The sequence below is a fragment of the Scytonema sp. NUACC21 genome (assembly GCF_054684315.1).
Genome location: NZ_BAAFZH010000097.1, coordinates 115343 through 173013, shown reverse-complemented (window position 1 = coordinate 173013; position 57671 = coordinate 115343). Strand labels below are relative to the sequence as shown.

Below are 57671 nucleotides of genomic sequence, written 5' to 3'. Positions count from 1 at the left end.
CGGATATCAGCCCGAGTTGCTTTAGCAGAGACGAAAATAAAGGGGATAATCGCTGTGGCTGGATTTCGACGCAGCACCCTTAGAACCCCGTAACCATCAAGTTTTGGCATGACAATATCACTAATTATCAAATCGGGTAATTCTTGTTGTGCCATGTAGACACCTTTAATACCGTTCTCTGCACCCAAGGTGTAAAAACCTTGAGAACTAATGCCTTCTACAAAAAGGTTTCGCGTTGAGGCTGTATCTTCAATCACCAGAATTTTATGCACCATTTCCTTAACGATAAAATTACAGTAATCGGGCGAAAATTCTCTGGACTTAAGCCCAGCCGAGATGCTGCTCAAAGCTCTACTGACTTATTGTTTTGAGAACTTAGGCATTGACCAAATTTTGATTCACAGAAACTGGCAATATTTGGTATAAAAGTGTTGACTGACAACAGCTTGAGAACTACTATTGATGAACTTTAAATACCCATTGAGAGATTTAAGGGTTACCTATTACCAGAAATCTGACTGTTAGTTAAGTTATTTACAAAAGACAGTTAAGACATTTAAGACATTTAAGACATTTAAGAAAAAAATACACATATTAATTACTTGTACAATGATAACTTATCAAAGTAAATTACTAACATTGGAAGCTTGATGTCGGTCTAAAGCCAAGAATACCAAGCTTTGCAGCCTCTGGTATAGCCTCTCTACTATTTGTTTTGTGTTGACTGCTGAAATAGTTTCATTCATCTGCTCATTCTCCACAAAAGTTTTTCTCTATCCTTGAGAGCCGGGATGTCACACATCCTTTCTCTCATGCCTTGAGCTCAACATATCAGTAAAAAATAAGAAACTGGTAGGGACACTAAAACTTTTTCCACTCCGCTGTCACTCCAATTATACTTACTAGCTTCTCGTTTTTTGTTAAGTGTTGTATTATACAATTTACCGAAAAGAATGATACAAATCGATAGTTTCCAGACGTGCTGTTTGAGTCGATTTTTAGAACAATACCCGCGATAGCTTCGCTACAGCAGAGCGGCAGATCGCAAGCATACGTCGAGTAAGTCATGGTAATTTGGTGCGCCAACACTTGACCAAGGGCTGCTTTTTTAGCGATCGTTGATAGATAGTTTCCAAGCTCTAAGACTTGCTCTAATTGCCGAACCATAAAAGAAGATTTGATATTGAGTGAGCCGGTGTTCAACTGTCCTAGTTGCAATCACTCGATTGCTCGCTCACTCAATGCCGCCATTAATTTGAGCCACTACGTTGCTCCTATGTCTGCAGTTACCAAATTAAGGCGCTCCCTCAGTTCCTGACAAACTAGCTTCAACTAACATACCCTACCAAAGCGACCCAGGTGTTACATTAATATTTTGTATTATAAACCTTTCTTGTCGTTTGGTAAGTATTGAATTTTCTAGCATCTTACGTAATTTTTGGGTTAACATTGGTATTAGCCATTACAAGCAAGTGATACACAATCACATATGATTGTTGGCCGAGCGCCCGACCGTGGGAAAATCAGAAATACAAAAAGTAGAGAGGAAAACCCTATAGTTATGCACTTGAGTGAAATTACTCATCCCAACCAGTTGCACGGTTTGTCGATTCGACAATTACAACAAATTGCCCGTCAGATTCGAGACAAGCATCTTCAAACTGTAGCAGCCACTGGGGGACATCTTGGACCTGGGTTGGGTGTTGTAGAGTTGACCTTGGGGCTTTACCAAACACTGGATTTAGATCGCGATAAAGTGATTTGGGATGTGGGACACCAAGCCTACCCCCACAAATTGATTACAGGGCGTTACAGTAACTTTCATACTTTGCGTCAAAAAGATGGAATTGCTGGTTATCTCAAACGCTGTGAGAGTAAATTCGATCACTTCGGTGCAGGACACGCCTCGACCAGTATCTCCGCTGCATTAGGCATGGCTTTAGCACGGGATATCCAGGGGGAAAAGTTTAAGGTTGCCGCTATTATTGGTGACGGTGCCCTCACTGGTGGTATGGCATTAGAAGCAATCAACCATGCCGGACATTTGCCCAAAACAAACCTGCTGGTTGTCCTTAACGACAATGAAATGTCCATATCTCCCAACGTTGGTGCCATTCCCCGCTATTTGAACAAAATCCGCCTCAGCCCACCCATGCAGTTTCTCACGGATAACTTTGAGGAACAGTTCAAGCATATTCCCTTTGTTGGAGAATCCCTCTCTCCCGAACTAGGACGCATCAAAGAAGGTATGAAGCGCTTGGCCGTTCCTAAAGTAGGCGCAGTCTTTGAAGAACTTGGATTTACCTATATTGGGCCTGTAGACGGGCACAATCTTGAGGAACTGATTGCCACCTTCCAACAAGCACACCATATTCCCGGACCAGTTCTAGTACACGTTGCAACTGTCAAGGGGAAAGGTTATGAAATAGCCGAACAAGACAAAGTTGGCTATCATGCCCAAGTTCCTTTCAATTTATCTACAGGCAAAGCAATTCCTTCCAATAAACCCAAACCTCCTGCTTACTCCAAAGTTTTTGCCCACACCCTAGTCAAACTGGCAGAACAAAATCCTAAAATTCTAGGTATTACTGCCGCAATGGCAACGGGGACAGGGTTAGACAAATTGCAAGCAAAACTTCCCCATCAGTATATAGATGTAGGTATCGCCGAACAGCACGCCGTTACCTTAGCCGCAGGTTTGGCAGCTGAAGGTATGCGTCCCGTTGTCGCTATTTACTCCACCTTTTTACAACGGGCTTACGACCAAATTATTCATGATGTTTGTATCCAAAACCTGCCAGTTTTCTTCTGTATGGATCGTTCGGGCATTGTTGGTGCTGATGGTCCCACTCATCAGGGAATGTATGACATTGCTTACCTGCGTTGTATTCCCAATATTGTGCTTATGGCACCTAAAGACGAAGCAGAATTGCAACGCATGGTAGTGACTGGGGTTAATCACACATCTGGCCCGATTGCCATGCGTTTCCCCCGAGGTAACGGTTACGGTGTTCCTTTAATGGAAGAAGGTTGGGAACCTTTAGAAATCGGCAAAGGGGAAATTCTCCGCAACGGTGATGATGTTTTGATGATTGGCTACGGTACAATGGTCAATCCAGCATTACAAGCAGCTGAAATTCTCAGCGAACACGGCATTGAAGCAACTGTGATTAATGCCCGTTTTGCGAAGCCTTTGGATACAGAATTAATCTTCCCGTTAGCTAAGAAAATTGGCCGTGTCGTGACCTTGGAAGAGGGTTGTCTCATGGGAGGCTTTGGTTCAGCAATTGCAGAAGCTCTGTTAGATTCAGATATAGCCGTTCCTGTGAAGCGCATCGGTATACCAGATGCCTTGGTGGAACACGCTGAACCAAATGAATCGAAAGCTGAGTTGGGTTTAACTAGTCCCCAAATTGCTGAAACAGTTTTGCACGCTTTTTTTAAGCGCGAAGTCTCTACTATCAGCAGATCCTAAGTTGGCTCAGCCCGGTTAATATTACAGGACGGGTATCCCTGCCGAAGCTATAGCGTTTTTCAGTTGGCTGCAATACACTCTGATAGTAGTCTTGTGGAACGGGCGTCTCGCCCGTTTCAGGCGGGCTGTTCGACCCGCCCCACAAGAACTGTATTGGATTCAAGTGAGAAGCGATATATTGCATTGCCATTTCTGTCAAGTCACAGCACATCTGCAATGACTTAACAACACTATTGAGGTCTTAGGCGGTAGTTGAATTCTGACGCAAAGCTTCAAGTTGCTTCAACCGATTTTCTTGTTCCTCTAACCGAACAGACAAACTTTGACACACGAGTTCGCAAAGTTTAAAAATCATGGGATCGCTAATCTCATAAAAAACATTAGACCCCTGTGGCTTGCGCTTAACAACTCCAGCACCTGAAAGTATTTTTAGATGTTTGGAAACATTTGCCTGACCCAACCCGGTAAGCTCGATAATTTCCGTCACATTTTTTGAACCCGATTTGAGACAGCACAAAATCTGAAGGCGGCTAACTTCAGAAAGAACTTTGAAATAATCAGCCACCTGTACCAAGGCTGACGGAAAAGTTTCTAAAACTATCATTATAGACTACCTCATAAAAATATATGTAAGAGAGAACAGGCAAAGGGGAACGGGGAACAGAGACTGTTAGGCACGCGTCCAATAACTAGAGACATTAAGCAAATCACAACTTAGAATTAAGGAGCATTGAAAAGTCAGATAACCCGAACCACCCCATAAATCGGTAGCGGCAAGATTCTTAGCTGAGTTTAGCAGTAAACAAAGCAAAGAATTTACCTATGGCGCACCGCTTTACCTGAGTCCACATCAGTGTTCTCTAAAAAACGAACCAGATTTGGGTAAGATAAAAGAGCTATCTTTTCTGCGTCGCAGACACTGAGAGCCTCATATACCCAAGGGAGATATCTAATGCTGACTTTAAAAATTACAGTATATATAGTTGTTGCCTTCTTTATTACTCTCTTCGTCTTTGGATTTTTGTCCAACGACCCTGCTCGTAACCCCGGTCGTCGGGATTTCGAGTAAAGTCAAGACAGATCCTTCGAGACTGATTGCCGGAAGGCAAAATACACTACACGCTAACGGACACTAAGATTCGACTTGTTTTAACTTGGGTTTCCCAAGCAAAACAGTCGCTTCCTCAGTCGGAAAACCCACTAAAAGTGTCCTCTCCGGGTGGCTTGCCTAAATTTGTGTAAAAGGCAAAAGTCGGAAGGTGAAAAGTGTTATGTCCTTCCGGCTGTTTATTGGCTGTTTGTTAGCTTGATTTCGCGCTTGATATGCTTCATCCAGTTCTGCCGCCTGAACCGCCCCCTATTATTGAACACGTACAATCAGCTAATCCCACCCCTCAATTAGGAAGTGAGAGCGGATTAAGTCCAGTTGCAGAAATGAAACTGGATACCCAAGAAAAGTCTGAGACGCAACGGGAAAAACTAGGTCTCCAAACCAGTGGGGACATTTCAGGTGAGAGTAAGTTACTGGTTGCTCAAACACTCTCCATTCCCAGTAAACCGGAATCTTTTCCACCAGAATTTTCATCCAATATCTCTAAAAACGCGGCATCCTTAGGTCAGAACCTTTCAGTTGGTTTTCCGCTACAGAAAGTTCAAGGTTCTCATCCTGAAGATGGTGGTAGCGCCGAAACGCAAGAGAAATCACTCCCAAAGGTGATAAAAGTCAAGAACTTATCTCAACCACAAACAGCATCCGTCGCTGAAGAACCATCGCCACAACAAACCCAGAACGATACAACAACCGAACAACCAACAAGCCCTCGCCCGGTTCAGATAGAATTCAAAACTCGTGGCGAAACAGAACCACCATTACCTAACTCCAGCGCTCAAACCCAAACAGCACCTGAGACGCAAAACGGTACTACAACACAACAACAAAACCAACCATCTGGCACAACTCCCACCCCGAGTACTCCAGCAACGGGAGAAAGAATTGTTGAAGTCATTGCCGACCGACAACAGTATGACGAACAAAGGCGGGTTGTCACTGCTGAAGGTAATGTGGTTGTGCGATTTGATGGGGCAATTGTAGATGCCGAGCGCGTCCAGATAAATTTAGATAACTTGATTGCAGTGGGGGAAGGAAATGTTGCCCTAACACGAGGCGATCAAGTCCTGCGCGGACAGCGTTTTACGTACAACTTTGTTCAGGACAACGGGGAACTACTGAATGGGGGAGGTGAAGTTTTTATACCAACTGCCGGACAGGACCTCAGCTTCTTACCTACTGATGTCACAACCGGAGGAGTACCGACGCGTCCCCTAAGCGATCGCGTCAGACAAAATCAACCACTACAAGCAGGTAGTCCTGGAGGACTGACCATCAACTTAGGTGGTGCAGGAGGTGCAAGTAATATACCCGTTCCAAAACAAGGAGGGCAAGTCAGACGGGTACGCTTTGAAGCCGGAAAAATAGATTTTTATCCCCGAGGTTGGCAAGCTCAGAATGTTCGTCTCACCAATGACCCATTTTCACCCCCAGAATTGGAGGTAAGGGCAGATAAAGTCACCCTCACACGCGAAACTCCCTTTCGCGATCGCATCAAAACTCAAAGACAGCGTCTCGTCTTTGACCAAGGAACATCCTTACCAATTCCCAGGGATGAGCAGGTGATTGACCGTAGAGAACGTGAAGTGACACCTGGATTGTTCTCCATTGGCTATGATGGGGATCAACGGGGAGGTGTCTATATTGAACGTAGCTTTAGACCGATAGACACGGAGGGAGTGACCTTCAACCTCACGCCCCAGTTCTATCCTCAAAAAGCAGCACAGAATGGTGCGGGTAATGTTGCCTCCCTGTTTGGTGTAAAATCAACCCTAGAAGCAACTTTGGGTCCACGGACATTTATTCAAGGTTCTGGATTGTTAACCAGTTTCGATCTCAACGACATAGAAGATAGCCTAAGAGCGAGTTTGCGGTTGCGTCAGTTATTTTTAGGCGAGCAAAATCCCCACACTTTAACACTGGAATACAGTTATCGCGATCGACTTTATAACGGTACTTTGGGCTTTCAAACCGTCCAAAGCAGTTTTGGAGGCATCATTACCTCTCCTATCATTCCTTTAGGAACGAGTGGTATTAACCTCAGCTATCAAGGCGGTGCTCAATTAATCAATGCTAGAACAGACCGCCAAGACTTGCTAGAAGCAGATCGGGAAAATGACCGTGTTTCACTGAGCCGCGTACAAGCGAGTGCTGCCCTCAATGGAGGCATAACCCTCTGGCAGGGAAAAGCATTACCAGCTACACCCACCGAAGGATTGCGTTATACACCCAATCCAGTGGTTCCTTATTTGCAAGCTTTTGCTGGATTGACAGGTACAACAAGTTACTATAGCAGCGGTGATAGCCAAAATACCTTATTTGCCACTGTTGGTTTACAAGGACAATTCGGTAATTTTTCTCGACCTTTTTTGGACTACACCGCCTTTGTCATTAGTTATTCCCAGGGTCTTAACACTGGTTTATCACCCTTTTTGTTTGACCGTTCTGTAGATAACAAAGTATTGCGGGCAGGAATTACCCAGCAACTTTACGGACCATTTCGCTTGGGCTTTGAAACCTCAATTAACCTAGACACGGGAGAACGTAGCAGTACAGACTACGTCTTAGAATACAGTCGCCGCACCTACGGAGTAACATTGCGTTACAACCCCGTACAGCAACTAGGCGGTATCAGCTTCCGAATCAGCGATTTCAACTGGAGTGGCGGAACCGATCCATTCTCCGATCCTACTGAGGTTAAGCCCGTCGTCGGTGGTGTGAGACAGCAATAAAGCACTCGTGAGGGGTTAAATAAAAGGAGGAGAACAGCACGAGCGATCGCAATTCTTTGTCGTTGTCCGCCAGATAAATTCACACCTCGTTCACCCACCCAAGTGTCATAACCATCGGGTAATAAACTAATAAACTGATGGGCATTGGCAATTTTTGCAGCTTTCTCCACAGGTTCCATATCATAGGTGTCTTGACCAAAAGCGATATTTTGAGCAATGGTTCCAGAAAACATCATGGTTTCTTGAGGAACAATGCCAATTTGTCGCCGCAGGCTGTGAAGTGTAACATCCCGGATATCAACGCCGTCAATCAAAATTTGACCTGCATTTGCTTCGTAAAAGCGGGGTAGGAGATTGACAAAAGTTGTTTTACCTGCACCTGAAGCACCAACCAGGGCAATGGCTTCTCCTGGCATTGCAAATAAACTGATATCTTTTAAGACAGGTTTACCAGATTTGTAAGCAAAGGACACATGACGGTATTCTACCTTCCCGGTAACCGTCGGCAGCACAAGAGCGTCCGGTTTTTCCACCACTGTTGGTTGAATAGCTAATAACTCAAAAACGCGGTCAACTGATGCCTCAGCTTGCTTAAACTCGTTATAGTTGTTAGTTGTGTGACTGATGGGGTCAATCAAGGATGCAGCAGCAGCAAGGAAACTAAAAAACTCTGCTACAGTCAAGTTACCGCTATCGATTTGCCATGCTGCAAACAACAGAAGCAGTAAAAAACTCACCGCTTGTAAAAAGCCGACAATGGGGATTTGAATTGCTTTGAGCCTTTCAGTAGAGTATTTTGCTTTTAAGGCACGTTCTGCTTCGCGACTAAATCTGGCAATTTCATAATTTTCGGCAGCAAAAGCTTGTACTATACGGATACCACTAAAGACCTCCGTAAGTATAGATGATAAATCCGAGACATGATTTTGGCTTTTTAGGGAGAATAATCGCAAGCGCTCGCCAAACCACCCAATTAAAATACCCATTAGTGGTGCAACGATCGCTGTAGTTAGCATAAGTTGCCAGTTTAGGTAAACCATATAAATGGGAATGGCTACCAATTGCAAAAAACAGGGAATGAAGTCGTGAAACAATTTGTGTACAACTTCACCAATTCGGTCTACATCTTCGGTGAGGCGGTAAGATAAATCCCCTGCTTTTGCTGTTTCAAAATAGCTAAAGTTTAACTTTTGGAGGTGGGTGTAGACCTGCTTGCGGAGATAAAAAGCTACTCTCAGAGCAGCTTTTGCCATGTAAATATCTTGCACGGACTGAAAAAAGCCTCTAGCAAGAAAGATACCTGCTAAGATGCCCAGTATTGCAGCAATTTCAACAACATTCCCTTTGCCGAAAGCATTTGACAAGTGCTTGACAATAGTAATTAGTGCTAGGGTTGCCACCACGTACCCTATGATGCCAATAAACCCCTTCACGATCGTTTGCCATTGGGGGCGGATATATGGTAGAAGATGCCAGTAATAAGAGCGCGTTTTCAAGCTATCAAGTCCACAATAATATTCTCCTTTGTTTGACGCTATCAGCTTTCCGGTGGTTTCTGAAGCCCTTACGGATAGTTCTGTCAAAATTTACTGGCAATTTACAGGATTTACACATTAAAACTTGCCTTTTGATATTATCTTTGGTAACTTTAGATTTGCGAGATATCCGCAGTAAATTTTGTGTATATCTATTTTTTACAAAATAGCTTAAAACTGATAACGGCTATCAAAATGCTTTTTAAAAGCACTAGCAGTGGGTGCATTTAGCGATCGCAACTAATATTAAGCCAGATTTTACACCATTCTAGCTACAAATTTTACTTCTTTTTACGTAAGTAAGTAAATTACGCAAGTGTGCTTTTTAACTATAGGTAGCTTCAGGATACTACAGGGCAACAGCAGAAATGGGGTGCCTTGGGTCTTGTAGTGCCCAGCATAGAAGCTATTCCCTGGCTTTTACCAAGTAGCCGACAAGTTATGCAGCAAACAGCAGCTTGCCACTTCATTCATATGCCATCCCCAAAAGAAGACTGAATTTAGGTGTGAGTGAGACAAAAACCATGACAAAAACATTTTGGAAAATACTGAAGCTTGGTTCAGCAGTCTTTGCTGTTCTATCTTTTGTTGCCAATAGCGCATTGGCTGGTGAACTCGACCAACAAGCCACGTCTGTTAGCCAGTTGTCTCAAGAGCTTGATAGCCTCAGCCAAGTCACATCAGTGTCTCAGTTTTCTGACGTACAGCCCACAGATTGGGCATTCCAAGCATTACAATCTCTTGTTGAGCGCTATGGTTGTATTGCTGGTTATCCCAATGGAACTTATCGCGGAAACAGAGTTTTGACCCGTTACGAATTTGCAGCAGGTTTAAATGCTTGTTTAGACAGGGTCAACGAACTTATTGCCACTGCGACGGCTGACATAGTTAGAAAAGAAGACTTAGCTACCTTACAGCGTTTACAAGAGGAATTTTCTGCCGAACTGGCTACCTTACGCGGTCGTGTTGATGCTCTAGAAGCCCGGACATCCGAACTGGAAGCCAATCAGTTTTCCACAACAACAAAATTCTCTGGGGAGGTCATCTTTAACCTAGCTGATGTGACTGGAGATGACAGAGCTTTTCCTTATGGGTTAGATCGAGATGACTTTAATGGCGTTGATTTAGCAAGTCAGACTGCGGTGGTTAATCGAATAGCTGCTTTGACAGGTTTTAACAACGCACAAGCACGGGCTTTGCTCAACTCTTACGGTGCAGGCAATTTCGCCAACTTAAATAGAGAATTAGCAGGTAATACCGTCTTTAGCGATCGAGTACGTTTAAACTTTGATGCTAGCTTTTTTGGAAGCGATCGTTTGCGCGTCCGTTTTCAAGCTCGAAATATTACCCCATTTGGGACGGCGGCAACAGGTACTAACATGGCTCGCTTGGCGTTTGATGGCGATGATGGGAATAGCGTGACAATTGACGACTTATATTATCAGTTTGACTTGGGCAATGCAGTGCGTGTGAATATTGCTGCTGCTCAAACTGAATTCTCAGATAGCATCTACACCTTTAACCCCACCTTGCAATCCACCGGTACTGGTGCCATCTCCCGTTATGGGCGATTCAGCCCCATTTATCGAATTGCTGAAAGTTCTGCAGGTGCAACACTCACCTTCGGCTTTAAGTCACCTATCAGTGCTTCAGTAGGATTCTTAGCGCCACAAGCCAGTAACTCAAATTTAGGTCGGGGTCTTTTCAATGGCTCCTTTGCAGCCATTGGTCAGATTGCGTTCCGTCCCAGTAATGCCTTCAATATAGGTTTGACTTACGTTCACAGCTATTTCAATAATGAAGGCGGTGTTAACCTTCTGGGTTCGACAGGTAGTTTTAACGCATCTCGTCCATTTGGTAACTTCGCAACTACTGCTAATAGCTACAGCTTACAAGCACTCTTCCGTCCTAGCTCAAAATTGGATGTTTCAGGTTGGGTAGGTTACACGACAGCAGAAGCGGAAGCAGGACCATTTGATGGGTCTAATGCGGATATTTTTTACTGGGCAGGTGCCATCGCTTTACGAGATGCGGGCAAACAAGGCAATGTCCTTAGTGTTATCTTTGGTCAACCCCCTAAAGTGATTGACAGTGATGTTGTTGAAGACCCCGATACCTCTTATCACTTAGAAGCACTTTACCGCCTGCAAATTAACGATAATATTGCCATCACTCCTGGTGTATTCGTTGTCTTCAATCCAGAGCATAACAACGACAATAATACTATTTACGTAGGTACGCTTCGCACCACCTTTACTTTCTAAAAGATATACGTGCTTTTATTACCATGTACTTACTTATTTAATATCAAATTTTTACTACAACAAAAAGCTTCAGGGCGCAATACCGTACATCCAAATATATACTTAATGGCAAAGTAAAATGAACGATCGCAAATTCAACAATCAAAAATTCAGCGTCTGCAGTCATTGTGGCTACGATAAAAATCCCCTTAAGGCAAAACGCTGCCAGAAATGCGATAAACCCCTAAATCTTTCTTTGTTACAAAACAATAACGAGGGCACTCAACCTAAATCTAAATCTTTCCAAGATTGGCTCCTGACACCTTGGGTTATTCGTGTCAGTTTTAGTCTGCTATTTCTGTTTTTTGGTTGGTTAATTTTCTCTTTGTTCGTAACTGTTAGCAAACTAAACAATGCCGATAGTGTTGCTAATTCCGGTGGGAATATTGAGAATATCTCCTCTGGTATCAAACTGTATGATTCTATAAAAGATGTAGAAAACGTACCGGAAGGTACATTTAATTATGGCGGTGCTCTTCTGTTTGCAACTCTGACTGCTAACGGCTTAAATGACGCAATTGCTACAGCTTACCCCAATTTTCGCCTCAGGTATACCGAACCGAGAGACGAACAACCAGGTGGCAGGCAGGGTATCGCTATGCTGCTCAATGGTCAGCTGAGCTTTGCTAACAGTGGAGGTTCTCTAAGAGATACTGATTATAGTAAAGCTCAAGAACGCGGTTTTCAGCTAAAGCAGGTTCCAGTGGCAATTGATGCCCTTGTCGTCTTTACCCATCCAAATATTTCTATCCCCGGACTTTCAATCGAGCAGGTACAAGACATATATAAAGGTAAACTCACCAACTGGAAGCAGGTGGGAGGACCGGATCTGACGATCGTACCTTTCGCTAGAGATCCTAAAGTTGCTAATTTACTGAACGATCTTCTTGGAAAAGAAATCAATCAACTCAGTTCCAGGGTGCGATTTATCCGTGATTATACTGTTGCTATCCGTCAAGTTGCTTCGACACCTGGGGCAATCTCCTTTGGCGCAAATGCACCAGTTCTCGGTCAACAAACAATCCGTCCCCTTGCGATCGCCAAAGGGAAATCCCAAGAATATGTGCAACCTTTCACAGATAATGGTAAGCGGATTAATGTAGACGCAATGAGGAATGGTTCTTACCCAATCACCCGGCGTCTTTTCGTTATAATTCGTGAGGATGGCACTATCGATGAAGTTGCTGGGAAAGCCTACACCAGTATCTTACTGTCCAAAGAAGGGCAGCAGATTGTTGAAAAGGCAGGGCTTATTCCCATACGGTGACACACTCCCACACTGCCTTCGGTCAGATGTGGGGCTTCTTTTGGATTAAGCTAAGAGCAATGATTGAGTGTAAAGATGCGAAGTGCAAAGTTAGTCGTATTCGCAAGGTAACTTCGTGTCTCTACACCGAGATTTCTAGATAAGATTTAGGTTTAAAGCCAAATTGAATTTCACGAGCGTATTCCGTGTCTCCCTCAAACCATAATTTATTTATCTTGCGGCGATCGTTGTTTGGGAAAGACGTTCTTCCGTGTAATACGCCTGTATTGTCAAATATCAGGATTTGATGAGCTTTAAGCTTAAACAAGATTTGATTATTTAGATCGTTAACATAATTTTGGAAAACACTAAAAGCCTTTTCGACTTCAGGCAGGATTGTGGTTGAGACATATTTATCGTATCTAAAACGTACTGATATTCTGCCTTCCCTTTCTGCAAATACCGCTCGTTTGGATGTTTGGTTATCTTTTGTTATAGTAAATGAACCTGGAGTAAACAACGCCTGCAATTCTTGAGGATAATGTTCTCTAAAGTAGTCGTAGACAGATTCAGCGTAAACAATTTGAGAAAGCCCCCCTGTTTTAGCTGGTATTTCACACTGCAAAGCAACAACTTTAGGAGGTTCATTGTAAAATGTACCATCCGTATGTATTGGATGTGTTTGATTGGTATTACTAATGTCCTTAGCAGAATTGATATCTCTGATTGCTTGAATACCATATTCATCAGAATTTTTATGGTGTCTTCTCACCGAACCAAAAAAATTCTTTAAAGCTATTACATTTTCCTTAGGATTTGGTATGGGCTCGCAATCGAGTATGACAAATTTAAATGAGTTAAATATGTCACATAACTTTTGCCACTCTAAATTTGAAATTTCTGCTACCTTGCTAATTTTTAGCGTAACATCATTCAAATCAATATTAGCAGTTTCTACAATTTCTGTGCTTTCTAAATTTAACTGACTTGACTTGAATGTATCTAAGACTTGTGAGTAGGTATCTAAATTTGCATTTCTCATTTTTCACCTCTGTCAATTCTAACTACTTTGGTCATATTGACCAAAACAAGTAAGCTATTTTGGCGCGACTTTTTAATTTAAAAATAAGACTTTAAGAGCGCCTATCAAAGCTGCCAAAATGACTATCCAAGCAGAAGAAAGCAACCGCCGAGCAGTTAATAAAGTAGCTATTATGCAGATACTCACCCAAAAAAGATCGCTTATCATGCCCTGCCCAAGCTTCCAAGCAGCAGCAGCCATTAAACCAATGGTTACAGGGTTCAAAGCAGCATGAAAACGCTTAATCCAGCTTGGAGGGCGCGACCTTTTTGTGAGCATTGCTATGCCAGCTAGCACTAAGGAAAAAGGACCAAAAAGACCAAGCCCTGCAGCCAGTGCCCCTGGCAAACCAGCGACTTGATAGCCAATAAGAAAGATATGGTGTAAGTTTGGACCTGGTGCTAACTGACTCAGTGCATAAGCTTGTACAAAATTTTCATGGCTCATCCAACCGTGGGACACGACTAAACGTTCCATCTCTGGAATGACTGCTTGAGCACTACCAAAGCTAATTGTTGCCAGGTATGCAAAGGTTAAGAATAAATCAAACAACACGTTCATCTGTTGCTGTCCTCCCTATTATCCAAGCAGTAAAGGATAAGCCCCACAGACACGATAACCAAGTAAGTAGGTACTCCAAAAACACCTACCATCAAAAATGTCATAACTGCTGCAATCAAGCGAGCACGCTGCAACAGCGCTTTTGCAGCCAGCCGACCTACTGCCCCCAATAACAGCCCAACTGCTGCCGCTGCCACAGCGTCAAGCGCCCCTCGGACAACTGGTTGTTGAGGCATTCTTGCCAACAATTCGGATGCCAATAACACCATAGTGGCACCGGGCAGCAACAGGAAGATGGGGCACAGCAAGGCACCCCAAGGTCCTTTAAAGCACCACCCTAGATAGGTTGAGAGGTTCGAGACGTTAGGTCCTGGCAAACACTGACACCAATTAAAAGCTTCCAAAGACTCCTTTTCGCTTAACCAGCCACGCCTGGAAAAATTATCCAAAATGTGGATGGGTACTCCTCCGCCGAAAGCTGTTACGCCCACGCTGGCAAATACAGCAACAAGTTGCAAGAGCGAAATTTCTTCCTTAGTCGTTCCTTCTTCAGTGCCCACCATAGCTTTGTCAGAAGCTATTCCACTTTGCCGTGTAGCTTCCAAATTATCCATTGGCTTTTCAGTAAACCTTTTTTTACAAAAGCTGCTTTTTGTTTGTGATGCCCTTACATAGTTGAAGAGGCTGAAGCACGACGTGAGAGAATTTGATTCAGGATACCGTCATAGAGGACGACACGGGCTTCAAGTATTCTCATGGCACCTGCAAATACTTTCTGCAAATCTTGAGAATTACGCACATAGGGCATACCTGCGGCAAACCATCCGTCTGCGTGATCTCCATCCAGTTCGCAGTGAATCACAAAAAACTGCACCAGTTCTTCGCTTAATCCACGTCGCAATAAGTGATCCAGGACTCGCTTGTGCTGTAGTGGGACTGACAGTTCCAAGGCACCCATACCACCAATGCCGTAATGTAGACCATCGCCAAACCAACACAGACTGACCTGAGTGTTGAAGAAGTGACAAGTTTCCGGGTTAATATCTTCTGGGTATGCGCCACCAAAGTAATTCATCAGTGGTGTAAATAAATTTGGGTGCGCCTCGGAAAAATTACCTCTGCCCATTTCATCATAGATGTTCCTAAACAGTTCTCCGCGCATCTCAAAAGGCACAGAAAGACTGTAGGCAGCAATGTGGAGATGAAAGTTTTGTGTATATACCCAGTGATTCGCAAGAAAATAACGTATTTCTTCGTTACTTAAATTGTCATTATCAAACAACAGGAACAAGGGATGGTTGTTAACGCGATGATTTTGAATTTGCTGCTTGAGCCACGGTAAGAACAATTCGGCGTTGTTGATTTCTTTGGGTACTTGTTGCTTTGGCAGGTATTGTTGCTCAACTCGTTCAATCGTATCACGTATAACCCATTCTTTGAGAGACCGCTCTGTACCTAATCCATGACCGTTTTGGAGCAACTGCTGATTCAGCTTGAACAGCATATATTGCAAATCTTGCCAAGCAGTAATATTTTTGTTCTTAAAAGCTTGGTGGGCAAACTCTTCTAAGCCCTGCACATATGTCTGTAAGTTCGCTATTTGGAAATTCTCTAAAAGAAAGGATTGGAGTTTTTCTGATTGCTTAGTTTTTAACGCTGTAAAATTCATCCTTTGCCCCTGATTTGTAATTTTGAGCAAGAAACTGTATCATTTGTTCTTCAGTAAAAAAGGCACTATTTAACAATTGATAATAATGGGATATAGCATCCTGAATATCAAGTTGTAGCTTTTGACTGCGTGAGTGCCACTCGTTCACAATGAAGAAGAATATTTCTTCGGCTTTGTCTTCATTGACATCAATACCAAGGCTTTGCAATTTTTCCTGATTATTTTTCAAGAACCAACGAATACCATCCCGCCCACTACGAACGCCAAAAGCTTTATTTAATTTAGAACCAATAAAATTTGGCTCGATGACATCATAAATAGTAGGCGCTTTTTTGAGAACTTCGTTGCGGCTGCTGCTATATATGCTGTGGGTGATAACCCCCGTTATAGCTTGGGTAGGGCACTCCATTAACCCGTAGGTTTTCTCTAGCAATCGGCTGAGTTCATAGAGTCGATCGTAGTGAAAATCAGGCAAAGTAATGCCATACAAATCATGCAACGCCAAGGCAATTTCAGCCAAAGGAGGATGCCCTGCACGACTGGCAAAACCTCCCACCGAGATGTCCACTCCTTTCAAGCCACATGACAAACCCAAGATGGCATTGCCCGTAGCCATACCGAAGTCGTTATGGAAGTGACCCCAGAAGGATATGTTAGGATATGCTTTTACTAAAGAAGAAACGTAGATATCGATTTGTTGTGGCAAGCAGGTACCTGCTGTATCTACCAATCTAATCTGTTTTATATCATGTTTGGCAGCAATATCAATAACTTTTCTGACATGGTTGATATCGGCACGGAAGCTATCCAATAAACCTAAAATAATACCTCCGCCTCGATATTGCTTAAGTGTCGGCAGAAAATTCTCAAACCATTGAAGGTGTATTTGTTTCTGTTCATCTACAGTTAATGTACTCCAATTTTCACTATTCCATACTGCCTCTGGTTCTCTTGCCAGGATTTTCCAGAAAATGTGCTGAATTTGTTGATTGGAAACAGTATGGACGGCTATGAGCCAAACATTTTCTAATGATTCCCCCAGTTCTTCATTAAGAATTTGGCATGACCGACGCAGATCCTCTCCAACATAAGAGAGAACAATGAATCGAGTTTTTTGCGAGATTTCTCCTTGTTTTTGTAATTCCAACAACCTCTTCAAAAGTTCTATGGTGTGAGGTACATGAGGTAAAAAACCGATGACTAGCGAACGGATACCAATCTCTGAGATTTTTTTCCCTAGGTTGCATTTATCATCTAAGCTAGGCGAAATACTTGACCGTTCAGCACCCTCACGTAGGGTTTCATCCATTAAATCGATAGAGTTTTGAAAATTTAAAACTGTATTATCACTTAGCACTTGATTTGCTAAAGAAGTGAAAACCATAGTCCATCCTTGGAGAGTATGCTACGTTGTGACTTTTACAATGCTTCGGACTTGAGCTGAATACCAATTTCAAGGGTACGAAGTCTCTTGTGTCCTACCTCTATATTTTTGGGAAGATAGGCATTATACACCTGGAAGTGTTTCTCATCTGGGGATACATCAAGAAGGCGTAATAGATTATCTGTGGAATCATCCCATATCCAAGCTTTATGGAGAGTACGAGGGCGATCGCGATCGTGGGAAATAATTGCATCACGACCGTGCATCATCCGGTGATTATCTACAATGATGATTTGCCCTTCAGTTAAAAGATGATGCTTGCGAAATCGAGGATTAAGGAAATAATCATCAATAACGTGTTTCACTGAAGAATAGGCCCAAGGCTCGACGTACATTGTGTCTTGACGAAAACGAACTCGCCATCTTCCCGATGAAAGCTGCTCGAAAAGAGGACAGTAGGTCGAAAAGTATTTAGCTTTGCAAAAACTTACCGCTCTTGGTTGAGTTACGACTCTAGCATGTTCTGGTTCTTCATTCCAAAGACGCTGCAAGATTTCTTGAGCATCAACTAAAAAGTTAGCTCCTCCTTTATCTGCTGGTCGAACACACTGAAGTAGGAACAAGCTTGGTGGAGCAATCCTTACAACTTTACCATTCACAAAAGCAACCCCATCTATGTGAGAAGCATCTGTATGTAGCCCAAGCTCGTCAGTGTACCCATAGTGATACTCGCGAAAAGTCTGTAAGTTGCTTGTATTCTCGTCTACCACATACTCGGTTACCAATTTGTTAATCCCGGTATCATCAGCGTTAGGATGACTTTTAATGTAACCGAAATATAGAGAAATTTCTCTTAAGGTATCCTGCGATGCATCCCAGGCTTGAATAATTGCAAATCCATCTTTTTCAATCCGCTCATAAATTGAAGGAAGTTGAGCTTGAAAGTTATCAATGCTAGTACAGTTGACGACGTCAAAGATTTGAACATCAGAAGTGATGGTCATAAAACTATAGAGCTCCATTACTTGTGAACAGACTCTTTGAAAGAGTTTGCAATAACTTAGGATGCAATTAATGTGCGTGCTGGAAACTGAAGATTTTTAAGTTTTTGAATATTTCCAGGCGCAAATAGTAACCCATATCTTGATAGGGTTAATAATTCTTTCGCTCGTCTCCTATATATTTACATTGGTAACTGTGGTGGACTCCTCCCCAATCCTTGAGAAGTCACTCATAATGTCACGTCATTACAACAACGCTATTTTTGCCTTAGTTGTAGTGTTTAGTTTCTTTTCAAAAATTTAATCTTTAAAGATTGTTCTATAAATTTCTAAAACTTGTAGCCGTAATTACACTATTATTTTTTATTTTTTTTATAAAAAATAATACATTGTAAAAAATATTCCAGCTATAAACGTTGCTTCAAGTCCTTCCTTAAGCATTAAACAACCTGTCCCATTAGAAGATGAAAGCGAGAAAAGCTATTGTTTACCTCCCTTTTTCCCGATTTCTCTTGAAATTAGCTTTTTATACGGCTTTAGATTCTTTAACAAATGGATAAGTTAAGTTTTCATGACTTTTAGGTCATATCAAATATACTAATTTGAAAAGTGATAAATCTTACTAAAATACTAAGCAATAATGCTTAAAAGTTAAGATTTTCTGACTTAATACTTAGGTTAATCTCGCTATTACGCACTTAGAGTAAGGGTAAAAGGCTGATATATACATGATTTTATAGCGATAGCCTATCCAAAGTAATAATTAAACCGACAAATAAATATTACGAAAGTTAGATAAAAAATACATCCTAAGTGGGTTGCCATAAAAATGCACAAACTTATTTCAGCTAGAGATCGGAAAGCCAATAGCTAAAACTTATGCATTGTCAAAGAAATGATTATGCGATCTGAGCCAATTCTTCGGTTTGAACTGTTTTTAAGAATCGAGAGCTTCGTCTTAGTTAAGAAGTTTGATTTTGAGAATATGTATATAAGGTGAAAAACTGGTGAAGAAGTTGTGAATTTTTTTGAACAAACACTCTTTAAGGCTGCAGTTTATTTGATGCACATAATTGTCTATTTGTAAAGTTGAAACTTGCTATTATTAAGATTGATTTTCAAAAATCATATAGTTAACGTGTGGACTTCGTCAAAGCAGGGTAGAGCTTCTCCTTGCTTTTTAGGATAGAGATGGGAATGCAGCGCTGAACATACGGAACGAAGGCATCCGAATCCTAAACTCTCAGACTAGTTCCTAGGTACATGGCGGAGGGAATCCCGTTACTGCGAGTAGAGACTGTGTAAGACCGAATACCCGTAAGGGGAAGGGGCAACGGTCTGTGAAACTCGAAGCCCACACTCAATCGGCACTCCGATGAGTGTGTGGTAGTTCACTATCTTGTCTGGTAATTTTGGATCTACAACATAGCGGCAGGTGACTGCCGTAGGTAGTTGCTTTTTATAACTAAAGGTGAGAACCGCCCTCAAAAAACCCGATCTCTGTGGTTGGGTATAGAATCCGCTTGCTACTCATGACGATTATAGAGGAGTACAAAAAGTGAACGGTGAAAAACGGGTAATTACTACGTTTTACCGACTACTCAACCTAATTACTTATTAATGGTACACTGTAAACCGAAGCTCAAGAAAGATAAACTAGTTAAGTTACCTACTAATCGGCGAAGGCTAGAGCAGTCAGTCGCTGTCTTGTTTTATGTCTCTTCATTAGGGTGAATCTGTCCAGTCTGTTAACAGCAACAACGTAGGTCAAAAGGGTAGCATTTTGATGACAAGGTAAATTATCTCGTTTTCAGATCGGAACAGTTTGATTTGCCAGACTTTTCCGCAGAATTCCTGTGTTTAGGTATAAATTATGGTTCGTACTCGACTTCAAACATTTTGTGTTGTGTCAAAAAAATTGCACTGTCAACCAGGCAAGTTATCGACAAAAATGTGCAAGCAAATTAGGCTCCGGGTTAAACTTGCTACATCTGAATATTTGAATGTACACCAGCTGACTTAGGAAAAAAATGCCAAATAAATTACAATACAAAGCTGGGCAACTACGCGATTTGCTTGATGATTTACAGTCTAAGGGTGCTAGTGGCTTAGTTGACATTGATGCATTCATAGATTCAGAACAAAAGTCGAGGTCTCGTGTTGTCGTCTTAAACAACGGCGAAATTGTTTACGGCGGGGTGAATATGCCCAGCAATCAAGAATTAGCCAGACAGATTGGGGTAAAGTGCGGTAGTAATTGGGCGGATACTGCTGTCAGATATGCGGCGCAAAAGTTACAAAATCGAGCATCCTATAGAGAACTGTTAGAACACATCGTTCGGATAAGAGTGTTCAAATGGGACGAGATTGAGGCTTATGCCCACACTAGAGTTGCGGAAGCCCTAGAACAAACCTTTCCATTTTCCGGACAGTTAGAGTTGGATGATACGGTAGACATCGATCTCAGTTATGGAACAGACGGACACGGGTTGAACTGGTACGGACTCCTTCAATCTGTGAACGATCGCCAGCAAAAATGGGATGCACTCGCTCCTGTTGTCCCCAGTATGGAGGCTGTTCCTCAGATTGTATCAAGTCGTTGGCGAACAGTGACAGAAAATAGCCAACAGCAACATTTGCTTGAAAAAGTGGATGGTAGGCGCAGTCTCATAGACATTGCTGAAGAATTAGACCAAGATCCACTCGAACTAGCGCAATACTATAAGGTTTGGGCAACATCTCATCTCATTGTCTTGCGGGAATATACACCCCAAACTCAAACTTTGAGTCCAGACGTTCCCGTTCCTATTGTGGAAGAACGTCCAATTGTTCTCAGTGTTGATGACAGCCCTGTCGTTCAGGCTTTAATTAAACGGGCTTTAGTGAAAGACTATCAAGTACTCTCTGCAAATAACGCCCTAGATGCTTTGAAACTGATGAACAGCAATCCAATTGTGTTGTTGCTATTGGATGTCACGATGCCTGATATTGATGGCTTAGAATTTTGCCGCACAGTACGCAGTATTCCTAAATTTAAGTCATTGCCTATTGTGATGGTCACGGCACGAGATAAATTTTCTGATAAACTCAGAGGTCAAATTGCTGGTTCTACCCATTATTTAACCAAACCCTTTGAACCAGAATCTTTACTGGAAATTGTGGATAAATATGTTAGCAAAAAAAAGCCTACTATTGAAAGTCAATCCAATAACTATCGCTTTCGGAATTTAGAATTTCAAAGCCAAGCAATATCGAATAATATATTTTACTAATTTTAATTTTTTACTATTTATCATTTAAAATAGAAATCTCAATGAATATAACTTCCCAATATACTATTTATTAATATCAGTGTTTATGAACCAAAGCAAGAAATATTTAACATTTCGTTTACACAATTCTATATATGGAATTGAAGCGATGTTGGTTCAAGAAATTTTTCCCCTTCCAGAACTGATACCCATTGCTGGAGCAAACACTGATGTTATTGGAATTTTTCCTTTAAGAAATCAAATTATACCAGTGTTACATCTTGATTTGCTTTGGGGTTATCCACTACAAGATTGCCGTGTCAGCGATTTTATTATTGTTATACAGTGGGAAGGCTTGCAAATTGGTATATTAGTTCACCAAGTTTATGAAATGCTAGAACTGGACAACGATGTTATTGAAACCCCAGACGGTTATGAAATTTTAGGTAATAATGACTCATTTCTCCTTGGAACAATCCAGATAGAGACAGAAACTATTTTGTTACTTGATTCGCAGAAATTAGTTCGCCAACCAGATGCATTGTTAACCTTAATTTGGGATGCAGAAAGCCAGTGTGATTTGATGGCAGCATCTATGAATGGGCAAATTTATAATGAAACATACAAACAACTTGAAGGAATGCAGTTTCCTAGCTTTTATGACCTGTATTGCCCCAATGCAACTTTAGAAGAAAGAAAAATTTTCCAACAGCGGGCTTTGGAATTTCAAGAAATACCAAAAGAGTCGGAATCTGCTCCTGAAACAATTTCTCTTGCAGTCATTGGCTTTGGTAACGAATACTTTGGTCTGGACTTAGAATTGGTGCGGGAATTCACGAATATTTATAATTTTACTCCTATTCCATGTTGTCCAAAACATATTATTGGCAATATGAATTTGCGAGGAGATATTATTACCTTAGTAGATATTCGGAATGTTTTGAATCTTCCAACTCCCCCCGTCAAAATTGGTTCTAAAGCCGTCGTAGTTCAAGTGGATGATATTGTTGCTGGATTACCTGTTGATAAAGTTTTTGAGGTTGTTGATTTCACCCATGACGATTTGACACCATTGCAGCCAAGTGCAGTGAATGACAGTATGGAATATTTTCAGGGCATGGCTCCTTTTGAAGAAAGCGTGCTTTGTATTCTAGACTTACCCAAAATACTAACTAAAGGAGGGTTAATGGTAAACGAAGAAATTTAGCGATCGCTAAACGGTTAGTCGTTCAAGGAGTAAAATTCCCAGACATTTATACTTTTGTAACAATTAAACATCTATAAGGATATTAGCATATGTTTCCAGACTTGAAATTGAGAGAACGTATTTTATTGGGATATTCATTTCCGATTATTATATTAATAGTCATTAGCAGTTTGGCTTTCTTAAATTCTAAAAGATTAGATACAGCTTATCAAAGAGTAGAAAAGGCAAGAGATGCTACTGAATATTCACATGATGCTCTACTGAGCGTCTTAAGATTAGAACGTTCGGTCACAAATTTTGTGATTGTTAGTGAGGATAAAAATGCCAAAAATAGCGAGGAAGCTATTAGTTTTCAAAACTCGTTTGCCAAAGAAACTGATAATGCTAGAAAAGCTTTAGATGCTACTGACAAAATTGCTGAAAAACCAAGAGAAAAAGAGTATTTAAAAATACTGCGGCAAAGAACAGAAGAACTAGAAAATTTTAACAGAGATGTTATCAATTTGGTACTGGCGGGAAACAAAAATGAAGCGATAAAAAAACTTGAAAGCCCAGAAAGTAGAAAGTGGATTTTAGAATTTGAAAAGAATCAGAAAGAATTTGAGCAGGGTCAAGACGCAGTTATTACAACGTCTATTAATGAAATTGCACAGGCGACGACTTTTTTGCAAGTTGTGGCTGGCTTGGGTACACTCATGGCAGTTGCTATCACTGTGTTGATTTCTTATGTGCTTTCATCCAGTATTGTTAAGGCAATTCAAGAAGCCTCAAATGCAGTATCATCATCTGTAAAGGACATCACTGCGACTGTCACAGAGCAAGAACGGATCGTATTTGAACAATCTGCCTCAGTGAGTGCAACAACTATTACGATCCAAGACTTGGGGGTTGCAGCACTTCAGTCTGCCGAACAAGCCGAAATCTCTGCAGGAAGAGCAAAGCAAGCCTTAACTCTTGCGGAGGGAGGAACTAGAACTGTTGGTCTGACAGTAGAAGGGATCTCGGAACTGAGAGACCAAGTGACAGCGATCGCCAACCAAATTGTACGCCTGAGCGAACAGACATCCCAAATTTCTGTAGTTTCTGACCTGGTAGCAGATTTAGCGAATCAAACAAATATGTTAGCTCTCAATGCAGGGGTAGAAGCAGCGCGAGCAGGTGACCAGGGGAAAGGGTTTGCTGTGGTAGCCGGTGAAATTCGCAAACTCGCTGACCAAAGCAAAAAGTCAGCAGAAAGGATTAATTCTTTGGTTAACGAAGTACAAGCAGCTATTAACTCCACCATCATGGTGACCGATGAAGGTACAAAGAAAGCAACACAGGGGATTAAGCTAGTTGCAGAGACGGGAGATGTTTTCACAAGCATTGCTGATGCTGTTAATAACGTGTTTCTCAATACCCAACAAATTACCCAAACAGCAAAACAGCAGGCTATTACCGTACAACAAGTTGTAGCTGCCATAAATGCCCTCAATACAGGGGCAGAAGAAACCGCAGTTGGTATTACTCAGGTGAAAGTGGCTACCGAAGACCTTAACGAAGCGGCTCAGAGTCTTCAGGCTGTAATTTGAGGGCAAAGCAAAATTATGATGATAGAAGATGAAGAGTTGCGATCGCTGTACAAAGCCGCCACTGCAGAACACATGCAGAAAATTGAAGGCGCTTTGTTACATCTAGAAAAAAACCCCGAAGACAAGGCAAAACTTGAGGTGTTACTGCGAGAAACCCACTCCCTCAAAGGCGATTCCCGGATGTTAGGGGTAAAAGATGCAGAAACCCTCACCCACCAAATAGAAGAAATTCTGGGGTCGGTAAAGCGAGGTGAGCGAATTTTGACACCCCAAATATTTGACTGCCTTTATCAAGGGCTAGATGCTGTCCGCAAAATTGCTCATGAAGCCGTTACCGGACAACCATCAGGGGTCAGCATTTTCCATGTCTTAGCCCAACTGATGAGGGGAGAGTCTGACGATACAGGGTCGGAAATTCGGGAAACGGTGGTTGAAGCCGAAGATACTTCTCCCCAACCTATTGTAGAACAACCCCCTGTATACAATGATGCCATTTATGTCAGCGAACCAACGGAACCCATAGCAGACCCATTTGCTGATGACCGAATTGATACCATCCGCGTAGAATCAGAAAGACTCGATAAACTATTGACTTATGTCGGTGAACTCGTCGTCACAAAAGGTCAAATTACAAACCAGCTGGCTGAAATTGAAGAAATCATAATTTTATGGGAAGACTTAAATCGACAAGTTTTCGCAAGCCGTAAGTTATTTCAAGATTTGCAACAACACGACCAAGATACTAAACTGCAATCTTTGCAAAAGTTTTATCAGTTATTGGAAAACCGCCTGAAGCAATTAGGAGCTAGTTTAAATCACCTCCAAAATAAAACCCATGACTCTACCACCAGACTCGAAACACTATCCGATGAACTCAAGTCAGGAGTCAGTTCTCTGCGACTGCTGCCATTGTCGGCAATATTTAATCTCTTCCCCCGTACTGTCAGGGATTTAGCCAAGCAGCAAGGCAAAGAAGTTCATCTGCAAATCGAGGGTGGAGAAACTCCCGTAGATAAGCGGATTCTAGAAGAGATGAAAGACCCACTATTGCATCTCCTCCGCAACGCAGTCGATCACGGTATTGAAACTACTTTGGAACGCCAACAACTTGGCAAGCCTCCCACAGCTACCATTCTTCTCCGGGCTTACCAGACTGGCAATACCGTAACTATTGAAGTTTCAGATGATGGACGTGGTTTGAATATCGAAGCCATTAAACTGTCCGCAGTGCGTCGTGGCATTTGTTCCGAAGAAGAACTCTTAAGAATGTCAACGGCTGAAATTCAGACATTGATCTTTGTGCCAGGATTTTCCACCCGCACTGCAGTCACGGAAATTTCCGGTAGAGGAGTCGGTTTGGATATTGTGCGTGCTAACGTTGAGCGTCTGAAAGGAAACATACTGGTAGAATTTACTCCAGGCAAAGGTTGTTTGTTTCGCATCACCCTCAACAGCGTTTTGGCAACAACTCGTGTTTTGATTGCACAAGTTAACCAAAATCCCTATGCCATCCCTGTGGAATTCGTAGAAACAACACTGTTGGTTTCCCCGCAGGAAATATTTGCCGTTGAAGGCAGCCAGACGTTTCCTTTTCAAGGGCAGCCCGTCTCAGTTGCTTGGCTGGCAGATTTACTGGGGTTGCCAGTCAAAATTCCTACATCAACTCAAGAACTGAGCGCTGTTTTAAAAAGCATCCCATGCATTATCTTACAAGTTGGTTCTGAGCGTTTGGGGCTCTTGGTAGACAATGTATTGGAATTACAAGAAATTGTCTTAAAGCCACAAAGCAGTTTGCTCAAACGGATTTGTAATATCTCTGGTGCGACGATTCTGGGTACTGGAGAAGTTTGCATGGTGCTGAATCCAACCGATTTATTTAAGTCAGCTAAAAAGACAGTTGTCTCTGTCACAGTTAAAGAGTTAGCTAAAAAGGCACAAATCAAAAAGAAGATTCTTTTGGTTGAAGATTCAATTCCCATCCGCACCCAGATGAGGAGAATTTTGGAAACTGCTGGTTATGAAGTCATAGATGCTATAGATGGTCAAGATGGCTTTAAGAAACTGAGCGAGAATAAATTCGATGCTGTTGTCTCAGATGTGCAGATGCCAAATTTAGACGGGTTTGAGTTTACTATGAAAATTCGCGAATTATCAGAGTACGAAAAATTGCCCGTGATTCTCGTCACAACTTTGGCTAACGAACAAGACAAGCTACAGGGGGAAAAAGTGGGTGCAAATGCCTACATTACTAAAGGGGAATTTGAACAAGGAACATTTTTAGATACTTTGAGGAGACTAGTATAAATGGAAACGTTTAAAAAGAAAGTGGTTTTGGTTGAAGATTCCCCTGTTGTTCTGGAAATTCTCCAGCGAATATTAAAGTCTTCATCAGAAATTGATGTGGTTGGGACAGCGCGGGATGGGGAGGAGGGTTTGGAAGTGATTACTAAAACTCAACCAGACGTGATTTGTACTGACTTGATCATGGAAAATATGGATGGTCTGGAGTTAACTAAGCGTGTTATGGCTGAAGACCCCAGACCCATTTTGGTGATCAGCAATTACGTGCAGAAAACAGACATCGATAATGTCTACCGCTTGTTGCAAGCAGGCGCTGTAGATGTTTTACCAAAACCTGCAGCTAATTCGCCCACTGACTACGAAAAACTCAAAGTGGCGTTAATTGCCAAAATTAAAGTGCTTTCCAGTATGAAAGTTGTTCCCAAACGGCAACAAAAATATCTGCCTACCTCCGTAGAATCGGAAATTGGTGGGTTTGTTTCCAGGACTGACCTGCGAAAGTTGAATGTGACATCTCGCGTCCAGATTGTCACCCTCGGGGCTTCTACAGGAGGTCTGCAAACGATTCAAAAAATTCTTAACCAACTACCGTCTAATTTTCCCGTACCTGTTGTTTGTGTTTTGCATATAGGTGAAGGTGTTTTGCCTGGGTTAATCCAGTGGCTGTCCTCAGAGTGTGCCTTGCAGGTTAAAATTGCCGAAGTCGGGGAGATTCCATCACCGGGAACTATTTATTTCGCTCCAGAGAAAAATCATCTAGAATTGGACAATCAAGGCGCATTTGTTTATTCTATGGCTATACCGGGAGAAAAACATTGTCCCTCTATTACAGTGACGTTCAAATCTGTCGCCGACTTCTATGGTAGAGCCACCGCTGGCATTTTATTATCTGGGCTTGGGAATGATGGGGCAGAAGGCTTGCAGTCAATTTCTCAAACCGGCGGTATGACTCTAGCCCAAAATGAAAATACAATGTTTGGCATGGTGAAGGAGGCAATATCTTTGGGTGCTGTTCAGCATTTGCTTGCTATTGAAGAAATTGCTCCTTTTTTGCAAAGAACTTTATCCGCTTATTAAGTAGGTTGTTATAGATAATGTTAATGAGTCAAAACAGCTATTTGTCATTTGTAAGAAGTAGTCGAGGAAGTTTATGGTTGGTTCCTGGGACATTGGTCAGTTAGAGTGTTAATGTTTCAAGCTGCAACCACCGGTGGTGTTCCACCATTATGCCTGAGTTTTATACCAATTCACGAAATTCATGATACATATGCAATGGTCGTAGGGGCGCAAGGCATTGCGCCCTTACTTTTTTTCGATTGGTTAATTGTCGAGATTTTAGATACGTTGTTACCTGAACGTGTTACCCATATTAATCCTAAAGTTGTCAAAAAACCTGTATCAAAGTTTCGTTCTAAGAAGCCGACACACAGAGGTACCGGAACACGAGTAGAAGCTCCAATTTTTAGCCTTAGATGGAGTCGAGTGAGGGTATTACCCCTCGACTCCATCTAACTGAACCGTATTGGGTTATGCTTCCAGACCCTGAAATCTTATGGGTATAGTGACATCGGTGACTGGTACATCAAGCGCTTTTGAATGAACAGGTGGGTCAAGTCATATGCAACCGCTTATAAGAACAGTTTTTTTCACAACCACGAGAAATTAAGACTTTGAGCCGCTTATTCTACCTTTTGGCTCTAACGTTGAATGTTATCTCTAACTAAAAATGTTGTTCTTTAACTCCACCACCGTGACACATCTTGGATAGCAGAAGCTGTATCTTTTACTGCTTCTTGACCACCTAAAGTAAATATTACAGGAGTTAATGCGTTTATATCACTGAGTAAGTTTGGGCGACGGTGAACAGATAAGATGGTCATGATAGTCTGTGAAATTAGTCATTAGTCATTAGTCCTTAGTCCTTAGTCATTAGTCATTAGTCAAGATCTCTTAACTAACCAATAATTATGTACGGGCACAAGGTCGCCGCGCCCCTATCAACCACCAACCCCTAACCACTCCCTATGAATTTACCTAACTTAATTACCTTCTCCCGCCTCTTAGGGATACCATTTCTCCTTTATAGATTGTATAATCCGTCACATGAAGCCCGATGGATTTGTTTGGCAATTTTTCTCGTGGCTTCTCTGACAGATTGGTTCGATGGTTATTTAGCCAGGAAACTCAACCAAATCACTGACTTGGGTAAGTTTCTCGATCCATTGGTAGATAAGTTGCTGGTGCTGGCACCTTTACTGGTGTTGATTGAACTCAGACAGATTCCTGCTTGGGGGGTGTTTCTTGTTTTAGCACGGGAGTTAGCGATCGCAGGTTGGCGTGTCAGTCAACCTAAAATTACGGGAGCCAATATTTGGGGCAAACTCAAAACTGTCAGTCAAATTATTGCGATCGCGCTTTTAATCGCTCCTTTGCCACAAGTTTGGCAATTGCCCTCCCTGATTGCTTTCTGGGTTTCTGTCGCCCTGACGTTAATTTCTGGGGCTATCTATCTTGTGCCGAATCCAGAATCCAAAGGATAAGAGCGCTCCGTTGCTACCTCAATATAGCGGTTTTCAGTTGGCTGCAATACACTCTGATAGTAGTCTTGTGGAACGGGCGTCTCGCCCGTTTCAGTTGGGCTGTTCGGCGCTATATTGCCGAGCTGAGGTGCAATGAGAGCGCTCGCTTCGACACAAACCGTACCCGGCTTATCGCACTCGTGCAAGCAATCCTACTTCAAGCAAAGCTTTGCCCATCGCCTCTCAACTGAGCCAAAAAAGCATCCAACCTAGATGCACTGACTACTTCCCCCAACAAATTCCCCATTCTCCGCACCTGATAAACACCCTCTCTGATTTCTTGAAAATCAACAATTAAACCAGCCTTCTTCGCCTCAGATAACTTCCTCAACTCAATTGGCATCAATCCCCTAACTCGCTTTTTCTCAATGGGCGTCAGTGCCTCCCACGCCTGTTGCTTGTATTCCTCATGAACCAATAAAGCTTCTTTAATTTGCTCCCAGGTTGTAGCTTCTTGAAATGTCTCAATCAACAATTCAACGGGAGACTGGGTACAATTTTCTGCTTCGGTTTCAACAGCAGTATCACAATCGTCTCTTTCTGGTTCTGGCTCAAAAGTCCAACTACCCTCAGTATCGGCGTCCATACTGTCATCAACCCAAACATCCGATGTTTCTTCTTCCTCCACAGACAACTCACGGCTTTCTACCAACACCAACCGCCCTTCTTTGTACGCCTGTCTCAGTGCTATGGCTTCAGCAACAATACGTTGTGCCGTTAATCCTTCCTCATCCATCATCTTTTGCAACGTCGTCCCCGTCCGTTCGTCTATCTCGTGAATCGGTGGAATTTGGCAGTATCTCCCACCGTTCTTTGTCCGCCGCCAGATGCTGGGTTGTTCTTGTTTTGGTTCGGTGGGTTGTCGCACCTGGGCAATGAGTTCCCGCACGGCAGATTGGTTAATTTCTGTTAAGGAATGCAGCTTATCAATAACGCTTTGGTACTTTTTGGAGTTATTTGCCAAGCGAAAGAGGGTTGTCGGCTCGATTTGGGCTAAATCTTGGCAAGCAAACCCCTTGAAAGATTCAGCCACTTTTAAGTACTTGCGGTCTTCATTCTTCCAACCGTACTGTTTGAGAAGTTTTCTGTAGGCAGTTTTAGACAAGTGCTCCTTTTGTTGGGCAAGCACCATAGCATGAGCCAGGATGCTTTCGGTGCCATGAGCAAGTGCAGCAAAGGAATCTCCAGGAGCCTGCGGCGCTATGGCGTTGGCTTGGGCTTCGATGTACTGGTTGAGTTCTCTCTGAGCAATAATCTGTTCGTCTGTTGCAAGGGCTTGGTTTTGTGGCATAATCATAGTAGATATTTATAGGTTTTTTTGAAGGCGATCGCTCGTTCTGTAAAGAAGTACGCGATCGCCTTTCTTTTTCAAAAAAACTAATACAATTTTAACTTTTATTTTTTTGGTACGATGACTTGTATACATTTCATTATATGCATGTTTAAATAAAAGACACAATAGGATTTATAAATGAATTCATAAAAAGTAAATTGTAGGTGTTGATTTAGATGATTCAGACATTGATTAGATGGAAACTAAAAGAAGTCATGGCTAGGTACGACATCAAAGGCAAAGACCTGGCCAAGAAGCTAGATATCAGCACGAATGCGATGTCTGCTCTTAGAAGGGCAAAGACGATGCCCCGGTTAGACGGTACAGCGTTAAATTTGTTATGCAATGCTCTTAACGAGCTAGCACAAGACTTGGATAAACCGATTACACCGGGAGAGCTACTAGATTACTCACTCGATCCCATTCATCCAACAGAAACAGATAGAGTGTTCAGTTTGGCAAAACGACGTAAAGCCAAGCGACAGCAAGCGACGAAGGAGGAAGATTCAGATACATCAAGCTTAAAACTGGTCAAAGAGGATTCGAGCGTTGCATAAAAATGCGGATTTAGTCAGGATGCGGCTAATCTAATACTGCTTGGATAAGACAATTTTGCTTGACAACAATCTTTGTAGAGACGCGCTGTTTGAAGCGTCTCTACATATGTGAAAAAACCTTAACCGAACAGTATTGGCGGCTAATCTATTACACATGAGGCTACCTGAGGATATTCTGCATACAAAGAACCAGAAAGCGCATGAAATCAGAGCCATCTTCAGAAGAAGCAACGATTTATACCTATATTCCCTTTAAAATTGATTGACGTTATTAATTTAACCTTGTAACTGACATATTCAATATGAAAAAATAAACTCTTTCTATTGGTGGATGTAGAAAAGACACATTTAGGCATTTCCTATCATCAGGTTATTCCACGCACTACAGAGTTGTATCAAAATTCAATTAGAAAAAGAATGTCAAAACTTATAGTTTTATTTTATACAAAATATTATAAAAAATTGAGTCGGATAAATCTTACAGAGCCCAAAATTTTACCGGGAGTCAAAACGAGATATTACTTAACACGTCTGTAGTACAAAACTCCCTTCTACGGAAAGTTTTATTCATTATTAGACTATCAATGGAGTTAAGATTCTAAATTATAAGGTATTAATTATGACCACAATTAAGATATTTTTATAACTTGAATTCATATATTTTTTATTACTAATGGAGTAATCCTTAAGATAGGTGAAGTTTTTGTGATAAAGTCTCGTGTAATGTATCCTTAACTATGAGTAAACGCGTGTGGATCACTTACAAGACCCCACTGCCGTTCCTAGAAACTCACGGGTGCCTTTGTGGTATTCAAACACAAACTCGTTTAACAGAAACAAAGGCAATGGGTTGCTAAAACTACCAAATAACTATCAGGTAGAGGAGCTGCCAAGTCTCAATATATACTTGCTAGAGCGCCGCATTACCTGCATGACTGTTCCAGCAATTGTAGAGGCAATTTATGAAGCATCTGTTCAAGGAAAGAAGATAACTGTAGCGAATTACAACGTGCACAGTTTTAACCTGACGATGCAATTACCTTGGTACTATCAATTTCTTCAAAGTGCAGACATTGCTCATTGTGATAGCGTTGGTATCCTGAAAGCGATTAGATGGATGGGTCTCAAGTTACCCATTGAATATCGCTCCTCTTACTCTCTGTTAATGCCAAAAGTGCTAGAAAAGTGCAATGAACATGGATTTTCTGTATTTCTACTGGGCTCAAAACCACAAAACTTGGAAAGAGCGCTGAATCGTTTGAGGCAACAATATCCAAACATCAACTTTTCCGGGCACCACGGGTACTTCGATAGGGAAGACCCCGTGCAGAATGGGATGGTCATTCAAAAAATCAATCAGGCAAAGCCCAATGTTTTAGTTCTGGGGATGGGAATGCCAATCCAAGAACACTGGGTTTACAAGCATCGCAACCGTTTGCAGGTTAATGCCATCATGCTTGGGGGAGCGATCGTAGATCGGCTTGCAGGTATTGTGCCAGATTGCCCGCCATTTTTATCTAATTTGGGATTGGAGTGGTTATACCGTTTAATCCGCGAACCCAAACGTTTAGCAGCCCGGTATTTGCTTGGAAATCCTGCTTTTGTACTGCAGATTGCTTTAGCCAAGTTTTATGCTTCACCATTACAAGTACAGCCAATGCAGTTGGTTAAGAGCAGCTTATCCTCAAAAGGCAACGGTCAGAATCAGGATTTGCCAGTAACCATTTATAAAAGGGTCAAGCGAATTGCTGACTATTTCATTGAAGCAAATCTTCTAACTAGGGCACAAGTTGAAACTGCTTTGTCGGATGAGAAACTAGCTGATATGCTTTTGGATGAAGTTTTAGTACGAAAGAAAGGTATCAAAAAACAAACTCTTGAAAATATCATCCGGAATGTCGTTTTGCCTGATGCAACAGGAGCTAGAGAATAATTTTTCTGAAAAATGTCTGCAGTATGAAGGCAGACATTTTTATGGAAATCTGGCTTGACAAACACCAAATTCCTTCGTTTCTGAGGCTGGAAAATGAGAGTTTGTTATCTGATCCAAAGTCATAAAAATCCAGAGCAAATTTATCGCTTGATAAATACTATCAAAAAGTCGAGCCCAGATAGCTTAGTGCTAGTGAGCCATGACTTCTCTTGTTCGGATTTGGATGTAGCGAAACTAAATCATTTATTAGAAGTACAGGTCATTTCCGGTTTAGGGGGCAGGGGCGACTTTTCTATAGTTCAGGGATACTTAGACGCTGTGAACTGGCTTTTAAGCCAAAACATATCTTTTGACTGGTTAACTAACATTTCAGGTCAAGATTATCCCACTAAGCCACTCTCCCAAGTGAAAACCTTTTTGGCAGGAACTCAGTATGATGGTTTCTTAGAATATTTTAAAGTCTTCTCTAAAGAGAGCCATTGGAGCCTGAGAGAGGGTTACAATCGCTATTTTTACAAATACCAAAAAATCAAATCTCTTAGTGAATTACCTGAGTGGGCAAAGGGGCTTGTCACACCTGTCAAGATAATAAATTACGTTCAACCATTTTTTAGGCTCAATCCTGCCTACGGTATGGTTGGAGTGAGAAGTTCGGTGCCTTTTGATGAAAATTTTATCTGTTATGGGGGGTCTTTCTTTTGTACTTTGTCTGGAAAGTGCGTTAAATACCTGTATGAGTTTTACCAATCTCATCCTGAAATCATTGATTATTACAGAGGGGTAGGTGTATCAGATGAATCTTTTATTCAAACAGTGTTAGTTAACAGTGGATTGTTCAACCTATGTAACGATAACAAGTTTTACTTCGATTTTTCTAGAACTCGCAATGGTCGTCCGCGTTTGCTCACAACGGATGATTATTTACCCATAGTACAAAGCAACGCTCACTTTGCAAGAAAATTTGATGCTAATGAGGATAGCAAGATTTTAGACCTTTTAGATGAGATAGTTTTAGAGAAAAGTAAAGGCTATCGCACTGTATCTTCCATAGGATAAATGATTTGATTTCATAGGTAGCAAGAGAGTGACATAATGGCTGGTTCCCCTAAAGTCAGTGCGATCGTTCCCGCTTACAACATTCGTTCTTATATTGGAAAGGCACTGGAGTCTTTGGAGCGTCAGTCGTTCCATGACTTTGAAGCGATCGTTGTTGATGATGGCTCTTCTGATGGTACGGCGCTTGAGGTTGAACCCTATATCAAGCGTGATGCACGGTTTAAACTCTTGCAGAAACAAAATGGGGGTCTTTCGTCAGCACGTAACTTTGGTATTAACAATGCTCGTGGAGAATATATCGCCCTCCTGGATGGTGATGATATCTATCACCCAAATAAGCTAGCCAATCATGTGGCGCGGCTTGATAATGGCTCTCAGATTGGGGTCGTTTATAGTGCTTCTAGGGCAATTCGTGATGATGGAAGCCCAACTTTTATCCATTTAAGCGGCAAACCAGTTCAGTCTGACCCTCTTTTAGCTCTACTCTGCAAGAATTTTGTTGGTCATGGTTCTAATGCTGTATTTCGTCGGTGTCTGTACGATGAAGTCGGTGAATTTGATGAAAGCTTACGCAGTTGTGAGGATCTTGATTTTTGGTTGAGAGTGGCGGGAACAAGGCGTTGGCAGTTTTACCGAGAACCTCGCGCATTGTGTTACTATCGCGTCCGCCCTTCCGGTCTTTCCTTTAATGTGGTACAGATGCAGCACACGTGGGAACAGGTTTTCCAAAACGCATACCAACGCACTCCAGAGTTAATAGAACCAATGCTACCTACCGCCTATGCCTATATGTACCGATATCTAGCGCGATTGTGCCTTCAGGCTGGCAATGTAGAACAAGCCCGTAACTTTTTGGAGCAAGCGCTAGCAGCAGATAGGTCAATCTTTTACACTGACCTACGCGCCCTTGTCACTTTGCTAGCTGTAAATTTGGCACCATTGGCTCGATTTATGATTGGACGAGTACTTGGTAGGGCAACATCTACCTCTGGCTAGGTAGTGTGACAAATGACAAATGACTAAAGACACCCTTACCAGTTACGTTTTTGCTTACCGATCTACTTAGCTGTGTTCATCCAATGAAACCAATTTCCTTAATTAAAAGTGGGTTTTGGATAACCTACGCTACCTTCCTAACCCGCTTTTTTGCTCTCATAAGCAATTTAATTTTAGCAAGGTTACTCCTACCATCTGACTTTGGTGTCATTGGTATTGCCTATGTTTTCTGGTCTTTTTTTACACTCTTTACCCAAAGTACAACCGGGTCATTTATTATCTACAAAGGTACGGAAGATAAACGATACCTAAACACTGCCTATACAGTGAGTCTTTGCATTGGAATCACTTTTGCTTTAGCAATGATAGCTAGTTCACCACTCATAGGTAGTTGGTTCAATCAGCCAAATTTAACCGGATTGTTAATAATATTTGCCTGTAATTTAGTCATTTCTTCTGTCTTCTACGTTTACTCGGGAATTATGACAAGACAGATGCAGTATCGAGAACTGGCAAATATAAATCTTCTGAGTTGTGTCATTCGTTTATTGACGACAACTGGTTCTGCTTTACTCGGTTTGAGCTACTGGTCATTTGCTATTGGTGATACTGCTTCTTGGTTAGTAGCGTGTATCCTAACCCGTTACAAATCCGGTCATAATTTACGCTTGGAAATTAACCCAGAAGTTAGAGCGGAGGTTCTCTCTTTCTGTTTGGGAGCTACAGGTTCTAGTTTTGGTTTCTATCTTAATGCGAACATTGACAATCTTGTTGTTGGCAAGCTGCTAGGTAGTGCAAGTCTTGGCTACTACAACTTAGCTTATCAAATAACTATGTCATTCTCGACAATTTTCAATTCAGTTATTGGTCAGTTAGGAATGCCAATTTTTGCTCAGATTAACAATGAAAAGCAGCAAGAAGAGACTCTTTTTAAAGTCATTGAGGAAATTACTTTTGTAATTGCTCCCGTATACGCGCTAATATTCTTAATTTTAGATAAACCATTAATATCTCTCATCTTTGGCTCTAGATGGGCTCCCATGACAGAAGTTATTCCTTGGTTGCTTATCTTTGCTTATTTTAGAGTAATTAATAGTCCTCTTGATTCGATGCTCTCAGCAAAAGGTCGTCCAGATCTGAATGCTAGAGTTAATCTCTATATTGCTCCTATAGCTATAGGGGCATTTATCATTGGTGCTCAATCTGGAGGAATTCTCGGAGTTAGCATCGCTGTTGCTTTTGTCTTAGGAATTGTTTGGACAGTTTCTTGGTGGTGGGTAGGATGCAAACATTTTAACTGGTCAATGAAGAATTTTCTAAAAGTTTGTTTTCAAGCGTTTTTTTTAATTATTCCATCTTTATTTATTTCATCTTTTCTACCTTTATTTATCAAACCGTTTGTTTTTATCGGTTTGTATGTATTGAGTCTTAGATTAATCTTTCCAAAGAAATTATTAAAATATCAAGAGATCGCTTTTTCCTCTGCAAAATGGTTGAAAAAAAAATATACGCGTCAACAAAATTCATAAAGGTTTGTCAAACTTAAAATATGGAGGATTATTATAATTATATGGCACTCATATCTGTTGTTATTCCCGCTTACAATGCGGAAAAAACTATTCGAGAAACAATAGAATCAGTTTTAAATCAAACCTATAGTAATTTGGAAGTCTTAGTGATTAATGATGGTTCGCAAGACTCAACTTTGAATATTCTTTCAAGCATAAAAGATCCTAGATTAAAGATATATAGCTATCCAAATGGTGGTATACCAACTAGCCGCAACCGGGGAATTGAAAAAGCTTCTGGTGAATATATTTCTTTTATAGATTCTGATGACCTCTGGACGCCAGATAAGTTAGAGGCACAATTCAAAGCTTTGCAAGCAAATCCTCAAGCAGCAGTGGCTTATAGCTGGGTTAACTATATTACTCAATCGGGGAATTTTTTTCGCCAAGGTAATTACATCACTGCCAATGGAAATGCTTATAAACAGCTTTTGGTACAGAATTTTTTAGAAAATGGTTCCAATCCTTTAATTCGCAAGCAGGCTTTTGCAGAAGTAGGAAATTTTGATACAGAAATACCGGGAATTGAAGATTGGGATATGTGGTTGAGGTTGGCTTTTCGGTATGACTTTGTAGCCGTACCTTCTCCTCAGATATTATATCGAATGTCGGTTAATTCAATGAGTACAAAGATTGTGAAAATGGAAGCATCCTGCTTGAAATTTCTTGATAAAGCTTATAGTCAGGCTCCTACATCCCTACAGCACTTGAAGAAAGAAGCCCTTTCTAAATTTTATCATTATCTTTCCTGTAAAGCACTGGAAGCTCCTTCTGAACGACGAAATGCTTTTATTGCCGCAAGATGTTTTTGGAATGCTATCAAATACGACCCTTCTATGCTTTTGCAGTGGCAAGCTATGTTAAAAGCATATCTTAAAATCTTTGCCGTGTTTCTTTTACCTCCTCAACAGTCGCGGGGATTAATAGAAACCTTTAAAAGACTTTTTATTAAGCAACCATCATTTTCCAAAGGATAAATATCAATGTATAATTTTGGGTTTGCAGTCGAACACTCATTAGGGCATATCACTCACTACCAAAACCTTAGACGTTGGGTAGCAGAAGACACCGATATATATCCTGTCTGGATGCCAATAAAAAGTGAAATAAACGATCTTTGGGAGCACTTTCCAGTGATTTCTAAGAACTGGTCGCTACAAGCAAGTTTGCGTACTCGTGATGCCCTTAAAGCTGCTTTGACCTCAAGCCCTTTAGATGTTGTGTTCTTACACACCCAAACGCTGGCTCTATTTGCTATTCCCTTTATGCGGCATATACCAACAATAATTTCCACAGATGCCACACCGCTGAATTACGATACAGTTGGTTCGGGGTACAAACATCAGGTAGGTGGCAATGCCCTAGTTGAACGCTACAAATTCTTGTGGAACAAGAGTACATATCACGCCGCTACTCTTTTGGTAACGTGGTGTCAGTGGGCTAAAGGTTCCCTAGTGACTGACTATGGTATATCCCCTGAAAAAGTCACAGTTATTCCTCCTGGTGTAGATTTACAACAGTGGCGTTTTGGACGTAATACAAAACCTGTAGGCGATCGCTTGCGGTTATTATTTGTAGGAGGTGACTTTGCCAGAAAAGGCGGTTATACACTGCTATCGGCATTCCGCAACGGATTAAACTACGATTGCACCTTAGATATTGTCACAAAAGATACAAATATCCAGCAGGAATTAGTAGGAATCGAGGGTGTACGGGTTCATTGTGGTTTAACCCCAAACAGCGCCGCACTCAAGGAACTGTACGCTAACGCCGATACTTTTGTCTTTCCCACACAAGGCGACTGCTTTCCACTGGCGGTGATTGAAGCAATGGCAGCAGGCTTACCCATTATTGGGACTGATGTAGGAGCATTGCGCGAGCAAGTAGAAGATGGAGTGAGTGGCTTTGTTGTGTCTCCCGGTGATGTAGGTGCTCTTATTTCTGCTGTACGGGCTTTGAAGAATGATGGGACAAAACGAGTTGCGATGGCTGCAGCAAGTCGTTATAAAGCCGAAAAATGTTTTGATGCGCGTCGAAATTATGGCACGATTTTTTCATTAATGAAAAGTATTTCAAAGCGTCATATCTTAAAAGAAAGCAAAACAACACTCTATGCGTAAGACGGAACAGTAGGTTGGGTTGAGGAACGAAACCCAACAAATTGAGTCATCAAACCCAACAAATTGAGTCACCAAACCCAACAATTCGATGAGAGCCATCTCTTAACGTTTTGAGCCAGAATTTTTATAAATTTTCCATTGTCACTATCAAACAAAAATTGAATTATGAAATCTAATTCACTTCCCTTCTACCGATGGTTACTAAAATCTGGTTTTTGGAGGTTCATACTTTACAGAATTTACAGACGTCTGCCAAAACCCTTGCTTTCCGTTCTATCTAAACTTAGATTGAATCCAAAAAACAAATATGTAACTTTACAAATTCCTGGATATAAACACCCTATTTTTGTACGTTATCAATCATCTGATGTAGACGTTCTCTATCAAATTTTTGGAGAAGAAGAATACTCTGTTTTAAATGCAGAAAATGATTATAAAGTCATTTTAGATTGTGGTGCAAATGTAGGTTATTCCTCAATCTATTTACTCAACAAATTTCCTAATGCTCATGTCATTGCTGTTGAGCCTGACAAAGATAACTTCCAAGTCTGTCAAAAAAATCTACTCCCCTATAGCGACAGGGTAACTCTCATTCGTGCTGGTGTTTGGTCTCACGAAGTAGGGTTGGTTCTTCGTCATTATGGCAATGGTAATGAATGGGGAACTCAGGTAGAAGAATGTCAAGACAAACAACAACCAGATTTGCTGGCTAAAGACATACCTACCTTACTAGAAGAATCGGGACACAAAAGCGTCGATCTATTAAAGATGGATGTCGAAGGAGCAGAAACTGTGATTTTCTCGCAAAACTATCAGAGTTGGCTCAGCAAAGTCAAAAATATTGTCATAGAGTTACACGGCAAAGAATGCGAAGAAGCTTTTTTCAACGCTTTGTCGTATTACGAATATAAACTATCACGCTCTGGCGAGTTAACAGTTTGTCAAAGCATAAAGGCGAAAGCAGTGTTAGTTTAAAATTGTGAGTGGATAGTGGTTAGTAGTTAGTGGTTTTAGGAATTCCTAACTGTTCCCAATTCGATAAAGCGCCGCTATCCTCATAGGTTTTTTGGAGAACAGCACCCAACCAAAGAAAAAAGAACCAGATAGAGGCTGCCACCCAACTTAACGGTATGGAATTCATCTGTATGTAAAGTACAACTAAGCAGGCAAAGGCGCGTTTACTTAAAATATCACCGCGTACAGATGGAGTGTAGAAAGAGAAAAGTGTAAGGAGTAAGGTGAATATTAGAACAACAAGACCAACTATACCATGTAAGTAAAGGACTGCTGCGTAGCTAGAAAAAGAACCAAGTGTCACATATTCGTTGTCATATACGTTCACTGAACCCTGTATAACTCCCCAACCCAACCACGGCTTTTTCTGCCAAGCTTCAAGAGTTTTACTGACAACTAATGCCCTTACTTTTGATGATTCGGCACGGGCACTATCAAAAATTTGCATTGGTTTATCTATCAAATCTCCTACCGTTAGCCCTAAAAACGAGCAGATTAAAAATGTCAAAGAAGCTAACCAAAGATTAATCTCTCGAATAATGTGACTGCGAAAGCAAACAATAATCAGAAGTGCCAGTGGTAGGCAAATCCAAGCCAAACGACTAAAGCTGACTATAAGCGCACATAATGAACCAGCTAACGCCCATTTGCGTATCTGACGGTTTGTTTCACCAAGGCATATCAAGAAACAGACAACACCACAAATTCCTAAAATTGGGGGGTCTGGTGTGTAAAGTACTGTTCTTGGAAGAGGGATACCAAAGAAAGGTTGTATGCTAGCAAGAACAATCATCAAACTGCTTTTCTCGCCTGGAATCAAGCGTGCAAGCAATGGTGCATAAGCTGTATTGCCAATCCCAACAGCAAGCAAAATCATTTGCAAGGCTGTCGCAATCAAGTAGCTTATTGCCATTAAAGCAGTTGCACGAGTGATGACGTGTACTCGCAATTGAGCCCAGAATGGTAAGGCTAAGCAAGCAAAGATAAAAAAGTAGCTTTTTAAAAAGGTCACCGCAGCCGCAGCTGTTTCCTTAACAGGAAAACCCATACTGTGAAGACCAACAATTGCAGTCCAAAGCATAACCAGTGCCATTCCCAACCAAGCCCAAACACTTGCTGGCAGAGAACCTCGAATCACCTTATCGAGATCGAAGGAAACCGCAAATAAAACAATGACAACGGTTGGGTAAAACAAAGGCTGTATCCCCAAAAGCCACCAAACAGGTGTCAGAACTATTGACCAAAAAATAACTCTTTCGGTAGTTGACAAGTTATTGAGATGGAAATTCTGACTTCCAGAACTGTGTTTGTCGGATAAGACGTTTAGCATTGAGTGAATCTGAATATGCTATGTGTACTGAGTTTTACTACCGTTGCTCATTTCTCAGTAATGTATATAGGGCTATACCTACCAAAACACGGATATGTGGAGCATAACACTACTTATGTGTGTTTGAAAAATCAAATAGGATTTTTATAGTCAATAAAAAATATACCAAATTTTCAAATATGACTCAGTCAAATATTGTAAGATACAACAAAATCACAGTATCCTATTTAGCTGCATTAAGTTGGGGTATCAAACTATCACGGTTTTTAAACCCCTTTTAAAGCAGTGTGTCTTGCTATATACTCGTATGAAACAAAAAATTCATAATGTCCCCAAAAGTTATCACTCCAACAGTTTTGTTTAAACGTGAAATTGGAACAGGATTCACAAATACTACAAAACACAGAGTTAGAGAGGGTTTGTCGAAATTGAAATGACTGGATTGAACAGTGCTCGCTTGATTAGTGTGTATCCGTAAATTGTATTAGTAAAGAAGCAATCGCAAGTTGGGGTAATTTTTATGAATAGAGTACTCGCAATTACAGCTAGGCATTGGAAGCCCTTGCTATTCTTAAATGCGCTCTTGCTTGCAGCATCCGTTGCATATATTCATTACGCGGAAAAAATATGGACTGCTACCACACAGTTGATTCTGCCCGATCCAACTAGTAACCTGGATGCCAATTTAGGCACTCTAGGTTCGCTAAGAAATCGCGACCCTAGCTTTTCTGACCAAGTCAATCCATTGAAAGTTCAGGCATCAATTTTGACCAGTGATGCCCTGCTAGAGCAAGTGTTAGCTTCTGACCCGGAGAAAAATAAGTTTGATAGGCTTGCGAAATACAAGAAATTGTTTGATGTCACTCCACAAGAACAGTCCACTATCATCTCGTTGGCTGTGAATGGATCTAGTCCAGAATTAGCGCGATCGCGAGCCAATAATTTGATAAAAGCCTACCATAACCGTCTTAACGAGTTACGACAAGCCAATAGTCAGGCACGGCTACAGTTTTCCCAAAAAGAACTAGACCAAGCAAAATACCGATTAGTTCAGGCACAACTGGAGTTAGCAAAGTTCAGGCAATCTACTGGTTTAGCTAATGTAGAAGAACAAACCAAAGGAATCGTCAACACGCTGGATACCCTAACCGCAGCTCGAGCACAAGCACAAGCACTGGCTGAAGCCAACCGCAAGCGAGCAGTATCATTATCAAGCCGCTTGAGTCTGACATTTAACCAAGCAGTGCGCTCTGTAGGCTTGAGTGAAAATGAAGATTATCAGTTTGTTCGGCGTAAGATATCTGAAGTGGAAGCTGCTTTAGTACAACAGCGAACCACCTTAACAGACGATCATCCACAGGTTCAGAACCTACTGAATCAGCGATCGCAATTACAGCGTCAGCTACAACAATACATAGCGAATGCAGCAGAGGGGAATCGAGTAGACACTACAGTAGCAACCGAAACCCAAGCAGGACGTTCCACTCTTATCCAGCAGCTGATTTTGGCAGAGAGTGAAGCCACGGGGCAAAAAAGACAGGCAGAACTTTTGGATCGACAAATTGAAAAACTGAACACCACCCTAAAGATTTTACCTGCAAACCAGCAGAAACTGGTGGAATTACAAAGACAAGTTGATGTGGCTGAAGGTGTTTACAAAGGATTGGTTGCTCAAGTACAGCAGAACAACATTGACGCCTTTAACGCTTATCCAAACGTACAGGTGCTTGACCCACCCAAGGTAGACTCGAAACCTACTAGCCCCAAACTCTCGTTGGTTGCTATCAATACAATTCTTGCAGCTCTTATCGGTAGCATTGCCTTGGTGTTGTTGTTGGAACGACGCAACCCCTTACTCAGCCCCAAGGATTTACAAACGATCCGATTCCGGATTGTAGCGAGAATTCCCCGGCTAAAGCACGCGGGTACGGGATGGCAACTCGGAAAGAATACAGAAGTCGAGTTTCAACGCTTAGCTTCATCAATTAGTATGCAGTCTTTGACTGACCGTCGGCTGTTAATTACTAGTGCCATTATGGGAGAAGGCAAAACCACTATTACCCTGGGACTGGCTTCTGCACTTGTGGATTTGGGTTTCCGGGTGTTAGTCGTTGATGGAGATTTCAGGCACACAGAACTTACCCGACGTTTGGGTTTTGCTCAACACTCACAAGCAAGTTCACAACCAATACAAATACAACCTAATTTTGATTTATTGCCAACCGTACCCTTACCAGGAGATAAAATTATCCAACTGGTGAGACAAGGGAGATTTGAGCAAATTTTGAGGGTTGCCCAATCCAGCAAAGATTATGATTATGTTCTCATTGATAGCGCTCCTGTCAGTTTGACCAGTGAAACTGCTCTCATGGCTGTGAATACCCCCAATGTACTGTTTGTCGTCCGTCCTGGAACCAGTTACAGCCACGCCGTGCAAGACAGCATTGAACAACTGACTCAGCACAGTGCTCACATGATTGCTTTAGTGGTCAATGGTGAAGAAACAAAGACCAGACCTTACTCGTATCGCTTTAATAATTCTGGTTCTTTGGTCAATAAAATCTAAATGCACCGTAGAGATATGCTCCGTCTGGCAGTATCCAGTGCTGCTTCACTGAATCTGCTAGCCTTGGGTAGCCGCGCTGCTCAAAAATCCGGTGTTGTCCGTATCTGGGTAGATTGGGAAAGATCTCACGGTCAGACAACACCCTTTACATTTGGTTCTAATGATTATGAAATCACGATCCCCGAACGCGCTGCCGACCGAGTCTATCAAAAGCGGTTGTCTGAACTGGGGATTGGTTTGGTGAGAGTTCACCATGCTGCTTTGTGCGATCGCTGGACAAATCCCGTGACAAAAACCTGGGATGAAGCAAAAATTAAGGCGGGTTACTCTGCCTTATATCCCCAACGACCAACCATTATCCAAAATATTTCTGGATGGACTCAGTGGATGGCACAGAACAAAGAGGGGATTCTCGACGTTTCCCAGTACGATCGCTATGGGGGCTTCTGTGCTGAACTCGTCAAAATTGTCACTCGCCGCCTGGGTCACCGACAAGTCATTTACTGGGAACCCTTCAATGAAAAGGAAGATAGTTACCAAAGATCGGGTAAACTCGACGAACTTTGGAAAATTTACAACAAAGCAGCAAAAGCAATGAAGGCAGTCAACCCACAGATTAAAGTGGGTGGTCCAGTTCTAAAGTGGAATGACACAACCAAAATCGCTGCTTTTCTCAAAGCTTGTCGGGAAAATGTAGATTTTATTACCTGGCATAGTTACGCCACTGGCAATCCAAACGAATCGACTCACAATTTGATGTCCCGTACACCAGATTACACAAATCAGGTACGACAGATTCGCGCTTTAGCAAAGCAGTATATTCCAGGCAAAAAAATACCATTGCTTTTGGGTGAATATAACATCAACTACTCATGGGACTCCGGGGAAAATCGTCAGAACAGCCATATTGGAGCAGTTTGGTTTGCTTCGGTACTCAAACATCTAGCAGACGCGGGAATTGACATGGCAGCTTCATGGCATCTCAAAGATGGGATTTATGGCATGATTGACCCACAAAATAAACTGCGACCTGCCGCAAATGTCTTTTCCTGGGGTGTCAAATACTTGACAGGGAAGCTAATGTATGCTGAGAGTGACAATCCGTTGGTAGAAGCAATGGCGGTGGATCGGGGGAATAAGACGCGATCGCTCTTGCTGATAAATAAATCAGATGCAGTTGCTCAATTGAGGATTTTGGCGAAGCAAAACGTCACTACTGTAAGTCGCGTACCAATATTTTACTTAGATAGTAATGGTGTTAGAACTAGTACGGTAACTGCAGCAATGCTGAAGACAAAACCCTTAATTTTGCCTTCCTATTCTCTTGCTTTGTTGCGATTGTAAAAACCTACGCATATCAAGGAGATACAGAATGCCGGTGTGGGGCGGAATAGAAGCAGGAGGAACCAAATTTGTCTGTGTTGTGGGTACTAGTCCTGAGGATTTACGGGTAGAACTACGTATTCCTACTACAACACCAACGGAAACTATTGCTCGGGTTATTGAATTTTTTCAACAGCAACAAAAGCAAATAGGAACTTTAGACGCTATTGGTATCGGCTCTTTTGGACCAGTAGATCCAAATCCAAATTCGCCAACATTTGGCTATTTAATGAATACACCTAAACCGGGTTGGCAAAACCTGGATCTTGTTGGAATCATTAGCCAAACTTTGGGTGTTCCAGTAGCTTTTGATACTGATGTTAATGCAGCTGCTTTGGGTGAGTATTGTTGGGGTGCAGCCCAAGGGCTCGATACATTTCTCTATCTCACTGTTGGTACTGGCATTGGTGGTGGTGCGATGATTGATGGCAGGCTCTTGCACGGTTTGCTTCACCCTGAAATGGGGCATATCTCCATTCCTCACGATTTAGACATCGATCCTTTTCGCGGTTGTTGTCCGTTTCACGGTGATTGTTTGGAGGGTTTGGCATCTGGACCTGCGATAGAAAAGCGTTGGGGTCAGAAAGCAGACTTGCTGCCCGCCGATCATCCAGCATGGTCATTGGAAGCCCATTATTTAGCTTTGGGTCTGGTTAACTGGATTTTTACCCTTTGTCCCCAACGCATCATTATGGGCGGTGGTGTGATGCAGCAAAAACACCTTTTCCCCCTTGTACGCTTCCAGGTTCGGGAGATGCTCAAGCGATACCTAGCGGTGCCAACTGTTCTAGAGCAAATAGAAGATTATATTTTGCCGCCAATGTTGGGTGATAGGGCTGGAATTGCGGGTGCGATCGCCTTAGCGCAGGGAAGAGCAGGTTGATAACAGTTTGGACAGCCCGTACTCCTTTAGACGTAGGTAATAAATGCTACTTTTGATTGAGAAAAACTCTTAGGGAGTTTGACATACTTTAGTTAATCTTCAGTTACAGGGTCATTCTTTCTTCTTCAAAACAGGGTGTATTCTGCTTTTTAATTTTCCTTAGCCTTGAAAATGATATGCAGGTAATCCAGAGATATCAGTTTGCACTTCAAACAGATCCCCAGAGCAAACACTTTTGTCGATTTCGGCTTGACTTAACCCTACAGAAGCAGTTGTGATATAAAGTGATTTCAAATCTTCACCACCAAAAGTACAGTTTGTTGGGCGTTTTAGAGGTAGTTGTATCCGCATTGTCTCTTCACCTGCTGGATTAAAGCGAATGACACAACCTCCATCCCACATTGCCGACCAAATATGCCCTTCAGTATCTATGGTTAACCCATCCGGGAAAAAGGATTCATGAGTTAAATCAACAAAAATGCGGCGATCGCTAATGTTACCTGTTTCCGCATCAAAATCATAGGCATAGATTTTTTGCTGGTCGGAATCTGTTAGGTAAAATGTCTTGTTGTCAGGGCTCCAACCCAAACCATTAGAAATTGTCAATCCCGTTTCCATCACTTGCAATGAACCGTCAGGATTGTAGCGGTAAAGGCTAGCCTGAGATTTTTCCGAACTCATTGAACCGAACCAGAAGCGACCTTGAGGGTCACATTTGCCATCGTTGAAGCGATTGTTTGGCATATCCGCCTCAACTTGGATGATAGGGGTAACTTCTCCTGTTTGGGTATTGAGGAATGCCAAACGGTGGCGCTGTGCCATAATCAACCGATTTGTACCTGCAAGAGCGATGCAACCTACAACATCTCCAACATCAAAAAACGAGTTTTGTCCGATGGCTGGATTGAACTGGTTGACTCGGTAGTTGTAGATATCGACCCAGTAAAACAGCTTTTGGGTGGCGTCCCAAAGCGGACCTTCACCCAAACGGGCACGTGCTGCTAAAACGTTGTTGAGTTTGTATTGAAGTGGAGTCATATTGGCTAGATAGTAAGCTTGCGTAAAGGCGCTAAGAAGGTAAGCTACCTTGCGCCTTTGCAAAAAGTTTACAAAGATTGCAAGATTTCTTCATCAACAGAAAAATCAACTTCTGCTTTATTGCGACCAGAAGTCAAGTAATCATTCTCGAAAGAATCTTTTAAACCGGAAATCAGGTCATATTCGGGCTGCCAGTTTAATTGTGTTTTTGCCTTATCTACTGAGGCAAAGAAGTGCTGTACTCTCATGGGAAATGCTTTGCGCTTGCCGAAATCAAATTTTTTTGGGTCGTAATGTACGATTTTGATTTCGTCGGCAGATTTACCAGTCGCTACTGCACAAGCACGGGCTAAGCCATCAAACGTAACATAGCGATCGCCAGACACATTGTAAGTTTGTTTAACTGCGTTCGCATTGCCTAAAACTTTAGACATTGCCGTTGCCAGGTCTTTAACGTGCCCAAACTGAGTGAAGTGTAAACCGTTGCCAGGTATAGGGATAGGGCGATCCCTGGTGATTCTGTCAAAGAACCAAGCTTCTAAATCGTTGTAATTTAGAGGTCCGTAAATGTACGTAGGACGAATTGAGGTAAAAGGCAATCCCAGTTGCGTCAAGAAAGCTTCTGTTTGGTGCTTACCTAAGTGGCGGCTTTTGGGATCGACAGCATCCCCTTCTATATGGGGCATTTGGTCTGATTTGAGATACACCCCAGCAGAACTCATGTACACAAAATGTTGTACTCGGTCTTGAAAAATTTCTGCAAGTGGTTGAGTATCAGAAAGTTCCCTTCCATTGTTGTCAAAAATGGCATCAAAATTTTCTTGGGATAATTTCTCTTTAAGCTGGGTAGCATCAGTGCGATCGCCTGTAATTTGTCCTACCCCTGCTACTGGTATTGGACGATTCCCACGATTAAACAGAACAACTTCATGCCCCTGTTCTACTAGCAATTTTGTTAGGTAAACACCAATGAACCGCGTGCCACCCACAATGAGAATACGCATAGATTTTAATTTCCTTTCTGAGATTCCGTCAAAATCACCCTCGTTTTTGAGGGTATCAGGTTGTGGCGTTCCCCTGGAACCTCCATTACGAGGAATACGTCTTTTGATGAAGATGGGTTGGTTCCCACAAATGAGTTTAGAGTGGGAAACTTTCAGTTAACCAATCTCATGACTTAACTAACGCGTGTTCTCTACCAAATACCATAGTTAGCTGTGCCTTTGAAATATGCCTTAGTTCATGAATGGCTGACCCCGAAAGCCACTGGTGGTTCGGAACTCGTCGTGAGAGAGCTCCTCAATCACATTGATGCTGATTTATACGCTCTTATCGACTTTGAATCCACCAACCCGGAAAGTTATTTATATAAGCGTAAAATTGGCACAACATTTCTTCAGCATTTTCCCAATGCTCGTAAAGGTGTACAAAAATATCTACCATTGTTGCCGCTAGCAATAGAACAGCTGGATCTGCGGGAATATGACGTTATTCTCTCTTCATCGCACGCTGTTGCCAAAGGAATCCTAACTACACCCGACCAATTACACATTTGCTACTGTCACAGCCCCATGCGTTATGCCTGGGACTTAACCTTTGATTATCTAAACCAAAGTAAGCTAGGAAGTGGGATACCAGGGTGGTTAACACGCTACTTGCTGCATTATTTACGCCAATGGGATGTATTAACAGCAAATCGTGTGGATTACTTTATTGCTAACTCAAAACATACTGCTCGCCGTATCTGGCGCTGCTATCGACGAGAAGCGGAAGTGATTTACCCACCAGTCCATGTTGAGAGTTTTCCCTTTTTACCTCAGAAAGAGGAATTTTACCTAACCGTCTCCCGGTTGGTAACTTATAAACAAGTATCTTTAATAGTCAGGGCGTTTAATAAATTGCAACTACCTTTAGTGATAATTGGGACAGGACCAGAGATGAACACAATCCGCAGGATAGCAAAAAGCAATATACAAGTACTGGGGTGGCAACCCGATAATATTGTAAAGAAGTATATGGCTAATGCCAAAGGATTTGTATATGCAGCCTGTGAAGATTTTGGAATTGCTTTAGTAGAATCCCAAGCGTGCGGCACGCCAGTTATCGCCTATGGCGCGGGTGGAGCGTTGGAAACAGTGCGAGATTTGCGCGACGCAGGGGATACAGGAACTGGTATATTTTTCAAGGAGCAGACCGAAGCCGCACTAGTAGACGCAGTAGAGACATTTGAAGCGTACCAAGGGAAATTTAGCCCTGAGTATGTCCGGGTTCACGCTACCCAGTTTTCCCCGCAAATCTTTGCCAAGCGCTACCTAGGCTTCTTAAATACGTGTGTAGAAAAAAGACCATTACCCAATTGATGGTCTTGTTTTGCTAGTGATTGGCAAATTGCCAATCCTTAGTAACTCCTTTTGGCTTTAAGATGACTTACTGATTACTGGTTTGCAAGCTTATAACTTTTTAGGTGGTGTCAGTGGTAATGGTAGCCTCCAACAATCTTTGGGATTATCTTCGCAGCTACTGAGTGCCAGTAGCGCACGTGTAAGTTTTGAACCCCAATTTCCAGGACTTGACGTTAAGACATTGTCAGAACGCGGAGCCAATGACATTGAACTTTACAAACTGCTTTATATCTTTCCCGTTGCTAATAAGCTAACTTTGTTTGCCGGGACTGCAGCAGAAGTATCCGATGCCTTTCCTGCAATTACGCCTTTTTACGGTGAAGGGCAAGAGTCTATTTCTCGCTTTGCTGGTTTAAACCCTGTGGTTCGTGTATCGGGCGGTACTTCTGGTTCTGGTTTGGCATCAGCTGCAGGCTTTATTTTTAACCTTTCAAAGCAGTTAGATTTAAGAGCTTTGTATGGTAGTGTAAATGCTAACATTCCTCGTTCGGCTGCTGATATTTTGCCAGGAGTTTCTAATACACCCTTAGGTGCAGGAGTATTTGGGGGAAGTAGTGTCGTGGCGGCACAATTGACTTTTAGACCAAGTAGTTCCTTCGATTTTGCTCTCAACTATGCCAACAGTTATCACGAAATTAATATCCTGGGCACGGGATTAATCAGTAGTGATATTGGTGCTTTGGCTAATGTTCCATTGGGAATACCAGTTAAGCTAAACTCTGTTGGTGGTACAGCCACCTGGCGTTTTTCCCCAAAAGTGGCTTTATCTGGGTACGGCGCAGCCATATTTGTTGATGATTCTTCTGGTCGTGTTGATGCTTCGACTACTTTCACGAGTTGGATGGTAGGGCTTCACTTCAAGGATTTACTCGGACAAGGGAACAACGCTGGAATTCTTTTTGGACAACCACTCTATCGTACATCGGCTGATGGTGATGCGAGGCTTGCCAATCCAGGGGTAGATCGTGCTGTTCCCTACCATCTAGAGGCTTATTACCGTTTAAAAGTGAATGACAATATAAGCATTACTCCAGGAGCATTTGTTCTCTTCAATCCCGAAGGAGATAGTAGAAACGATACAACAGCTGTGGGTGTACTCCGCACTACTTTCACTTTTTAGCTAAAACCAATCATAAGCCCCACGTCCTACACCAAGTGAGGCGTGGGATGAATTGTGGGACAAAAAATTGCATCCCCCACCAATGTCAACTGTCTGTTGACGCTTTTCTAGCAGAAGATCGGGGGCGTCTGCCTGCATTTCGCACATTCATAAATTTGCTGAGTACATCAAACCAGAAAGGCGCACCCATAGAAATTGCGAGACCGCTCACTACCCAACCAGGAACCATTCTCAACACTCTGAGAGGCGAAACCACAAGCTGTTCTTGTGGTTTTAAATGAAATTGCTGTGATAAGTTAGAACTATTCCAACCAATGGGCAGAGAAACTGCTGTTAAAATGTTATCCGCATCATTGGTGAGTCTTTTCATATCGCCTACTGTCGAAAAATTATTAATATTAGGATTTGATAACTTTTCTGCATTTTGAACAATAATGCTTCGCAATGCAGAATCTTTTGATAATCTATTAATCATGTGAAATGCGTCAGCATTGGCAGCTACAGCCAGCGTAAAGCCAATTAAAATTGCTACACCTTTTGCATTACGCTTGTAAACACCAGAGGCTCTTTCCATTGAACTATCAAAAGCTATTTCAATTTCTTGACGTAATCTATTAATTCCTTCTCTTGTTGTTTGCACTCGTACTCCAGCAAGCTTGGCTAAAACTGCCATATTTTCAACTACAGATTTGGGAAGATTCTCAATCAAATCTTTAATTTCTTGAAATTCTTGCTCTCTAGCAATATCTGTAGTGTCAAAAAATGTATTAAGTTCTTGATAAACTGCGCTATCCTTATCAATCAGTCCAACAACTTCCTTGATATCTGGTTGCAATCCTCCAATCAACATTGCTTGCTGGTAATCGCCAAAAATGTCCTGTTGGTAATATTCTAATTTTTTTAAGATTTTGCCATATTCTGTGTGTTCGGAAATTTCTGCAGGGAAAGTATTTATATATCTATTTAAACTTATTCCCATAATTTCTACACTAGTTATTAAACTAATTTTGTTATCCTTATAACTATTAACTATATTTTGGTAATCTTTTTCTAATTCCTGAAAATCAACATCAAATTGACTTAAAAATAAGCGAAACTTTTCATCCTTAATAATATTTTGTTGTAATTGATTTAAAATAACTTCAATTTCACCTAATCTTTCTGTCTTAAAATTTTCTAGTCTAGACTCAGTTAACCAATGAACTAACTTTGGAATTTCCAAGACTTCTAATAGAGTTGTTGCATAAATATCTGCTGGAATATATGATGGACTGGTATGTTTATCTTGTCCAAAGACAGTTTGTTTGTTTCCATTGTGCAGTGGTGCTATTAACGAACGATAAAAGGAAGACATTGACCAAGTTAATTTGCGAGGTAATGTTTCAAACCATCCTTTTCCTCCTTGATTAATATTTTGAATTAAGGGGTTTTCATAAAGTTTGTTAGCTAATTTAATAACTGCATTCAATTCATGATTTTTATCTTGACTGCGAACATCACCTGCTAACAAAATTTCAATTGACTTTTTTAAATGTTGGGCACGCCATTGAAGTAAAGTCGCAATGAGTTCTTGTATTTCTGATGCTAATAAACCGAAAATTAAATAAATAAATATTAAACCAATTGCTATATCCAGAATAGCGGGTAAAGTCATAGTTTTTCTCTAGAAAAGGTATTTATAAATCCCGTAGGTTGGGTTGAGTCACGAAACCCAACAAAACAATTCCATTAAATGCTACTCCTTTTCTGGTGGACAATTACCGATTTTTGTAGTTGGCTGGTGGTGGGGGTGCCCACCCTCCGTTTACGTCTATGTCCGTAGGTAATCTGATGGCAGAAAGGGAGTAACAAAACAATTCAATTAAATTTTGCTTTGCAGAAGAAAACCTAACATTTAATTAAATTACGGTATTTTAATGTTTGCTTTATCAAGAATCTCTGAATAATTTTAATTTTTATTGGAACTCCTTTTACTTGTTATAGTAAGAAAAATACATAAATTAAAAAAACTGTAAAAAATCCTTTACGAAGAAATGTAAGTTAATTTAAAATCAAAGGATTATTTCAAGCACACTCGCTCTATTACGAGTGGCAACATTCGAGCCTCCAACACGTCTGGAGTTTAATCGAACCAGAAAGCACAGTAAATATCCGAGAATATGCAAGAAGGAAGTTTTATTTGGGGTCGTCTGGAAAAACAGTATAGAGCGGTGGAAAAAAGGATTGATTGGGTTTGGTTTATAGTACTGTTTTTGGCGGCTGTGTTATTATTTACCATAAATCTTGGAGAATTACCACTGCGAGATTGGGATGAAGGTACTGTCGCACAGGTTGCACGTGAAATATTCCGTGCTCCAGCTGGTTCCATGCGTTGGCTTTACCCGACCCTAGGTGGTGAACCGTATTATAACAAACCACCGCTAATGCATTTACTGATTGCTGGGGCATATCAGCTGTGGGGAATTAATGAGTGGGCTACCCGCTTACCTGGGGCAATGCTCACGGCTATTTCCGTACCTTTGCTTTATTACATTGGTCGAGAAATATTTCATCAACGTCGTGCAGCGATATATAGTGCCTTGATTTACCTAACAATGCTGCCTGTAGTACGCCACGGGCGATTGGCTATGTTGGATGGGGCAGTCGTCTGTTTTTTTATGCTGATGATGCTGTGTTTACTACGCTCTCGTCGCAATTTACGTTACTGCCTTGGGGTTGGCATTGGTTTTGGGTTAATTTGCCTAACAAAAAGCATACTGGGCATATTAATGGGAGCGATCGCAATCCTATTTCTCTTGTGGGATACACCACGACTGTTTCGCAGTTGGTATCTGTGGTTGGGAATTTTCATAGGGAGTGTACCTGTAGCATTTTGGTACAGTTCACAGTGGCTTCATTACGGTCACATATTTACCAAAGTCGGTATGGTAGATCAGTCCTTCAGCCGTCTTTGGCAATCTTTTGAAGGTCATTCTGGACCCCCGTGGTACTATCTGCTTGAGATATTCAAATACACCTGGCCTTGGCTGATTTTCTTACCATCCAGTTTGCGTTTAACTTGGGAAAATCGCAATCTCAGTTGGGCAAAGCTTGTACTGATATGGAGTGGTGTTTACTTAATTTCCATTTCCCTAATGGGTACTAAACTTCCTTGGTACGTATTTCCAATCTACCCCAGCTTAGCCTTAGCTGTTGGGGCAAAGCTAGCAGACATTGAAGACTCGCAATTGCTGTCATCTTATCCCCGTTCTTGGGTAGTCTCGTTGGGTTTAATGGCTTTCATCGGAACTACTGGTAGTATTTACTATACTTGGGGGAGTAATAATAAACCAGAGTTACAACTAACTTTTGCAGCAGTCGCTTTGACAATGGCTCTAGCTGCTGTTTTGGCAGAGAGAGGCGATGGGCAATTCCTCAAAATATTATTCTGGGGTACTTATGTGTCGTTACTGCTATTAATGAATTCTCAGCACTGGATTTGGGAATTAGGGGAAGCCTACCCAGTAAAACCAGTTGCCCAAATGATTCAGAGGGCAAACCCGGCAACGACAAAGATTTACACATCCTTTCCCTATCATCGTCCTTCATTAGATTTTTACAGTGAGCGTACAATCCTTCCCGCATCTGTTCTTCAACTGAACAATTACTGGCAAGATGAAAAGCGACCCTACTTGTTACTTGATGAAACGGCAAGAAAAAATCTTCATTTAAATTCTGTTAAGCAAATTGACCAAACAACAGATTGGGTACTTATTACAAAAAATACTAAGTAGATTTCAAGATAGTAGTTCTTGGTTAGTGGTTAGCGGTTAGTAGTATTTCCTACTAACGACTAACTACTAACGACTAACTACTAACGCCCTCACTGTTGTTTCTCCGTCCTGGGAAGCTTTGGAAGGTCGGAGTTGGCAGTTTGCTGCTGGGTTATGCCGAGCGCACTTAACAAAATAGCGCATCCGAGAACTAACGCTACCAAAGGGTGCTTGAGAATAACAAAATCCCGTAAAATTCTAGCTACAGGTCTACTTTGACGGCGTAGGGACGACGAGACTGCTACGTGCTGTCTGTAGATAAAAGGATCGCGGACGTAATGACCGCTTTGACAAACGACTAGCCTTTCCTGGCAATACGGACAAGAAAACAAGCCAACGCCTGTTTTTACCCTCTTAGGTGCAGGGTTTCTTTGACAAATAGGGCAAGTCACGTAATGATTATCAAAGGTGTGTGTATTCATCTACCTCGTCCGCCTAGTCCATTTACTCGCTTCATAAAACAGCTATATAGAATTTTTGATTGACACGCGTGTAGAGCACCCAGTGTTCTGACACCAGCAATCAATCACCGAATCTTTCGCATTGCGGTTTCCCTACAATTTTAGTGGTAGAAAAGCCGTCGATGCCTCTGTTTCAGGTATGTACTTTACAACGTGGCAACCATCATATCTTTGGCTGGTCAAGTTGAGTCATTTACAAGCCCGAACACGGTCGGCTTGGGGGTAAGCTCAATACTGAGAATTCCTTGACTCCAAGCACGAACGTAGACCTTCGATTCTCTCCCATTTAAGCATTCTCTCCGCGAAAATTTTGAGCACTGGCAATTTTTTAACCAAAGCTTTGTAAATCTAATATGTAGAGATGTTGGATTTATGTAGAGACGCAACATATCGCCTCTCTACTTGTCTGGTTGCTAAATAATCGCTCACAATAAAATGTAAGACATAAAAATTTAAATTTTTTATTAGATTTACTCCTCCACGCGATGAACTTTTTGCCTTCTACTCAACTGAGGAAGGTAGTGGAACAACCTGTTTCTCACTCCCTTTCGCCTCATTTGACCCATTTCATTAACCGTTTTCAGCCATCCCCAGAAAGTGTTGTTCTGTTTTTAGCCATCCTGATAGGCGGTGGTACCGGAATGGGAGTGGTCACGTTTCACTACCTGATCGAGATCGTTCACCATTTCATGCTGGAAAATTTCATGGGAGCGATTGGTGGTTGGGGCGCTTGGACTTTGGCATGTGTTCCGACATTGGGGGGATTAATTGTCGGATTCATGCGCTGGCGCACATCTGATTTTGGACCTGGGCTTTCATCTCTTATCGCTGCTTCCTCTGGAAGGGAAATACAGCGCAAACTACGACCAGTGACTAAGATGCTAGCAGCATCAGTATCTTTAGGAAGTGGTGCTTCATTAGGACCGGAAGGACCAAGTGTAGAAATTGGTGCCAATTTTGGCTTGCTACTGTCTGTTGTCCTGCAAGTCTCTCAAGAAAGGCAGCGGTTGCTTTTGGGCGCAGGTGCAGCTGCGGGCTTAGCTGCCGGGTTTAACGCCCCCATTGCAGGAGTTTTCTTTGCTCTTGAAGTGGTTTTAGGAACGACTGCCTTTGCTACTTCAGCAGTTAGTGTGGTGTTACTAGCCGCAGTTGTTGCAGCCCTGATTGCTCAAATTGGGTTGGGTTCACAGCCTGCTTTTGCCTTACCTGCTTACCAAGTCCGCAGCCCTCTGGAATTGCCCTTATATCTTGGCTTAGGTTTAGGAGCCAGCTTGGTTTCTCTGACCTATACCCAAGCAATTCGCGTGACAAAAGCCTGCTTTCACGGACAAGTGTCTCATTTACGTTGGATGAAACGCATCCCAGAACCCATTCACCCTATTATCGGCGGCGTTATTGTTGGTACAGTTGCTTTATATCTTCCTCAAATTTTAGGTATCGGTTATGGAACCATAGAAGCAATGCTTCAGGATGCAGAATTTTCTTTGCGTCTGTTAGTTATGCTTCTTGTAGGAAAACTTCTAATGACGGCTATCAGTACTGGTAGTGGTTTTGTCGGTGGTATGTTTGCACCCGCCATGTTTTTAGGTGCTTCCTTTGGAGCCGCTTACGCAAAAATTTTAGCGAGTGTAGCACCTGAAGTTGGTCAATTTATGGCAGGTCCCCCCGCTTATGCAATGGTAGGAATGGCAGCAGTTTTGGCTGCTAGTGTGCGAGCACCACTCACAGCAATTTTGATGCTTTTTGAATTAACCAGAGACTACCGTATTGTCTTACCATTAATGGCAGCAGTGGGTTTAAGTGTTTGGCTTGTAGACAGAATGAAGCCAAATTCTAACTCCAACTCCAATTTACAACAAATAGGTCTTTCGGAATTGAAAGATGAACAGGCAGAAATTTTACAGCAAATTTTGGTAGGAGATGCTATGTACTCTTGTCCCAAAAAGCTACCAGCAACTATGAAGGTAATAGAAGCAGCTTTGGAAATGACAGGAGACTTGTGTCGCAGTGCTTTGGTTGTTAATGAAATAGGGCAACTTGTTGGTATCGTCTCTTTGGAAGATATCAACCGTGCCCTTTGCGTTTGGGAAAAATACCCAAATTCATCAAGTGAAATCCGGGCTAATATCGCCAGTCAAACCCTTATGGACATCTCTACTACTGATATCCTTTATGCATGGCTTGATGAACCTCTCTCTGAAGCATTAGATCGAATGGCAGGTCGAGGTTTGCATCAATTACCTGTAGTAGCCCGAGATAACCAAGAACGAATTTTAGGTTTATTAGAACGGGAACAAATCTCTTTAACCTGCAACGTCGCAGTGACGCGCAGATCTCTTCGTCATTACTTACCAATGACTATTAAAACAGGTGTCAGTCTGGGTTCATAGTCCTTTGTCCTTTGTCTTAAATGAGTAACATCTGACAAAGGACGAAGACCATTAACTTTTTAGACTAAGGCTTCTTGTGCCTCAGCGCCTTCTCTCTCCTCAGAGTCTACTTGCCTCAGACGAATGTGTTTTTTGCCTAAAGTAATGACAAACTCATCTCCCGGCTTGAGATTCATTTGTTTTGTATAGGCTGAACCTATTAATAAGTTACCGTTCGATTGCACGCTAATTCTATAGCTAGCACTTCGTCCGCCACGCCCATTTGCACTAGGAGCACTATCTAGCTGAATGCCCTCAGCGTCAATCAGGGCATTTAAGAATTTCATCATGTTGACGCGCTCGATACCGTTTTTGGTTACGGTATAGTAGCCGCATTGTTTCGCTTTTTCTTCTTTGCTTAGGTTCTCTAGCTCTTTGACTTTTCTGAGCAGATCTTCTCCGACTAGGGGTTCAATTTTTTTCTGTTTAGCCATCAACTTAAGTCACAAACGAATGGTCAGATATGATTAATCGATATTATTTTAGCTGAGGTTGAGCTAATGCGATCGGAATCATTTGTTTTTATCTTAGCCTAGCTAAGTATATTACACCTCAAGAGCAAATTTTTGCTCGTCTAGCAATATTGCCAATACAATATAGTCTAAAGAAGACAAATAATGGTGATAACTATAGTTTGTAAGTTTTTGAAGACTGCCACCAGATATT

The 57671-nt window shown here is 41.8% G+C and carries 42 protein-coding genes and 3 pseudogenes (1 of these 45 cut by a window edge); 28 read left to right on the top strand and 17 right to left on the bottom strand.

Features of this window, described 5'->3' with window-relative positions; all coding sequences use genetic code 11:
• A protein-coding gene (locus ACYRY3_RS29585; RefSeq protein WP_460205244.1) for a helix-turn-helix domain-containing protein crosses the window boundary here: on the bottom strand, positions 1-275 show its beginning. It extends 529 nt beyond the left edge of the window; 275 of the gene's 804 nt are visible here — the first part of the coding sequence; it begins with the start codon at positions 273-275; its stop codon lies beyond the left edge, outside the window.
• A gap of 872 nt (positions 276-1147) precedes the next feature.
• Here ACYRY3_RS29585 and ACYRY3_RS29580 point away from each other — a divergent pair.
• Together ACYRY3_RS29580 and dxs are read left to right on the top strand one after the other, a co-directional pair.
• A pseudogene (locus ACYRY3_RS29580) lies at positions 1148-1318 on the top strand (zinc ribbon domain-containing protein); the annotation flags it as partial.
• A gap of 243 nt (positions 1319-1561) precedes the next feature.
• On the top strand, positions 1562-3475 hold the full coding sequence (gene dxs / locus ACYRY3_RS29575; RefSeq protein WP_460205277.1) for a 1-deoxy-D-xylulose-5-phosphate synthase: 1914 nt from the start codon (positions 1562-1564) through the stop codon (positions 3473-3475).
• Positions 3476-3716: 241 nt separating this feature from the next.
• On the opposite strand, the gene ACYRY3_RS29570 is transcribed toward dxs, so the two are convergent.
• The gene (locus tag ACYRY3_RS29570) at positions 3717-4079 is read right to left on the bottom strand and encodes an ArsR/SmtB family transcription factor (protein WP_460205243.1); all 363 of its coding nucleotides are present in this window, start codon (positions 4077-4079) and stop codon (positions 3717-3719) included.
• Positions 4080-4427: 348 nt separating this feature from the next.
• On the opposite strand from ACYRY3_RS29570, the gene ACYRY3_RS29565 reads away from it, so the two are divergent.
• A complete protein-coding gene (locus ACYRY3_RS29565) occupies positions 4428-4544 on the top strand; it encodes a photosystem II reaction center protein I (RefSeq protein WP_460205242.1) in 117 nt (38 codons plus the stop codon).
• 254 nt (positions 4545-4798) lie between these two features.
• Positions 4799-7180: pseudogene (locus ACYRY3_RS29560) on the top strand (DUF3769 domain-containing protein); the annotation flags it as partial.
• A 5-nt stretch (positions 7181-7185) separates the two neighbouring features.
• Here ACYRY3_RS29560 and ACYRY3_RS29555 read toward each other — a convergent pair.
• On the bottom strand, positions 7186-8811 hold the full coding sequence (locus ACYRY3_RS29555; RefSeq protein ID WP_460205276.1) for an ABC transporter ATP-binding protein: 1626 nt from the start codon (positions 8809-8811) through the stop codon (positions 7186-7188).
• A 563-nt stretch (positions 8812-9374) separates the two neighbouring features.
• Here ACYRY3_RS29555 and ACYRY3_RS29550 point away from each other — a divergent pair.
• Positions 9375-11114: an iron uptake porin gene (locus tag ACYRY3_RS29550; protein ID WP_460205241.1), complete on the top strand. Its 1740-nt coding sequence runs from the start codon at positions 9375-9377 to the stop codon at positions 11112-11114.
• Between the two features lie 118 nt (positions 11115-11232).
• On the top strand, positions 11233-12420 hold the full coding sequence (locus ACYRY3_RS29545; RefSeq protein ID WP_460205240.1) for a substrate-binding domain-containing protein: 1188 nt from the start codon (positions 11233-11235) through the stop codon (positions 12418-12420).
• A 121-nt stretch (positions 12421-12541) separates the two neighbouring features.
• Here the strand turns inward: ACYRY3_RS29545 and ACYRY3_RS29540 are convergent, their stop codons facing one another.
• From ACYRY3_RS29540 to ACYRY3_RS29515, 6 genes are all read right to left on the bottom strand, one after another.
• Positions 12542-13441: a TauD/TfdA family dioxygenase gene (locus tag ACYRY3_RS29540; RefSeq protein ID WP_460205239.1), complete on the bottom strand. Its 900-nt coding sequence runs from the start codon at positions 13439-13441 to the stop codon at positions 12542-12544.
• Positions 13442-13513: 72 nt separating this feature from the next.
• Entirely contained in the window at positions 13514-14041 is a 528-nt protein-coding gene (locus ACYRY3_RS29535) for a chromate transporter (protein WP_460205238.1), read from the bottom strand.
• Positions 14038-14655, bottom strand: a complete 618-nt coding sequence (locus tag ACYRY3_RS29530) for a chromate transporter (RefSeq protein WP_460205237.1) — start codon at positions 14653-14655, stop codon at positions 14038-14040. Before ACYRY3_RS29530 ends, ACYRY3_RS29535 begins: the two co-directional genes overlap by 4 nt.
• A 53-nt stretch (positions 14656-14708) precedes the next feature.
• Positions 14709-15710, bottom strand: coding sequence for an iron-containing redox enzyme family protein (locus tag ACYRY3_RS29525; RefSeq protein ID WP_460205236.1), 1002 nt, complete (start codon positions 15708-15710; stop codon positions 14709-14711).
• Positions 15685-17094, bottom strand: a complete 1410-nt coding sequence (locus tag ACYRY3_RS29520) for a homocitrate synthase (RefSeq protein ID WP_460205235.1) — start codon at positions 17092-17094, stop codon at positions 15685-15687. The genes ACYRY3_RS29525 and ACYRY3_RS29520 overlap by 26 nt, the downstream gene beginning before the upstream one ends.
• A gap of 35 nt (positions 17095-17129) precedes the next feature.
• Positions 17130-18098 (bottom strand): TauD/TfdA family dioxygenase, encoded by a 969-nt coding sequence (locus ACYRY3_RS29515; RefSeq protein ID WP_460205234.1) that lies wholly within the window; start codon positions 18096-18098, stop codon positions 17130-17132.
• Positions 18099-20125: 2027 nt separating this feature from the next.
• Between ACYRY3_RS29515 and ACYRY3_RS29510 the strand changes: the two genes are divergently transcribed.
• The 6 genes from ACYRY3_RS29510 (at position 20126) to ACYRY3_RS29485 (ending at position 27937) form a co-directional block, all read left to right on the top strand.
• Positions 20126-21367, top strand: a complete 1242-nt coding sequence (locus tag ACYRY3_RS29510; protein WP_460205233.1) for a response regulator — start codon at positions 20126-20128, stop codon at positions 21365-21367.
• Positions 21368-21452: 85 nt separating this feature from the next.
• A complete protein-coding gene (locus ACYRY3_RS29505) occupies positions 21453-22553 on the top strand; it encodes a chemotaxis protein CheW (protein ID WP_460205232.1) in 1101 nt (366 codons plus the stop codon).
• Positions 22554-22642: 89 nt separating this feature from the next.
• Entirely contained in the window at positions 22643-24124 is a 1482-nt protein-coding gene (locus ACYRY3_RS29500) for a methyl-accepting chemotaxis protein (RefSeq protein ID WP_460205231.1), read from the top strand.
• Positions 24125-24139: 15 nt separating this feature from the next.
• Positions 24140-26428: a hybrid sensor histidine kinase/response regulator gene (locus ACYRY3_RS29495; protein ID WP_460205230.1), complete on the top strand. Its 2289-nt coding sequence runs from the start codon at positions 24140-24142 to the stop codon at positions 26426-26428.
• A complete protein-coding gene (locus ACYRY3_RS29490) occupies positions 26429-27502 on the top strand; it encodes a chemotaxis protein CheB (RefSeq protein WP_460205229.1) in 1074 nt (357 codons plus the stop codon).
• A gap of 111 nt (positions 27503-27613) precedes the next feature.
• Positions 27614-27937 (top strand): hypothetical protein, encoded by a 324-nt coding sequence (locus ACYRY3_RS29485; protein ID WP_460205228.1) that lies wholly within the window; start codon positions 27614-27616, stop codon positions 27935-27937.
• A 224-nt stretch (positions 27938-28161) separates the two neighbouring features.
• Here ACYRY3_RS29485 and ACYRY3_RS29480 read toward each other — a convergent pair whose 3' ends face one another.
• The gene (locus ACYRY3_RS29480) at positions 28162-28305 is read right to left on the bottom strand and encodes a hypothetical protein (protein ID WP_460205227.1); all 144 of its coding nucleotides are present in this window, start codon (positions 28303-28305) and stop codon (positions 28162-28164) included.
• Positions 28306-28449: 144 nt separating this feature from the next.
• Here ACYRY3_RS29480 and pgsA point away from each other — a divergent pair, with 144 nt between their 5' ends.
• Positions 28450-28965: a CDP-diacylglycerol--glycerol-3-phosphate 3-phosphatidyltransferase gene (pgsA, locus tag ACYRY3_RS29475; RefSeq protein WP_460205226.1), complete on the top strand. Its 516-nt coding sequence runs from the start codon at positions 28450-28452 to the stop codon at positions 28963-28965.
• A 196-nt stretch (positions 28966-29161) separates the two neighbouring features.
• Here pgsA and ACYRY3_RS29470 read toward each other — a convergent pair whose 3' ends face one another.
• Positions 29162-30295, bottom strand: a complete 1134-nt coding sequence (locus tag ACYRY3_RS29470; RefSeq protein WP_460205225.1) for a hypothetical protein — start codon at positions 30293-30295, stop codon at positions 29162-29164.
• 218 nt (positions 30296-30513) lie between these two features.
• On the opposite strand from ACYRY3_RS29470, the gene ACYRY3_RS29465 reads away from it, so the two are divergent.
• From ACYRY3_RS29465 to ACYRY3_RS29430, 8 genes are all read left to right on the top strand, one after another.
• Entirely contained in the window at positions 30514-30894 is a 381-nt protein-coding gene (locus ACYRY3_RS29465; protein WP_460205224.1) for a helix-turn-helix domain-containing protein, read from the top strand.
• Between the two features lie 751 nt (positions 30895-31645).
• Positions 31646-32827: a WecB/TagA/CpsF family glycosyltransferase gene (locus ACYRY3_RS29460; protein WP_460205223.1), complete on the top strand. Its 1182-nt coding sequence runs from the start codon at positions 31646-31648 to the stop codon at positions 32825-32827.
• A gap of 93 nt (positions 32828-32920) precedes the next feature.
• The gene (locus ACYRY3_RS29455; protein ID WP_460205222.1) at positions 32921-33883 is read left to right on the top strand and encodes a beta-1,6-N-acetylglucosaminyltransferase; all 963 of its coding nucleotides are present in this window, start codon (positions 32921-32923) and stop codon (positions 33881-33883) included.
• 36 nt (positions 33884-33919) lie between these two features.
• Complete coding sequence (locus ACYRY3_RS29450; RefSeq protein WP_460205221.1) at positions 33920-34879, top strand: glycosyltransferase family 2 protein; 960 nt, start codon at positions 33920-33922, stop codon at positions 34877-34879.
• A gap of 83 nt (positions 34880-34962) precedes the next feature.
• Complete coding sequence (locus tag ACYRY3_RS29445) at positions 34963-36408, top strand: lipopolysaccharide biosynthesis protein (protein ID WP_460205220.1); 1446 nt, start codon at positions 34963-34965, stop codon at positions 36406-36408.
• A gap of 41 nt (positions 36409-36449) precedes the next feature.
• Positions 36450-37424, top strand: a complete 975-nt coding sequence (locus ACYRY3_RS29440; protein WP_460205219.1) for a glycosyltransferase — start codon at positions 36450-36452, stop codon at positions 37422-37424.
• 6 nt (positions 37425-37430) lie between these two features.
• Positions 37431-38567: a glycosyltransferase family 4 protein gene (locus ACYRY3_RS29435; protein WP_460205218.1), complete on the top strand. Its 1137-nt coding sequence runs from the start codon at positions 37431-37433 to the stop codon at positions 38565-38567.
• Positions 38568-38732: 165 nt separating this feature from the next.
• The gene (locus tag ACYRY3_RS29430) at positions 38733-39542 is read left to right on the top strand and encodes an FkbM family methyltransferase (protein ID WP_460205217.1); all 810 of its coding nucleotides are present in this window, start codon (positions 38733-38735) and stop codon (positions 39540-39542) included.
• A 19-nt stretch (positions 39543-39561) separates the two neighbouring features.
• On the opposite strand, the gene ACYRY3_RS29425 is transcribed toward ACYRY3_RS29430, so the two are convergent.
• On the bottom strand, positions 39562-40911 hold the full coding sequence (locus tag ACYRY3_RS29425; protein WP_460205216.1) for an O-antigen ligase family protein: 1350 nt from the start codon (positions 40909-40911) through the stop codon (positions 39562-39564).
• 520 nt (positions 40912-41431) lie between these two features.
• Between ACYRY3_RS29425 and ACYRY3_RS29420 the strand changes: the two genes are divergently transcribed.
• Genes ACYRY3_RS29420 through ACYRY3_RS29410 form a run of 3 tightly spaced genes read left to right on the top strand, consistent with a single transcriptional unit; the run spans position 41432 to position 45743 of the window.
• On the top strand, positions 41432-43477 hold the full coding sequence (locus ACYRY3_RS29420; RefSeq protein ID WP_460205215.1) for a GumC family protein: 2046 nt from the start codon (positions 41432-41434) through the stop codon (positions 43475-43477).
• A gap of 15 nt (positions 43478-43492) precedes the next feature.
• Positions 43493-44821: a GH39 family glycosyl hydrolase gene (locus ACYRY3_RS29415; RefSeq protein WP_460205214.1), complete on the top strand. Its 1329-nt coding sequence runs from the start codon at positions 43493-43495 to the stop codon at positions 44819-44821.
• 28 nt (positions 44822-44849) lie between these two features.
• Positions 44850-45743 (top strand): ROK family protein, encoded by an 894-nt coding sequence (locus tag ACYRY3_RS29410; RefSeq protein ID WP_460205213.1) that lies wholly within the window; start codon positions 44850-44852, stop codon positions 45741-45743.
• A gap of 159 nt (positions 45744-45902) precedes the next feature.
• On the opposite strand, the gene ACYRY3_RS29405 is transcribed toward ACYRY3_RS29410, so the two are convergent.
• Together ACYRY3_RS29405 and ACYRY3_RS29400 are read right to left on the bottom strand one after the other, a co-directional pair.
• Positions 45903-46781, bottom strand: coding sequence for an SMP-30/gluconolactonase/LRE family protein (locus tag ACYRY3_RS29405; protein WP_460205212.1), 879 nt, complete (start codon positions 46779-46781; stop codon positions 45903-45905).
• Positions 46782-46849: 68 nt separating this feature from the next.
• Positions 46850-47785: an NAD-dependent epimerase/dehydratase family protein gene (locus ACYRY3_RS29400; RefSeq protein WP_460205211.1), complete on the bottom strand. Its 936-nt coding sequence runs from the start codon at positions 47783-47785 to the stop codon at positions 46850-46852.
• A 213-nt stretch (positions 47786-47998) separates the two neighbouring features.
• Between ACYRY3_RS29400 and ACYRY3_RS29395 the strand changes: the two genes are divergently transcribed.
• Positions 47999-49141, top strand: a complete 1143-nt coding sequence (locus tag ACYRY3_RS29395) for a glycosyltransferase (protein WP_460205210.1) — start codon at positions 47999-48001, stop codon at positions 49139-49141.
• Positions 49142-49205: 64 nt separating this feature from the next.
• A pseudogene (locus ACYRY3_RS29390) lies at positions 49206-50303 on the top strand (iron uptake porin); the annotation flags it as partial.
• Between the two features lie 85 nt (positions 50304-50388).
• On the opposite strand, the gene ACYRY3_RS29385 reads toward ACYRY3_RS29390, so the two are convergent.
• The gene (locus tag ACYRY3_RS29385) at positions 50389-51957 is read right to left on the bottom strand and encodes a hypothetical protein (RefSeq protein WP_460205209.1); all 1569 of its coding nucleotides are present in this window, start codon (positions 51955-51957) and stop codon (positions 50389-50391) included.
• A 505-nt stretch (positions 51958-52462) separates the two neighbouring features.
• On the opposite strand from ACYRY3_RS29385, the gene ACYRY3_RS29380 reads away from it, so the two are divergent.
• Positions 52463-54076, top strand: coding sequence for an ArnT family glycosyltransferase (locus tag ACYRY3_RS29380; RefSeq protein ID WP_460205208.1), 1614 nt, complete (start codon positions 52463-52465; stop codon positions 54074-54076).
• 89 nt (positions 54077-54165) lie between these two features.
• Here ACYRY3_RS29380 and ACYRY3_RS29375 read toward each other — a convergent pair whose 3' ends face one another.
• Positions 54166-54537: a hypothetical protein gene (locus ACYRY3_RS29375; RefSeq protein WP_460205207.1), complete on the bottom strand. Its 372-nt coding sequence runs from the start codon at positions 54535-54537 to the stop codon at positions 54166-54168.
• A 524-nt stretch (positions 54538-55061) separates the two neighbouring features.
• Between ACYRY3_RS29375 and ACYRY3_RS29370 the strand changes: the two genes are divergently transcribed.
• Positions 55062-56966, top strand: coding sequence for a chloride channel protein (locus ACYRY3_RS29370; protein WP_460205206.1), 1905 nt, complete (start codon positions 55062-55064; stop codon positions 56964-56966).
• A 59-nt stretch (positions 56967-57025) separates the two neighbouring features.
• Here ACYRY3_RS29370 and ACYRY3_RS29365 read toward each other — a convergent pair whose 3' ends face one another.
• Positions 57026-57439: an AbrB family transcriptional regulator gene (locus ACYRY3_RS29365; protein WP_460205205.1), complete on the bottom strand. Its 414-nt coding sequence runs from the start codon at positions 57437-57439 to the stop codon at positions 57026-57028.
• Positions 57440-57671 lie beyond the last annotated feature (232 nt).

Excerpts from the sequence above, each read along its gene's own strand:
- dxs (WP_460205277.1), top strand. The coding sequence starts at position 1,562 with ATGCACTTGAGTGAAATTACTCATCCCAACCAGTTGCACGGTTTGTCG.
- ACYRY3_RS29570 (WP_460205243.1), bottom strand. The coding sequence starts at position 4,079 with ATGATAGTTTTAGAAACTTTTCCGTCAGCCTTGGTACAGGTGGCTGAT.
- ACYRY3_RS29565 (WP_460205242.1), top strand. The coding sequence starts at position 4,428 with ATGCTGACTTTAAAAATTACAGTATATATAGTTGTTGCCTTCTTTATT.
- ACYRY3_RS29550 (WP_460205241.1), top strand. The coding sequence starts at position 9,375 with ATGACAAAAACATTTTGGAAAATACTGAAGCTTGGTTCAGCAGTCTTT.
- ACYRY3_RS29545 (WP_460205240.1), top strand. The coding sequence starts at position 11,233 with ATGAACGATCGCAAATTCAACAATCAAAAATTCAGCGTCTGCAGTCAT.
- ACYRY3_RS29540 (WP_460205239.1), bottom strand. The coding sequence starts at position 13,441 with ATGAGAAATGCAAATTTAGATACCTACTCACAAGTCTTAGATACATTC.
- ACYRY3_RS29535 (WP_460205238.1), bottom strand. The coding sequence starts at position 14,041 with ATGAACGTGTTGTTTGATTTATTCTTAACCTTTGCATACCTGGCAACA.
- ACYRY3_RS29530 (WP_460205237.1), bottom strand. The coding sequence starts at position 14,655 with ATGGATAATTTGGAAGCTACACGGCAAAGTGGAATAGCTTCTGACAAA.
- ACYRY3_RS29525 (WP_460205236.1), bottom strand. The coding sequence starts at position 15,710 with ATGAATTTTACAGCGTTAAAAACTAAGCAATCAGAAAAACTCCAATCC.
- ACYRY3_RS29520 (WP_460205235.1), bottom strand. The coding sequence starts at position 17,094 with ATGGTTTTCACTTCTTTAGCAAATCAAGTGCTAAGTGATAATACAGTT.
- ACYRY3_RS29515 (WP_460205234.1), bottom strand. The coding sequence starts at position 18,098 with ATGACCATCACTTCTGATGTTCAAATCTTTGACGTCGTCAACTGTACT.
- ACYRY3_RS29510 (WP_460205233.1), top strand. The coding sequence starts at position 20,126 with ATGCCAAATAAATTACAATACAAAGCTGGGCAACTACGCGATTTGCTT.
- ACYRY3_RS29505 (WP_460205232.1), top strand. The coding sequence starts at position 21,453 with ATGAACCAAAGCAAGAAATATTTAACATTTCGTTTACACAATTCTATA.
- ACYRY3_RS29500 (WP_460205231.1), top strand. The coding sequence starts at position 22,643 with ATGTTTCCAGACTTGAAATTGAGAGAACGTATTTTATTGGGATATTCA.
- ACYRY3_RS29495 (WP_460205230.1), top strand. The coding sequence starts at position 24,140 with ATGATGATAGAAGATGAAGAGTTGCGATCGCTGTACAAAGCCGCCACT.
- ACYRY3_RS29490 (WP_460205229.1), top strand. The coding sequence starts at position 26,429 with ATGGAAACGTTTAAAAAGAAAGTGGTTTTGGTTGAAGATTCCCCTGTT.
- ACYRY3_RS29485 (WP_460205228.1), top strand. The coding sequence starts at position 27,614 with ATGTTTCAAGCTGCAACCACCGGTGGTGTTCCACCATTATGCCTGAGT.
- ACYRY3_RS29480 (WP_460205227.1), bottom strand. The coding sequence starts at position 28,305 with ATGACCATCTTATCTGTTCACCGTCGCCCAAACTTACTCAGTGATATA.
- pgsA (WP_460205226.1), top strand. The coding sequence starts at position 28,450 with ATGAATTTACCTAACTTAATTACCTTCTCCCGCCTCTTAGGGATACCA.
- ACYRY3_RS29470 (WP_460205225.1), bottom strand. The coding sequence starts at position 30,295 with ATGCCACAAAACCAAGCCCTTGCAACAGACGAACAGATTATTGCTCAG.
- ACYRY3_RS29465 (WP_460205224.1), top strand. The coding sequence starts at position 30,514 with ATGATTCAGACATTGATTAGATGGAAACTAAAAGAAGTCATGGCTAGG.
- ACYRY3_RS29455 (WP_460205222.1), top strand. The coding sequence starts at position 32,921 with ATGAGAGTTTGTTATCTGATCCAAAGTCATAAAAATCCAGAGCAAATT.
- ACYRY3_RS29450 (WP_460205221.1), top strand. The coding sequence starts at position 33,920 with ATGGCTGGTTCCCCTAAAGTCAGTGCGATCGTTCCCGCTTACAACATT.
- ACYRY3_RS29445 (WP_460205220.1), top strand. The coding sequence starts at position 34,963 with ATGAAACCAATTTCCTTAATTAAAAGTGGGTTTTGGATAACCTACGCT.
- ACYRY3_RS29440 (WP_460205219.1), top strand. The coding sequence starts at position 36,450 with ATGGCACTCATATCTGTTGTTATTCCCGCTTACAATGCGGAAAAAACT.
- ACYRY3_RS29435 (WP_460205218.1), top strand. The coding sequence starts at position 37,431 with ATGTATAATTTTGGGTTTGCAGTCGAACACTCATTAGGGCATATCACT.
- ACYRY3_RS29430 (WP_460205217.1), top strand. The coding sequence starts at position 38,733 with ATGAAATCTAATTCACTTCCCTTCTACCGATGGTTACTAAAATCTGGT.
- ACYRY3_RS29425 (WP_460205216.1), bottom strand. The coding sequence starts at position 40,911 with ATGCTAAACGTCTTATCCGACAAACACAGTTCTGGAAGTCAGAATTTC.
- ACYRY3_RS29420 (WP_460205215.1), top strand. The coding sequence starts at position 41,432 with ATGAATAGAGTACTCGCAATTACAGCTAGGCATTGGAAGCCCTTGCTA.
- ACYRY3_RS29415 (WP_460205214.1), top strand. The coding sequence starts at position 43,493 with ATGCTCCGTCTGGCAGTATCCAGTGCTGCTTCACTGAATCTGCTAGCC.
- ACYRY3_RS29410 (WP_460205213.1), top strand. The coding sequence starts at position 44,850 with ATGCCGGTGTGGGGCGGAATAGAAGCAGGAGGAACCAAATTTGTCTGT.
- ACYRY3_RS29405 (WP_460205212.1), bottom strand. The coding sequence starts at position 46,781 with ATGACTCCACTTCAATACAAACTCAACAACGTTTTAGCAGCACGTGCC.
- ACYRY3_RS29400 (WP_460205211.1), bottom strand. The coding sequence starts at position 47,785 with ATGCGTATTCTCATTGTGGGTGGCACGCGGTTCATTGGTGTTTACCTA.
- ACYRY3_RS29385 (WP_460205209.1), bottom strand. The coding sequence starts at position 51,957 with ATGACTTTACCCGCTATTCTGGATATAGCAATTGGTTTAATATTTATT.
- ACYRY3_RS29380 (WP_460205208.1), top strand. The coding sequence starts at position 52,463 with ATGCAAGAAGGAAGTTTTATTTGGGGTCGTCTGGAAAAACAGTATAGA.
- ACYRY3_RS29375 (WP_460205207.1), bottom strand. The coding sequence starts at position 54,537 with ATGAATACACACACCTTTGATAATCATTACGTGACTTGCCCTATTTGT.
- ACYRY3_RS29370 (WP_460205206.1), top strand. The coding sequence starts at position 55,062 with ATGAACTTTTTGCCTTCTACTCAACTGAGGAAGGTAGTGGAACAACCT.
- ACYRY3_RS29365 (WP_460205205.1), bottom strand. The coding sequence starts at position 57,439 with ATGGCTAAACAGAAAAAAATTGAACCCCTAGTCGGAGAAGATCTGCTC.